This window comes from Streptomyces sp. NPDC006393, from assembly GCF_040628575.1.
Lineage (GTDB): Bacteria > Actinomycetota > Actinomycetes > Streptomycetales > Streptomycetaceae > Streptomyces.
In genome coordinates, this window is the sequence record NZ_JBEXZD010000053.1 from 1 (window position 1) to 50,393 (window position 50,393).

40 protein-coding genes and 2 pseudogenes are annotated in these 50,393 nt (G+C 72.5%); 22 read left to right on the top strand and 20 right to left on the bottom strand.

Going from position 1 to position 50,393, the window contains the following annotated elements; translation table 11 throughout:
• Nucleotides 1-565, top strand: a pseudogene (locus ABZ484_RS21895) (Tellurium resistance); the annotation flags it as partial.
• A gap of 40 nt (nucleotides 566-605) precedes the next feature.
• Here ABZ484_RS21895 and ABZ484_RS21900 read toward each other — a convergent pair.
• The gene (locus tag ABZ484_RS21900; protein ID WP_358867576.1) at nucleotides 606-1,787 is read right to left on the bottom strand and encodes a glycosyltransferase; all 1,182 of its coding nucleotides are present in this window, start codon (nucleotides 1,785-1,787) and stop codon (nucleotides 606-608) included.
• A 57-nt stretch (nucleotides 1,788-1,844) separates the two neighbouring features.
• Between ABZ484_RS21900 and ABZ484_RS21905 the strand changes: the two genes are divergently transcribed.
• Together ABZ484_RS21905 and ABZ484_RS21910 are read left to right on the top strand one after the other, a co-directional pair.
• On the top strand, nucleotides 1,845-2,630 hold the full coding sequence (locus tag ABZ484_RS21905; RefSeq protein ID WP_358867577.1) for an aspartate/glutamate racemase family protein: 786 nt from the start codon (nucleotides 1,845-1,847) through the stop codon (nucleotides 2,628-2,630).
• A gap of 105 nt (nucleotides 2,631-2,735) precedes the next feature.
• Nucleotides 2,736-3,278 carry a hypothetical protein gene (locus ABZ484_RS21910; protein ID WP_358867578.1) on the top strand — a complete coding sequence of 181 codons (543 nt, stop codon included), beginning with the start codon at nucleotides 2,736-2,738 and terminating at the stop codon, nucleotides 3,276-3,278.
• Between the two features lie 271 nt (nucleotides 3,279-3,549).
• Here ABZ484_RS21910 and ABZ484_RS21915 read toward each other — a convergent pair whose 3' ends face one another.
• A complete protein-coding gene (locus tag ABZ484_RS21915) occupies nucleotides 3,550-4,608 on the bottom strand; it encodes an O-antigen ligase family protein (protein WP_358867579.1) in 1,059 nt (352 codons plus the stop codon).
• Between the two features lie 344 nt (nucleotides 4,609-4,952).
• On the opposite strand from ABZ484_RS21915, the gene lnt reads away from it, so the two are divergent.
• From lnt to ABZ484_RS21940, 5 genes and pseudogenes are all read left to right on the top strand, one after another.
• The gene (gene lnt / locus ABZ484_RS21920; RefSeq protein WP_358867580.1) at nucleotides 4,953-6,599 is read left to right on the top strand and encodes an apolipoprotein N-acyltransferase; all 1,647 of its coding nucleotides are present in this window, start codon (nucleotides 4,953-4,955) and stop codon (nucleotides 6,597-6,599) included.
• 110 nt (nucleotides 6,600-6,709) lie between these two features.
• Nucleotides 6,710-7,189: an NUDIX domain-containing protein gene (locus tag ABZ484_RS21925; protein ID WP_358867581.1), complete on the top strand. Its 480-nt coding sequence runs from the start codon at nucleotides 6,710-6,712 to the stop codon at nucleotides 7,187-7,189.
• 146 nt (nucleotides 7,190-7,335) lie between these two features.
• Nucleotides 7,336-7,488 (top strand): annotated as a pseudogene (locus ABZ484_RS21930) (SDR family oxidoreductase); the annotation flags it as partial.
• Between the two features lie 88 nt (nucleotides 7,489-7,576).
• The gene (locus ABZ484_RS21935; RefSeq protein ID WP_358867582.1) at nucleotides 7,577-9,583 is read left to right on the top strand and encodes a GAF domain-containing protein; all 2,007 of its coding nucleotides are present in this window, start codon (nucleotides 7,577-7,579) and stop codon (nucleotides 9,581-9,583) included.
• Nucleotides 9,584-9,847: 264 nt separating this feature from the next.
• Nucleotides 9,848-10,660 (top strand): maleylpyruvate isomerase family mycothiol-dependent enzyme, encoded by an 813-nt coding sequence (locus tag ABZ484_RS21940; RefSeq protein WP_358867583.1) that lies wholly within the window; start codon nucleotides 9,848-9,850, stop codon nucleotides 10,658-10,660.
• A gap of 162 nt (nucleotides 10,661-10,822) precedes the next feature.
• On the opposite strand, the gene ABZ484_RS21945 is transcribed toward ABZ484_RS21940, so the two are convergent.
• From ABZ484_RS21945 to ABZ484_RS21960, 4 genes are read right to left on the bottom strand one after another with little or no spacing between them, the layout of a single operon-like run.
• Nucleotides 10,823-11,491 (bottom strand): response regulator transcription factor, encoded by a 669-nt coding sequence (locus ABZ484_RS21945; protein ID WP_358867584.1) that lies wholly within the window; start codon nucleotides 11,489-11,491, stop codon nucleotides 10,823-10,825.
• Nucleotides 11,488-12,789, bottom strand: coding sequence for a histidine kinase (locus tag ABZ484_RS21950; RefSeq protein ID WP_358867585.1), 1,302 nt, complete (start codon nucleotides 12,787-12,789; stop codon nucleotides 11,488-11,490). Before ABZ484_RS21950 ends, ABZ484_RS21945 begins: the two co-directional genes overlap by 4 nt.
• 26 nt (nucleotides 12,790-12,815) lie before the next feature.
• A complete protein-coding gene (locus ABZ484_RS21955; protein ID WP_358867586.1) occupies nucleotides 12,816-13,676 on the bottom strand; it encodes an ABC transporter permease in 861 nt (286 codons plus the stop codon).
• Entirely contained in the window at nucleotides 13,673-14,611 is a 939-nt protein-coding gene (locus ABZ484_RS21960; protein ID WP_358867587.1) for an ATP-binding cassette domain-containing protein, read from the bottom strand. The genes ABZ484_RS21955 and ABZ484_RS21960 overlap by 4 nt, the downstream gene beginning before the upstream one ends.
• A gap of 521 nt (nucleotides 14,612-15,132) precedes the next feature.
• Between ABZ484_RS21960 and ABZ484_RS21965 the strand changes: the two genes are divergently transcribed.
• The 5 genes from ABZ484_RS21965 (at nucleotide 15,133) to ABZ484_RS21985 (ending at nucleotide 19,168) form a co-directional block, all read left to right on the top strand.
• Nucleotides 15,133-16,095 carry a DUF4240 domain-containing protein gene (locus tag ABZ484_RS21965; RefSeq protein WP_358867588.1) on the top strand — a complete coding sequence of 321 codons (963 nt, stop codon included), beginning with the start codon at nucleotides 15,133-15,135 and terminating at the stop codon, nucleotides 16,093-16,095.
• Between the two features lie 317 nt (nucleotides 16,096-16,412).
• Nucleotides 16,413-16,721, top strand: coding sequence for a lysine transporter LysE (locus ABZ484_RS21970; protein ID WP_358867589.1), 309 nt, complete (start codon nucleotides 16,413-16,415; stop codon nucleotides 16,719-16,721).
• A gap of 218 nt (nucleotides 16,722-16,939) precedes the next feature.
• A complete protein-coding gene (locus tag ABZ484_RS21975; protein ID WP_358867590.1) occupies nucleotides 16,940-17,764 on the top strand; it encodes a hypothetical protein in 825 nt (274 codons plus the stop codon).
• 95 nt (nucleotides 17,765-17,859) lie between these two features.
• Nucleotides 17,860-18,426, top strand: a complete 567-nt coding sequence (locus ABZ484_RS21980) for an NADPH-dependent FMN reductase (RefSeq protein WP_358867591.1) — start codon at nucleotides 17,860-17,862, stop codon at nucleotides 18,424-18,426.
• 22 nt (nucleotides 18,427-18,448) lie between these two features.
• The gene (locus ABZ484_RS21985; protein ID WP_358867592.1) at nucleotides 18,449-19,168 is read left to right on the top strand and encodes a leucine-rich repeat domain-containing protein; all 720 of its coding nucleotides are present in this window, start codon (nucleotides 18,449-18,451) and stop codon (nucleotides 19,166-19,168) included.
• Nucleotides 19,169-19,372: 204 nt separating this feature from the next.
• On the opposite strand, the gene sigJ is transcribed toward ABZ484_RS21985, so the two are convergent.
• Complete coding sequence (gene sigJ / locus ABZ484_RS21990; RefSeq protein ID WP_358867593.1) at nucleotides 19,373-20,290, bottom strand: RNA polymerase sigma factor SigJ; 918 nt, start codon at nucleotides 20,288-20,290, stop codon at nucleotides 19,373-19,375.
• Between the two features lie 101 nt (nucleotides 20,291-20,391).
• Here sigJ and ABZ484_RS21995 point away from each other — a divergent pair, with 101 nt between their 5' ends.
• The 4 genes from ABZ484_RS21995 (at nucleotide 20,392) to ABZ484_RS22010 (ending at nucleotide 25,125) form a co-directional block, all read left to right on the top strand.
• Nucleotides 20,392-20,766, top strand: a complete 375-nt coding sequence (locus tag ABZ484_RS21995; RefSeq protein WP_358867594.1) for a hypothetical protein — start codon at nucleotides 20,392-20,394, stop codon at nucleotides 20,764-20,766.
• A 281-nt stretch (nucleotides 20,767-21,047) separates the two neighbouring features.
• The gene (locus tag ABZ484_RS22000; RefSeq protein WP_358867595.1) at nucleotides 21,048-21,899 is read left to right on the top strand and encodes a hypothetical protein; all 852 of its coding nucleotides are present in this window, start codon (nucleotides 21,048-21,050) and stop codon (nucleotides 21,897-21,899) included.
• Between the two features lie 666 nt (nucleotides 21,900-22,565).
• On the top strand, nucleotides 22,566-23,639 hold the full coding sequence (locus ABZ484_RS22005) for an alpha/beta hydrolase (protein WP_358867596.1): 1,074 nt from the start codon (nucleotides 22,566-22,568) through the stop codon (nucleotides 23,637-23,639).
• A 301-nt stretch (nucleotides 23,640-23,940) separates the two neighbouring features.
• On the top strand, nucleotides 23,941-25,125 hold the full coding sequence (locus ABZ484_RS22010; RefSeq protein ID WP_358867597.1) for a type III polyketide synthase: 1,185 nt from the start codon (nucleotides 23,941-23,943) through the stop codon (nucleotides 25,123-25,125).
• A gap of 118 nt (nucleotides 25,126-25,243) precedes the next feature.
• Here ABZ484_RS22010 and ABZ484_RS22015 read toward each other — a convergent pair whose 3' ends face one another.
• The 9 genes from ABZ484_RS22015 to ABZ484_RS22055 all read right to left on the bottom strand — a co-directional run bounded on the left by ABZ484_RS22015 (nucleotide 25,244) and on the right by ABZ484_RS22055 (nucleotide 36,850).
• On the bottom strand, nucleotides 25,244-27,424 hold the full coding sequence (locus ABZ484_RS22015; protein WP_358867598.1) for a SpoIIE family protein phosphatase: 2,181 nt from the start codon (nucleotides 27,422-27,424) through the stop codon (nucleotides 25,244-25,246).
• 150 nt (nucleotides 27,425-27,574) lie between these two features.
• Nucleotides 27,575-28,816 (bottom strand): cytochrome P450, encoded by a 1,242-nt coding sequence (locus ABZ484_RS22020; RefSeq protein WP_358867599.1) that lies wholly within the window; start codon nucleotides 28,814-28,816, stop codon nucleotides 27,575-27,577.
• Nucleotides 28,817-28,834: 18 nt separating this feature from the next.
• Nucleotides 28,835-30,226 (bottom strand): FAD-dependent oxidoreductase, encoded by a 1,392-nt coding sequence (locus ABZ484_RS22025; RefSeq protein ID WP_358867600.1) that lies wholly within the window; start codon nucleotides 30,224-30,226, stop codon nucleotides 28,835-28,837.
• Nucleotides 30,216-30,443, bottom strand: coding sequence for a ferredoxin (locus ABZ484_RS22030; RefSeq protein WP_358867601.1), 228 nt, complete (start codon nucleotides 30,441-30,443; stop codon nucleotides 30,216-30,218). The genes ABZ484_RS22025 and ABZ484_RS22030 overlap by 11 nt, the downstream gene beginning before the upstream one ends.
• 174 nt (nucleotides 30,444-30,617) lie before the next feature.
• Entirely contained in the window at nucleotides 30,618-32,207 is a 1,590-nt protein-coding gene (locus ABZ484_RS22035) for a long-chain fatty acid--CoA ligase (RefSeq protein ID WP_358867602.1), read from the bottom strand.
• 36 nt (nucleotides 32,208-32,243) lie between these two features.
• Nucleotides 32,244-33,581, bottom strand: a complete 1,338-nt coding sequence (locus tag ABZ484_RS22040) for an MFS transporter (protein WP_358867603.1) — start codon at nucleotides 33,579-33,581, stop codon at nucleotides 32,244-32,246.
• Between the two features lie 74 nt (nucleotides 33,582-33,655).
• The gene (locus tag ABZ484_RS22045; protein ID WP_358867604.1) at nucleotides 33,656-34,999 is read right to left on the bottom strand and encodes a DUF1254 domain-containing protein; all 1,344 of its coding nucleotides are present in this window, start codon (nucleotides 34,997-34,999) and stop codon (nucleotides 33,656-33,658) included.
• A 49-nt stretch (nucleotides 35,000-35,048) separates the two neighbouring features.
• Nucleotides 35,049-35,939 carry a M24 family metallopeptidase gene (locus tag ABZ484_RS22050; protein WP_358867605.1) on the bottom strand — a complete coding sequence of 297 codons (891 nt, stop codon included), beginning with the start codon at nucleotides 35,937-35,939 and terminating at the stop codon, nucleotides 35,049-35,051.
• A gap of 68 nt (nucleotides 35,940-36,007) precedes the next feature.
• A complete protein-coding gene (locus tag ABZ484_RS22055) occupies nucleotides 36,008-36,850 on the bottom strand; it encodes an SDR family NAD(P)-dependent oxidoreductase (RefSeq protein ID WP_358867606.1) in 843 nt (280 codons plus the stop codon).
• A 125-nt stretch (nucleotides 36,851-36,975) separates the two neighbouring features.
• Here ABZ484_RS22055 and ABZ484_RS22060 point away from each other — a divergent pair, with 125 nt between their 5' ends.
• Nucleotides 36,976-38,250: a helix-turn-helix domain-containing protein gene (locus tag ABZ484_RS22060; RefSeq protein WP_358867607.1), complete on the top strand. Its 1,275-nt coding sequence runs from the start codon at nucleotides 36,976-36,978 to the stop codon at nucleotides 38,248-38,250.
• Between the two features lie 16 nt (nucleotides 38,251-38,266).
• Here ABZ484_RS22060 and ABZ484_RS22065 read toward each other — a convergent pair whose 3' ends face one another.
• Both ABZ484_RS22065 and ABZ484_RS22070 read right to left on the bottom strand, forming a co-directional pair.
• Entirely contained in the window at nucleotides 38,267-40,357 is a 2,091-nt protein-coding gene (locus ABZ484_RS22065; protein ID WP_358867608.1) for a SpoIIE family protein phosphatase, read from the bottom strand.
• Nucleotides 40,358-40,446: 89 nt separating this feature from the next.
• Nucleotides 40,447-41,451, bottom strand: coding sequence for an arabinan endo-1,5-alpha-L-arabinosidase (locus ABZ484_RS22070; protein ID WP_358867609.1), 1,005 nt, complete (start codon nucleotides 41,449-41,451; stop codon nucleotides 40,447-40,449).
• Nucleotides 41,452-41,997: 546 nt separating this feature from the next.
• Here ABZ484_RS22070 and ABZ484_RS22075 point away from each other — a divergent pair.
• Nucleotides 41,998-44,382 (top strand): phosphoketolase family protein, encoded by a 2,385-nt coding sequence (locus ABZ484_RS22075; RefSeq protein WP_358867610.1) that lies wholly within the window; start codon nucleotides 41,998-42,000, stop codon nucleotides 44,380-44,382.
• 165 nt (nucleotides 44,383-44,547) lie between these two features.
• A complete protein-coding gene (locus tag ABZ484_RS22080) occupies nucleotides 44,548-46,290 on the top strand; it encodes a GAF domain-containing sensor histidine kinase (RefSeq protein ID WP_358867611.1) in 1,743 nt (580 codons plus the stop codon).
• Between the two features lie 22 nt (nucleotides 46,291-46,312).
• On the opposite strand, the gene ppk2 is transcribed toward ABZ484_RS22080, so the two are convergent.
• A complete protein-coding gene (gene ppk2 / locus ABZ484_RS22085; protein ID WP_358867612.1) occupies nucleotides 46,313-47,116 on the bottom strand; it encodes a polyphosphate kinase 2 in 804 nt (267 codons plus the stop codon).
• 130 nt (nucleotides 47,117-47,246) lie between these two features.
• Nucleotides 47,247-47,702, bottom strand: coding sequence for a cyclic nucleotide-binding domain-containing protein (locus ABZ484_RS22090; protein ID WP_358867613.1), 456 nt, complete (start codon nucleotides 47,700-47,702; stop codon nucleotides 47,247-47,249).
• Nucleotides 47,703-48,207: 505 nt separating this feature from the next.
• Between ABZ484_RS22090 and ABZ484_RS22095 the strand changes: the two genes are divergently transcribed.
• Nucleotides 48,208-49,083: a universal stress protein gene (locus ABZ484_RS22095; RefSeq protein WP_358867614.1), complete on the top strand. Its 876-nt coding sequence runs from the start codon at nucleotides 48,208-48,210 to the stop codon at nucleotides 49,081-49,083.
• A gap of 224 nt (nucleotides 49,084-49,307) precedes the next feature.
• Nucleotides 49,308-50,318, top strand: coding sequence for a LacI family DNA-binding transcriptional regulator (locus tag ABZ484_RS22100; protein WP_358867615.1), 1,011 nt, complete (start codon nucleotides 49,308-49,310; stop codon nucleotides 50,316-50,318).
• Nucleotides 50,319-50,393: the final 75 nt, after the last annotated feature.

The following is a 50,393-nucleotide window of genomic DNA, read 5'->3' on the forward strand; positions in this document are numbered from 1 at the left end:
GACCATGCGCGTGAACCTGAACTGGCAGGTGCGCAAGCAGTTCGCCGGCTGGGGCAGCAAGCGCGGCCGGGCGGTCGCCATGCACCGTGACCTGGACCTCGACCTGTGCGCCCTCTACGAGTTGTCGGACGGCCGCAAGGGCGTCGTACAGGCCCTCGGCAACGCCTTCGGCTCGCTGCACCGCCCCCCGTACATCCACCTCGACGGCGACGACCGCACCGGCGCCGTGGCAAGCGGCGAGAACCTGACGATCAACCTCGACCACACGAACGACTTCCGGCGCATCCTCGTCTTCGTGACGATCTACGAAGGCGCCCGCTCCTTCGCCGACCTGCACGCCACCGTCACGCTCCAGCCCCAGCACGGCGCCCCCGTCGACTTCTCCCTCGACGAGTGCACCGTGCCCTCCACGGTGTGCGCGCTCGCCCTGATCACCCACACCGGAAGCGACCTGGTCGTCCAGCGCGAGGCCCGCTACCTCGTACCCGCGCGCGGGGTGAGCCCCCAGCGGACCGTCGACCAGGCCTACGGCTGGGGCATGAACTGGACGCCCGGCCGCAAGTGAGGGGCCGACCGCTGCCCGTGGGCGGTCCGCCGGTGAGCGCTCAGCCCTCCTCGGGCACGGCGTCCGGACGCGCGTAGGTGCGGCCCTTCCAGGCCGCACCCCGGCCCCGGTAGTGCTGCACCGCCGAGTCCACCGTCATCAGCAGATAGAGGAACGCCGTGAACGGCAGCAGCGGAGCGAGCCACAGCGGCTGACGGTAGTACCGCAGCATCGGCACGTACGTCGCCGTCATCACCAGCCACGCCGCGCCACCGGCCCCTGCCGTCGCCGCGCCGCCCGAAGCCAGGCCCGCGACCAGCGCCACCGGAGGCACCAGGTACACCAGCGCCAGCCCGGCGACGGTGCCGAGCAGCAGCAGCGGGTTGTGGCGCAGTTGCGCGTAGGCGCTGCGCGAGACCATCCGCCACAGGTCGTGCAGGCGCGGGTACGGGCGCACGCTGTCCACCCGCTCGGCCAGGCCCAGCCAGATGTGCCCGCCGCCGCCCTTGACCGCCCGGGCGAGGGCCACGTCGTCGATCACGGCATGCCGGATCGCGTCCGGGATCCGCGCCCGTTCGGCGGCCCCGGTGCGCAGCAGCACGCAACCGCCGGCGGCCGCCGCCGTCCGACCGCCCCTGCGCCCGATCCGGCGGAACGGATACAACTGCGCGAAGAAGTAGACGAACGCCGGTACGACCAGCCGCTCCCACAACGACTCCACCCGCAGCCGGGCCATCTGCGAGACGACGTCGAAACCCCCGGTACGGGCCGCCGCCACCAGGCCGCGCAGGCTGTCCGGGGCGTGGGCGATGTCGGCATCGGTCAGCAGCAGGTACTCGGGACCACGCGCGCGTGCCAGGCCGATGCCGTGCCGTACGGCCCACAGCTTGCCGGTCCACCCCGCCGGCGGCTCGCCCGGCGAGCTCACGGTCAGCGGCAGCCCGCCGGCGTTGCGCGCCAGCTCCCGGGCCAGCTCACCGGTGCCGTCACTGCTGCCGTCGTCGACGAGGAAGACCTCCGCCCGCCCCGGGTAGTCCTGGGCGAGCAGCGACGGAAGGCTTGCGCCGAGCACCGCCGCCTCGTCCCGCGCGGGCACCACGACACAGACCGCCGGCCAGTCGTCCGGGGCCGGCTCCACCGCGGGGGGCAGTCTGACGTCCGTACGCCAGAAGAAGCCCTGGCAGAGCAGCAGCCACAGCCAGGCGGCCAGTGATGCGACGGCGGTCCACACGATCACGCTCACGCCCGCAGTCTGCCCCACCAGGGCGTCCGGTACGACGGGATCGTCTATCGTGGCCGGGTGAAGATCGCGCTCATGGACTCCGGAATCGGGCTGCTGGCGGCCACCGCCGCGGTGCGGCGCCTGCGCCCCGACGCAGATCTGGTGCTCTCCCTGGACCCCGCGGGCATGCCCTGGGGGCCACGCACTCCGGAGGACCTCACCGCGCGCGCGGTGGCCGTCGCCGAGGCCGCCGCCGCCCATGGCCCCGACGCCCTGATCGTCGGCTGCAACACCGCCACCGTGCACGCGCTGACCGCCCTGCGGGACCGCCTCGAACCGGGCCTGCCGGTCATCGGCACGGTGCCCGCGATCAAGCCGGCCGCGGCCGGCGGCGGGCCCGTCGCCATCTGGGCCACGCCCGCCACCACCGGCAGCCCCTACCAGCAGGGGCTCATCCGCGACTTCGCCGACGGCGTGCCGGTCGCCGAAGTGCCCTGCTGGGGGCTGGCGGAGGCCGTGGAGCACGCCGACCAGGCGGCGATCGACGAGGCCGTGACCGCCGCCGCCGGCCTCACCCCCGACGACGTGACGACCGTCGTCCTGGGCTGCACCCATTACGAACTGGTCGGCGACCGCATCCGGGCCGCCGTGCAGCGCCCGGACCGTCCTCCGCTGGCGCTGCACGGCTCGGCCGGGGCCGTCGCCGCACAGGCCCTGCGCCGGATCGGCGCCCGCCCCGAGCCCGACGCCGCGGCCACGGGCACCGTCACGGTGCTGCTCAACGGACAGGAAGGCGCACTGCCCGCGCCGGCCCTGGCATACGCGGAGGGCCGCCTCCTCGAGGCCGTCACCCCCGCCCGCTGACGCACGGCCGCGACCCGGACACATCCGGCGCGTACGCGCCGGTGCGGAACACTCCCCGTGTGCGACGCGCTACCCGCGGGGCGAAACCTGAGTAACCTCATTGACATGAGGGACCACTCCCGCAGCGAGGACGGGCCGCACCCGGAGGTCTGGACGGGCCGCGCCACCAACCGCTTCCAGTGGCTGCTGGCGCTGGTCGGCGCCGCCTGCCTGGCGCTCGGCATCGAGCTGGCCGTGGACTCGGCCTGGAGTTCCGGGATCGCCCCGCTGGTGATGTCCGTCGTGGGCTGCATCGCCGCCGGGCTGCTGGTCCTCTTCGGCACCCTCGCCTTCGTCCATGTCGCACTGAAAGTCGACAAGGAGACACTGGAGGTGCGCTGCGGCCACATCGGCCTGCCGCGCCGGCGCATCCCGCTCGCCCATGTGGCGGGCGCCGAGTTCGCCCCCCACGTCACCCCGCGCCAATGGGGCGGCTGGGGGTACCGCTGGCGGCCCGAGAAGGGCACCGCCGTCGTCGTACGGCGCGGAGAGGGCGTCGTGCTGCGCCTGTGGGACGGACACACGTTCACGATCACCGTGGACAACGCCGAGTCGGCGGTACGCGTGATCAAGGACCGCCTGCACCCGCCGACACCCGGCCGCGTCTGAGCCAGGTCCGAGCCGTGGCGGCGGCGTCCGGTCCGGTCCGAGCCGTGGCGGCCTCGGGCCACGTCCGAGCGGCCGCGTCGGCACGGCCGTACCCTGAGCCGCTTCGCGCACGTACCGCCGATGCACGACGTGCCCGCGGAACCGGGACTCACCATGGCCTCGGTCGGTCCCACCGGGCCGGGCGCATGGCGTCGGCCTCTCCCGCCCGGGGCACGGCGTCGGCCTGTCTCGCGCCGAGGCCTGCTGTCGCGTCCACGTCGGGCCGGTCCCGTCAGGGTGCCGGCTGGTTCTGTCCGGGCCGTTGGCGCAGGTCGTTCGGGCCGGCCTCGTCCCGGCGCCGTCCCGTCCCGTCCGGGTCGTTCCCGCAGTGCGCCGGGCCCGCCTCGTCGGCCAGCGGACGGGCCGTCGCCGTGCCTGCCAGCAGCCCAGCGCCCACCGACACGGCGGTGAAGCTCAGCGCGTCGCCCACCGTGGCGATCACCGCCAGAGCGGTGAGGGTCGCGCCCGCGGTGAGGGCGAGCGGCGTGGGCCGTGCGGTCCGCCACAGCGCGTAGAGCATCCAGCCGTACGCCACCGCCAGCAGCCCCACGCCGATGAACCCCTGCTCGGCCGCCTGCTGGAACAGCGCCGAGTGCGGCTTGCCGTCGGGTTGCAGCGACTGCGGGGCCGTCGGACTGAAGTCCCCGAAGCGGCCAGGTCCCGCGCCCACGCCCGCGTTCTGGTGGGCGAGGCGCAGCGCGTCCCGCCACAGGCGGACGCGGTGCTGCGTCAGCCAGCCCTCCAGGGTCTCGGCGAGCCCGTCGGGCAGGCTCCGGACGGCGACCGCCCAGCTCGTCCCCGCCCCCGCGGCCGCGACGAGGGCGAGAACCGCGATGCCGGGGCCGCGACGGCGCATCCGGCCCGCGGCGAGCGAGCAGAGCAGCACCGCGGTGCAGAAGACGAACCCACTGCCCGAGCCGAGAACGGCCGCCGTCGACGCGATCGCGACGGCCAGCGCGCGCAGCGCCAGCCGGACGGCCGGGGCGGACGCCGCCCAGGCGGCGCAGCAGGCGGCACCCGCGGACAGGGTCAGCACGGCGGCGGTGGCGCCGGCGTGCCCGAGCGGTCCGGCGAACCGCGGCCCCGGCGCCAGCCCGGGGACCGCCACCACCAGCGCCAGGCCGGCCAGCGCCCCGGCGCAGGGCGCGGCGACCGGCAGCAGGGCACCGCCTATACGGCCGGCCGCGTACCCGGCGGCCACGGCCAGCACGGCGAGCAGCACACCCTCGGGCCGCCCCTCGCGCAGCGCGCCGGTGACCAGCGACCAGGTGGCGCAGGCTCCCAGCACCACGACACCGGCCGCGTCAGAAACGTTTCGTCGGCCGTCGTCCGCATGTCTTCCGTCGTCCCCGCGTCTGTCCCCGTCCGCCCCGCCCGCGGACGTCATCTCGGTGGACCGCACCCTCGCCCCCCGCAACCCCGGTCGCCCCCGACCGTTCCCCTGTCCCGCCGGCCCACTCCGGTCACGACCGGCCGCGGACCGGGCCCCGGCACACCGTAACGGCTGATGACCGGATTGTGGACGTCCCGTGCGGGAACGAGAACGCACTCCCACACGTGCCGCCTCCCGGACCGTGGCGTACGCCCCACGGACCGAGCTGTCGAGGCCCAGGTCAACCGCCGTACACTCCCGAGATGACCGTCACCGCAACTTCCGTCGGCGAGTCGGAGCGGCTGAGCCCGCAGTCCGCTCCCGCGCTCTGGCGCGCGAGGCTCGTCCGGCTCGTGCCCGCCGCTGCCGCCGCGCTGTCCGGGCTGCTGCTCTACGTCAGCTTCCCGCCGCGCACCCTGTGGTGGCTGGCGCTGCCGGCCTTCGCCGTCCTGGGCGGGGTGCTGCGCGGTCGGGGCTGGAAGGCCGCGCTGGGCCTCGGCTACCTCTTCGGCCTCGGGTTCCTGCTGCCGCTGCTGGTGTGGACCGGCGTGGAGGTCGGACCCGGTCCGTGGCTCGCGCTCGTCGCGGTGGAGGCGGTCTTCGTCGCCCTGGTAGGGGTGGGCATCGCCGCGGTGTCGAAGCTGCCGGCCTGGCCGGTGTGGGCGGCCGCCGTCTGGATCGCCGGTGAGGCGGTACGCGCGCGCGTGCCGTTCAACGGCTTCCCCTGGGGCAAGATCGCCTTCGGTCAGGCGGACGGCGTGTTCCTGCCGCTGGCCGCGGTCGGCGGCACACCGGTGCTCGGCTTCGCCGTGGTGCTGTGCGGCTTCGGCCTGTGCGAGGCCGTGAGGGTGGCGGTGGAGGGGCGGCGCACCCGGGCCGTGCGGCGGTCGGCCGCCGCCGCGGCCCTGCTCAGCGTGGCCGTGCCGGTGGTGGGCGCGGTGGCCGCCCGCGGCCTGGTCAGCGACAGGGCCGAGAACGGTACGGTGACGGTCGCCGTCATCCAGGGCAACGTGCCGCGCTCGGGTCTGGAGTTCAACGCCCAGCGCCGCGCCGTCCTCGACTACCACGTGCGCGAGACGCTGCGCCTGGCGGCCGACGTGAAGGCGGGCAAGGCCGCCCGGCCCGACTTCGTGCTCTGGCCGGAGAACTCCTCCGACATCGACCCCTTCGTCTACCCCGACGCCCGCATGGTCATCGACCAGGCGGCCAAGGCGATCGGCGTGCCGATCTCGGTGGGCAGCGTCGTCGAGCGGGACGGCAGGCTGCTGAACGAGCAGATCCTGTGGGACCCGGACAAGGGCCCCGTCCAGACGTACGACAAGCGGCAGATCCAGCCGTTCGGCGAGTACCTGCCGCTGCGCTCGCTGCTCGGCGCGATCAACAAGGACTGGACCTCGATGGTCCGCCAGGACTTCAGCCGCGGCACCGAGCCGGGCGTGTTCACCATCGACGGCGCCAAGGTCGGCCTGGCCACCTGCTACGAGGCCGCCTTCGACTGGGCCGTGCGCGACACCGTCACCCACGGGGCGCAGATGATCTCCGTGCCGAGCAACAACGCGACCTTCGACCGCAGCGAGATGACCTATCAGCAGCTCGCGATGTCCCGGATCCGCGCGGTCGAGCACAGCCGGACCGTCACCGTGCCGGTGACCAGCGGTGTGAGCGCCGTGATCATGCCCGACGGGCGCATCACGCAGAAGACCGGCATGTTCACCCCCGCCTACCTCGTACAGAAGGTGCCGCTGCGCTCGTCCGAGACGCCCGCGACCGAGCTGGGCATCGCGCCGGAGATCGCCCTCGTCCTCCTCGCCGCGGGCGGCCTGGGCTGGGCGATCGGGGCCGGTGTGCGCGGGCGCCGCACCGAAGCCGCACGATCGGCAACGGCCGCGCAACCGGCAACGTCCGCGTGACCGGCAACGTCCGCGTGACCGGCAACGTCCGGCGTGACCGCACACCGGACGTACGCCCCCGGACCGTGCCGCGATCCGGGGACCCGGCCCGGGCCCGTTAGGGTCGCTCCATGGCCACTCCTGACTTCATCCGCACGATCCGGGCCTCCGCCGGCCGCCAGCTGCTGTGGCTCCCCGGGGTCACCGCGATCGTCTTCGACGACGAGGGCAACGTGCTGCTGGGCCGCCGCTCCGACACCGGCAGATGGTCGGTCATCGGCGGCATCCCGGACCCCGGTGAGCAGCCGGCCGACTGCGCCGTGCGGGAGGTCCACGAGGAGACCGCGGTGCGCTGCGTCGCCGAACGGGTGGTCCTCGTCCAGGCACTGGAACCCGTCACCTACGCCAACGGCGACATCTGCCAGTTCATGGACATCACCTTCCGCTGCCGTGCCGTCGGCGGCGAGGCACGGGTCAACGACGACGAGTCCCTGGACGTGGGCTGGTTCGCGGTGGACGCCCTGCCCGCTCTCGACGAGTTCGGGCTGGTGCGGATCAAGCAGGCCCTCTCCGACGGACCCACATGGTTCGAGCCCATGAGTCTCGAGTGAACGTGGGGTCGTAGCGCATACAGCCAGGGAGGGCGCGGGGGAGGGCGCGGCCAAGGTCAGGGCATGACCCCGTCCAGCGCCCTCCCGGGTCCCCACGCCCGCTCGTCCCCGACAGCCTCCTCGTCCCCGACCTCGCCGACCTGGACCCGGCCGAGCGCGTCCTGTCCGAGGCGCTCCTTCAGGACAGCGCGGTCAAACGGCTGATCGAGCCGGAGGAGGTCGCCGAGGCCGTGGCCTGCCGGTGCGGCCCCCAGGCGTCCTTCGTCACTGGCACCTCGCTCGTCCCCGACGGCGGCTGAACCGCCCACTGACCAGCCCGGAGCCCGCCCGCCGCCGAGTTTTCCACAGGGCTCAACAGGCGACGGGCGAATGGTGAATCCTGTGAGCATGTCCAGCGATCACGTGCGGTCCGCCGACCGCCCCACCGCCGACGCGGCGCCCCCGCCCGGCACCGGCGCCCTGCCGCACGGCAGCGACGGGACCCCGTGCGGCGAGGGCACCGCGTGCCACGCCGGTGCCCCGTTCCTCGAGCTGCTGGCCCGCGGCGCACCCGCGGACGCCTACGAGCAACCCGTGCTGCGCGCCCGCGCCGAGGGCCGGCCGGCCGAGTGCGTCGCCGCACTCGAACACGCCAAGCTGCTCGCCCTGCGCGTCCGCGCCGAACTGGACGGACGCCGCCGCCGGGAGGCGGAGCTGTCCGCCCTCTTCGAGACCGCCCACGACCTCGCGGGCCTGAGAGACCTGGACTCGGTGCTGCCGGCCATCGTGCAGCGCGCCCGCTCCCTGCTCGGCACCGACGTCGCCTACCTCACCCTGAACGACCCGGCCCGGGGCGACACCTACATGCGCGTCACCGAGGGATCCGTGGCCGCCCGCTTCCAGCAACTGCGCCTGGGCATGGGGGAAGGGCTGGGCGGACTGGTCGCCCAGACCGCGCGGCCCTACGTCACCGACGACTACATGAAGGACGCCCGCTTCCAGCACACCGGCACCATCGACGCCGGCGTGCAGGACGAGGGCCTGGTCGCCATTCTCGGTGTGCCCCTCATGCTCGGGCCGCAGGTCATCGGGGTACTGTTCGCGGCCGACCGGCGGGCCCGGGTCTTCGAACGCGAGCAGGTCGCGCTGCTCGGCTCCTTCGCGGCCCTCGCCGCGGCCGCCATCGACAGCGCCAACCTGCTGACCGAGACCCGCTCGGCCCTCGCCGGCCTGGAGCGCGCCAACGAGATCATCCGCGACCGCAGCGGCGCCATCGAACGCGCCTCGGACGTCCATGACCGGCTCGCCGAACTCGTGCTGCGCGGCGGCGGAGTGCATGACGTGGCCGCCGCGGTCTCCCAGGTCCTCGCCGGCACCGTCGAGTTCACCGAGGCCACCGTCGCACCGGCCGGTCCCCTGGAGGCCTCCCGCGCCGAGGGGCACGCGGTGCGGCACGGCGACGACTGGATCGCCGCGGTCACCGCGGGCGGAGAACTGCTCGGCGCGCTGGTGGTCCGCGGCCACCCCGGCCTCGACCCCGTCGACCAGCGCACCCTGGAGCGCGCCGCCATGGTCACCTCTCTGCTGCTGCTCGCCAGACGCTCGGCCGCCGAGGCCGAACAGCGCGTCCGCGGCGAACTCCTCGACGACCTCCTCGACGCCCGGGACCGCGACCCGCGCCTGCTGCGCGACCGCGCCACCCGGCTGCACGCCGACCTGGACGCCACGCAGGTGGTCCTCGCCGCCCGGCTCGACGCCCCGGCCGCCGACGCCGACCAGGAGGCCGCCGCCCGCCGACGGCTGTGGTCCGCGGCCTCCCACCTGGCCACCACCCGCCACGGCCTGGCCGCGGCCCGCGACGGCGGCACGGTCCTGCTGCTGCCCCTCCAGCCCGGCGCCACCGCGACCGACCTGGCCCGCCGCACCGCCCACCACCTCGGCACCGCCGTGCACGAGACGGTCACCGTCGGCGCCTCCGCCCCCGTGGGAGACCTCGCCGCCCACCCCGACACGGCGGCCGCCGCCTACGCCGAGGCACGGCGCTGCCTGGAGGCCCTGCGGCTCCTCGGCCGCACCGGCGACGGCGCCGCCGCCGAGGACTTCGGCTTCCTCGGCCTGCTCCTGGCCGGTGACCGGGACATCGCCGGCTTCGTCGACCGCACCATCGGCCGGGTCACCGCCTACGACGAGCGCCGCGGCACGGACCTCATACGCACCCTGGAGGCGTACTTCACCTGCGGCATGAGCCCGGCCCGCACCAAGGACGAACTGCACGTGCACGTCAACACCGTCGCCCAGCGCCTGGAGCGCGTCGGCCGCCTGCTCGGCGACGACTGGCAGACCCCGGCCCGCGCCCTGGAGATCCAGCTCGCGCTGCGCCTGCACCGCCTCTCGGCGCCTTTGCCCCAGCACTGACCCCGTACGCGCGGACGCACACGAGGGCCGGCGGGGCGGTCGCCGGAAAGACGGTCGGCCCGGGAAGGCAATTCCCTTCTCCCATTCCTCGGGCAGGGCGAGACCCGCCCTGCCCGACCATGAGACGTCCGGCCGCACCGAGGCTGGGCACGCCGTCCGAAGCGTCCACGGTCCCGCCCCGCAGGGGCGATTCCCATCGGCCGGCAGCGTCTTGAAAAGGCGGACCCTGGACAGATGCCAAGGGCTGGTTCACTCTTCACTGCTATGACCGACCCTCATCGTGAGGCTGCCACCCGATCGCGGCTGCCTGAAGCCATCCGTGTCGTAGCCGAGGAGACAGCCGGGTTGCTCCGGTCGTGCACGGATGGCACGGTGCCCATTCCCGGGGCTGAGTGGACGGTTGGAGAGTCCGCGGCGCATCTGGTCCTGGCCAACAAGCTGATGGCCGCTCTTGCCGCAGGGCGTGAACAGGAATACGGCGACGGCACACCGGGGGGACTCGCGGCGGCCAACGCCGCCTCGCTGAGTTCCTTCCCCGAACGCGACACATCCGTCCTGGCCGACGGCATCGTCCGGCACGCGCGGGAATTCACCGAGGCGGCCGGCCTGCGGTCGGATGACACACCGACGGTGACACCGCTGGGGCCCATGGACTTGGGAACGCTCGGCTCCTACCTGCTGACCCACATGCTTGGACACGGCTATGACATCGCAGCGGCACTCGGCCGACCACACATGATCGACCGTGACAGAGTCGATCTGACGATGCCGTTTCTGATCACTGCGATGCCCCGTGTCGTCGACGCACGAGCGGCTGCCGGTCACAGCGCGTGTTACGAACTGAGGGTGCGTGGCCTCTCCCGGCTCACGGTGACGTTCACCAACGGCACGGTGGCCGTGCACACCGAACCCTCGCGCCGCCCCGACTGCACCATCACGATCGAACCGATCACCTTCTTCCTGCTGGCACTGGGCAGGCGCAGTACCCCCGGCGCCATCGCCCGCGGCAAGGTCCTCGCCTGGGGGCGCAAGCCCTGGCTCGCGCCGGGTTTCCCCGCCTTGTTCACCGCACCATGACGGACGCTTGCACGCCGTGGGGTCTGTTCAGCAGCTCAACCGGTCGTCCGGGGCCAATGCCGGTCGATCGCGGTCACGGCGGTTGCCGTACGGTACCCGAGTCGGCCGGCGGGCTTTGAACCCACGGCCGCTACGTCCCGAAGCAACCGAGGCGGACCCGGCTCAGCCCGCCTGTGGCCGCGCCAGGCCGTGGTCGTAGGCGAAGATCACCGCCTGGATGCGGTCGCGGGCTCCGATCTTGGACAGGACGCGGCCGACGTGGGTCTTCACCGTGGATTCCGCGAGGACGAAACGGCCGGCGATCTCGCTGTTGCTCCAGCCCTTGCCGATGGCGACGAGGATTTCGCGTTCGCGCTCGGTGAGGGAGGCGAGGCGCGGGTCCCGGGCGGAGCCGTCGCCGGCGGGTGGGACGAGGCGGGCGAACTCCTGGAGGAGGCGGCGGGTCAGTGCGGGGGCGATCACGGCGTCTCCGGCGGCCACCGCGCGGATGCCTGCGAGGAGTTCCTCGGGACGGACGTCCTTGAGCAGGAAACCGCTGGCCCCGGCGCGCAGGGCCGCGTACACGTACTCGTCGAGGTCGAAGGTGGTCAGGACCAGGACGCGGGAGCGGTCGCCGGCGGCGACGATCCGGCGCGTGGCCTCGATGCCGTCCATGCCGGGCATGCGTACGTCCATGAGGACGACGTCGGGGCGCAGTTCGGCGGCCTTGCGCACGGCTTCGGCCCCGTGGGCCGCCTCGCCGACCACCTCCGTCTCGGGCACGGAGTCCAGGAGCATGCGGAAGCCGTACCGCTGGAGCGGCTGGTCGTCCACGACGAGCACGGTGGTCACCGGTCACCGTCCTGGGGAGTGAGGTCGAGGTCGACCCGGACCGTCCAGCCGGCACCCGCGGGGCTCGCGCTGACGTGTCCTCCGTAGAGCGCCGCTCGTTCTCGCATGCCCACCAGGCCGTGTCCTTCCTCGTTCGCCGTCCGGGGCCGGCCGGCCGGGGCAGGGGGGCCGGAGTCCTGGACGGTGATGGTCAGCCGCGTGTCCTCCACGACGACCGCCAGGTTCGCACGCGCGCCGGCGCCGGCGTGCTTCAGGCTGTTCGTCAGGGCCTCCTGCACGATCCGGTAGACCGTCAGCTGCACCCCGCTGTCGAGGGCGTCGATGTCCCCGGCCGTACGGTAGACGACCTCCAGACCCGCGGCGCGCACCGCCTCGCACAGCGCGTCGACGTCGGTGAGGCCGGGCTGCGGGCTCAACTCGGGCTCGGCCGCCGATCCGTCCGCCTCGCGCAGTACGCCGAGCACCCGGCGCAGTTCGCCCAGGGCCTGACGGCCGGCGTCCCCGATGAGGTGCAGGGCCTCTTTGCCGCGTTCCGGTGCGGCGCCGGCGGCATACGCTCCCGCGTCGGCGAGGGTGATGATGACGGACAGGTTGTGGCCGACGATGTCGTGCATCTCGCGGGCCACTCGTGCCCGTTCCGCGGCGACGGCGAGTCGGTCCCGCTGGTCGCGTTCGATCTCCAGCCGCGCGGCACGGTCGCGCAGCACGGCCAGCTGGGCCCGCCGGATGCGGATCACCAGGCCGAGCGCGAGTGCCGCGGTCGCCGTGCTGACCAGGAAGAACAGCGCGTCCCAGACCGACACCGCCGCCGACACCCGCGCCGCGACCAGACCCAGTGCACCCGCGCTGACCGCGCAGGCCCAGGGGAGCTGTCGCAGCCGCCCGTGCAGGGCCAGGCTGTACAGGGCGACGAAGAGGGCGACGTCCGCACGGAGTGCCGCGCCGAGAGACCACTGGAGGACGAACACGGCCGTGACGACGCCGAAAGCGGCGGCGGGCGCCCGCCGCCGCCACAGCAGCGGCAGCACCAGCCCGGCCTGCAGGGCCAGCATGCCCCCCACGGGCAACCGGGTGAACACCAGCCGGAAGCGGCGCGGGCCGTCGTGGTCCCCGTCGATCGAGCCGACCGCGTGCAGCAGGTCCGGCAGGCAGAACAGCAGGAGGACCAGGACCACCACCGCGGTGTCCAGCACCCACGGACGGGCCCGGTCGGCATGCCGGAACCGCTGGCCGACCCGGCCGAGCCGGGCGACCAGCGGTCCCATCCCGCTGAGGTCTTCGATGGTCATGGTGGTCATCGGACCATGATGGGGGCGGCTGCCGCTCAGACGTCGCTGCGCAGCAGCCGGTACGCTGCTCCGGCCAGCGCCAGGACCGTCCAGGCGAGGAAGACCAGGAGTCCGGCGCCCGGCGACAGGGTGGTCGAGTCATGCGTCAGGGCGAAGAGCGACTCGCCCGCATGGCTGGGGAGGTAGGGGCCGATGTCGCCCTGCCATGAGCTGGGCAGCAGGGAGATCAGCCCGGGTACGAGCATGAGGGCGGCGACCAGGACCGAGATACCGCCGGCCACGGACCGCAGCAGCGCGCCCAGGGCGGTGCCGATCACACCGACCAGGCCCAGGTAGAGCCCGGCGCCCAGGAGGCTGCGGACGACGCCGGCATGGCCGAAGCCCATGGCGGCGGGCGTGCCGGAGACGATCCGACTGCCGACGAGGAAGGCGACGAACGCGCCGACGGTCGCGATCACCAGTGCGACCAGTCCGTACACCGCCGCCTTGGACCAGAGCACAGGCAGCCGGCGCGGCACCGCGGCCAGCGTCGAACGGATCATGCCGGTGGAGTACTCGCCCGCCGTGACCAGCACGCCGAGCACACCGAGGGCCAGCTGGGCGAAATTCGTGCCGAAGAGGGACAGGCTCACCACCGTCGCGGAGGCGAAGTCGCCGTCCATGTGCCGGCCGGAGTCGAGGTTGGACTTGTAGTGGCTCGCGGCGATGACGCCGAAGGCGACGAGGAACAGCAGGCCCAGTCCGAGGGTGATCCAGGTGGAGCGCAGGGACCAGAGTTTGGCCCACTCCGAGGACAGCACACGGCGTCCGGTCACCCGGTAGGCGGGCCGGGACGGGGCGGCGAGGGCGGTCTCGGAGGTCTCGGGGGTCTCGGGGGTTGCCGTGAGGGTGCTCATGCCGCGCTCCCGGAGGTGCCGGCGGCGGTCGTGGAGCCGTGGTACTCCACGGCGTCCCTGGTCAGTTCCATGAATGCCTCCTCCAGCGACACCGCCTTCGTGGTCAGCTCGAACAGCGGGATCCCGTGCTCGGCCGCCTTCAGCCCTATCTCCCGGGCGGACACCCCGGTGACCTGCAGTTCCTCGGATCCGACACGTCCGCTGACCTCCACGCCCGGCCCGGCCAGCACGTCCCGCAGCCGCGCGGGATCGTCCGTGGCCACCTTCACGGTGTCGCCACCTGCCTCGCGGACCAGGTCCCGCACGGTCGTGTCGGCCAGCAGCCGGCCCCGACCCACGACGATCAGATGGTCCGCGACCAGCGCCACCTCGCTCATCAGGTGCGAGGAGACGAACACCGTGCGCCCCTCGGCCGCGAGGGAGGTGAGCAGATTGCGGATCCAGAGCACACCCTCGGGGTCCAGTCCGTTGACCGGCTCGTCCAGCATCACCGTCTGGGGATCGCCGAGCAGTGCTGCCGCGATGCCGAGCCGCTGGCCCATGCCGAGGGAGAACGCGCCGGCCCGCTTGCTCGCGACGCCGCCGAGCCCGGCGAGTTCCACGACCTCGTCGACCCGGCCACGCGGAATGCCATGGGTCAGCGCGAGCGCCCGGAGGTGGTTGTGGGCCGAGCGGCCCGGGTGGATCGACTTCGCCTCCAGCAGCGCCCCGACCTCCTGGAGCGGTGCCCGATGGCGGGCGTAACGCTGCCCGTTCACCGTGACGCAGCCACTCGTCGGAGCGTCGAGCCCGACGATCATGCGCATCGTCGTGGACTTGCCCGCCCCGTTGGGGCCGAGAAATCCGGTCACCGTACCCGGCTTCACGGTGAAGTCCAGCCCGTCGACGGCTGTCTTCTCCCCGTACCTCTTGGTGAGCTGCCGTGCCTCGATCATTCGCGTTCTCTCTTTCGGACTCCGGCCCCCGAAGCGCCTGACGCCTCCTCCGTCACGCTAAGTCCGCGACCTGCACGATCCGGTGGTACCGGGGCCTGAAGTCCGCGGGGCGGGTGGTACCGGGGTACTACGACGCGGGGCTGTGCGCGGGGAGCGACGAGGAGGGCGCACGGCCGGCCCGATCGCCGGTCAGGTGGCCCGGGTCGGCGGGCGCGAGCCGTGGGTTCGAGGCCGCCGGCGGCGTACCACTCGGCCGGCGGCCGTCACCGGGCTGCCGAGTCCGTCATCCTCGAAGGTCCGCGGTCCGTGGTGGCCGAATGACCTCAGCTTGGGAAGCCGCGATTGCTTGTGGGGAGTTCGGGCGCTGACGTGTGCCGGCGGTCGGAGCGCGGCCCGGCCGGCCACGGTTGCCTTCACCGTGTTTCCCCGCTGTTCCCCGCCCGATCCGGTGCGCTCGTGGTGGGCCCTTCGCGGCAGCCGACAGCCTCCCGTTGTCAGAGCCGAGTGCCATGATGGCCGGCATGGACGAGGACGCGTTCTGGGCGCTGATCGAGGAATTCCGACCGGCTTGGCCCGACCCCGATGCTGATGCCCTCGCGGCGGCACTTACCGCTCGGCTTGCGGCCGGGCCGGTGTCACTGATCACCGAGTTCGCCGAGCAGTTGGCCTGGGCGCTGTACCGATTGGACCTCCAGGAGTACGGGCGTTGCCTCTCCGGCGACGCATTCCTCTATGCGCGTGCGGCCGTCGTCGCCGATGGCGGTGAAGCCCACTGGCGGGTACTCCAGGATCCCGCGCGCTTCACGCCGTATGCCGAGGGCCTGCTGTGGGCCGAGTCTCTGCTCTACGTGCCGGACCGGGCGTACAAGGCTCTCACCGGGCAGGAGTGGGATCGCGGCACCCGCTTCTCGTACGAGTCCTACTCGAACCGAGCCGGCTGGGGGCGCCAGGCCATGACCGACGACGAGCTCGTCGAGGCCGTCCGCACCCGCGTCGCCGACCGGGACCTGCCCTCGCCGGCAACGCCGGATGACGTCGCGGCGGTCGAACGCGCGGTCGGCCGCCCGATGCCACCGCTGCTGCGGCGCCTCTACCTCGAGGTCGCCAACGGCGGCTTCGGAGTCTGGGAGTGCCTCTCGTTGACGGACACGGGCAATCGGTTCAGCGACGAGCGGGACATGATCGAGGCCCACCGGCTCTTCTCGATGAAGGACGACTCCGGCATCCCCGCAATACCCGAGGGGGTCGTTCCGCTCATGGACCGCGGCTGCTCCATGTGGACAATGATCGACTTCAGCACTCCCGAGGGCCGAGTCTGGGACTGGGATGCCAATGACTGCTGCCGCCTGGTGCCGACCACTTTGACCCTCGCCCGGTGGCTCACGGGGTGGCTGGAGGGCTGGATAGTCCCAGGGCCGTACTCCCCGTTCCGTATACACCCTGACGACTGCCCTGACCGGCAACCGTCAGTTTCTTCGCAGTGAGCTCGGCTCCAGGCGCCCCGCCATCGTGCCGGGGCTCTCGGACAACACCGCTGTTCAGTGCCTGCAGACGGAAGTTGGACAGGGCTCGTCCGCAGGGGGAGACGTCGAAGGCCTCACCCGCTCCGTGCACCAGGTGGGGGATCGGGGAGCATGGAACGTCCGCGCAGCCGTGCGCAACCCCGGCAGGAACGACCGTGCCATCGACGTAACCCTCAGCCGGCCCGCCAGAATCGGTCATAAGATCAAAGCCCACATGTTGAGAACCGGCGCGTGGGGGGGAGTTGACTGGTCACATGAGCCGGGGTCGCGCTGCTCGCGTGGCCCGCAAGGCAGGTAGAACCCTGGGAGAGTTCCTCGGCGAGGTTGTGTTGGAGGTTCTGTTCGCAGCGGTCGCCTGTGTCCTGCTCGCGGGCTTGGTCTTCGTATCCCTCTGGGGTTGGCGTCACAGTCCTCTTCTCACCGGGGGCGTGGGCGGGACTGTGCTGGCCTTCCTGGGCTACGGCGCCTGGGAGATGTTCCGGCCCGCAAGGTCAGGACGGCGTGGTCGCCTTGCTGCTGCGGCGCTGGCCAGTTTCACCGCGGCGGCCGTATTCGCCTACTACGCGTCGTCCTGCAACTGCGCCTGATGGCGTGGCGGAGTGTTGGCTGAACTCCCGCCGTCTCGGGGGCTGGTTGCGGAAATCAATACACTCCTCTCTCGTCAGGAGCGGGGCTCGGGCAAGAGCGGGGGGATGCGGTGGCGGCGGCCGTCGAGGTGCAGAGGGTGTGGAGGCTGCCCCTTGCTGATCGCTGGGCAGGGCGACGTCCCTTGTGGTGGACTGTCGGCCCCGCAGGGGAACTTGCCGTGCTGCTCGTCCATCGACGTCGGCTCCGTCGAAGCCGCTACGTCAAGGGCTGGGTCGGGTGGAAGCCGGAAATCCCCTTTGACGGCGTGCTGGTTGTTCGTCGAGCCGAGGGGGCGGTCCAACGCCGAATGGTCAAGGATCTCCGTGTGCGGCCCAGCCACATCGCTCTTCTCCCTGGCTCCCGGCTTCTGATGGTGAGCGGTCGCACGAGCAGGGACGAATCGGGCGCATGGGAGCCGAACGCGGTGGTCTGCTCCCTGGAGGGCGAGCATGAGGGAGCGTTCTGCGTCGGCGATGACATCCCTGTTCTGGTGACCGATCGAAACGGATCGGTCTGGACGGCCTATGGTGACGAAGGCATCTACGGAGGCCATCCGGAGTCGGCAGCGGGGCTTGCCGGCTGGAGCACGGACGGCCATGCTCTGTGGGCCCCGGAGGACCGCCTCCCCGATGCGCCCTTGGAAGGCTGTACGGCCGCCACCGAAGGGGACAGGACATGGCTGGTCTGGTACTCCGGCAGCAGCCGCGGAGGCACGTTCCTGACGCGGATCACGCCCTCCACGGGTGAGGTGACGAGCTGGTCCAGCCCGGTACGTGATCCGGACGGATTCGCGGTCCGCGGCCGTCGAGCGGTTCTGACGAGGCGCTTTCACAACCGGCGGTCGACCGAGGTGGTTCGGGCCGAGCTGGTCGGCGATGAGTGGAGAGTGACCGAGCGGCGCACCATACGAGTGCCCGGTCGGGTGGTCATGCACTGCGGTCAGGGACGTGACGGCTCCCTCTGGCTTCGCGCCGGCGACGCCTGGCTTCGTATCGAAGCCTGAGAGTCGTAGAAGTCGACCGGATGTCCGTGTCAGGCCCGGCCGGCGACGGCGGGAACGCGCTGGCCGTCGCCCGACGGTGCGCCTAGGTTGGGCGGATGTCGACTGCACCGGTGATCCTCCTGATGTCGGGAAGCCTGCGGGCCGCCTCCACCAACGAAGCCGTGCTGCGCACCGCGCACGCGGTCGCTCCGTCGGTGGGAGTACGGGCGGTCCGGTACGAAGGGCTCGCGGACCTTCCGCACTTCAACCCCGACGACGACACCGACCGGCCTCCGGGGCCGGTGGCCGCGCTCCGGGCCGCGGTCGACCGGGCGGCCGGCATTCTGATCTGCACCCCCGAGTACGCGGGGACGCTGCCGGGATCTTTCAAGAACCTGCTGGACTGGACGGTCGGCGGCACCGAGATCGGTGGCAAGCCGGTCGCCTGGGTCAACGCGGCCGCTCCCGGCCGCGGTCAGGGAGCAGAGGCCACCCTGCGGACGGTGCTGGGGTACACCGGCGCCCGGGTCGTGGAGCCGGCCTGCCTGAGGCTTCCGGTGGACCGGGGAATTCTCGCCGAGGACGGGCTCATCACCGACCCGGAGGCCCGCCGGCGACTCGGCGAAACCCTCCGGCTGCTGTCGGCCTCCGCCGAGCGGCGGTCCGCACCGGACCGTACGTGACTCTCCCGGAAGGAACCACACGGTGACGCACACACTGAACCTGTGGCGCCGGCGCATGGGCAAGGTGCCCGCGTCGGTCTGGGCACGCGCCGAGCTCGAAGTGCTGATCCTCGCGGACAACGATCTGACGTGTCTCCCGCCGGAGATCGGAGGACTGCGACGGCTCACCACACTGGATCTCGGCCACAACCGGCTCACCTCGCTGCCCGGCGAACTCGGGCACCTGACCGGCCTCAGCGGCTTCCTCTACCTGCACGACAACGACCTGACCGAGATCCCCGACACCCTGGGAGAGCTCACCCGGCTGCGCTACCTCAACGTCGGCGAGAACCGCCTCACCGCCCTGCCGGCGGCCCTCGGCCGGATGACCCGGCTGATCGAACTCAGGGCGCAGCACAACCGCCTGACGACACTGCCCGATTCGATCGGCTCCCTCGGCGATCTCAGGGAGCTCTGGCTCCGGGGCAACACGATCACCGCCCTGCCGCCGTCGACAGCCAACCTCCACGCGCTGCGCCACCTGGACCTGCGGGAGAACGCCCTCGCCGAACTCCCGGAGGCGATCGCCGGCCTGCCCCTGCTGCGGCACGTCGACGTACGGAGCAATCGCCTCACGCGGTTGCCGGACTGGATCGCCGACATGCCCGCACTGGAGAAACTGGACCTGCGCTGGACCGACTGCGCTCCTTCCCCGGCGCTGCTGGCTCGGCTGGAACGGCGCGGCTGCGTCGTCCTGCTGTGAGGTGTGCGGAAGGCAGGCCCTGCGGCAAGCCGGTGCCGGGGAGGAGACCGGCACCGCGATCGACCCGTGCGCCGCGGCCCCGCCGCGCCGCGTCTTCGAGGTGGGCCGGATCGGTCGGCGGCAGGGGCTCGATCCGGTCCCGCGGTGATGGTTCATCGGACCGACGTGTCCGATCAACTGATCAATCCGCCGAAGAGACGTGCTCTAGCCCTCCCGTGCCCACGGCCGCAGCTTCTCCGGGTTGCGGACCGCCCAGATCCGGGTGACGCGCCCGTCGGAGATGTCGAACGAGGCCACGGTCATGACGACGCCGGCACGCTGGGCGACCAGGCCCGGCACGCCGTTGACCGACCGCTCCAGCAGTTCGAGCCCCGGTGCCTTGTCGGCGATGGCGACCATGTACTGGGCGATGCGCGTGCCGCCCTCCACCGGGCGCAGTACGGTGCCGACCATGCCGCCGCCGTCGGCGGTCATCACGGCGGCCGGGTCGAGGAGACCGACCAGGGCCGCGATGTCCTTGGTCTCCCACGCCTCTTTGACGCGCCGCACCACGTCGGCCCGCCCGGTCGCCGCCACCGGAGCGCGCGCGACGCTCAGCCGCCGCCGGGCGGAGGCCGCCAGCTGCTTGCAGGCCGCGGGGGTCCTGCCGAGCACGTCGGCGATCTCGGCGAACGGGTACCGGAAGACGTCGTGCAGGACGAACGCCACGCGCTCGGCGGCCGTCATCGACTCCAGGACGACGAGGAAGGCCATGGCCACCGACTCGTCGAGGACGATCTGGTCGGCCGGGTCCGCCGGCCCGGCGCGGTCGGCGCCGCCCGTGTGGTCCCATTCGGTGCGGTCGGGCAGCGGCTCGGGCAGCCAGGCACCGACATAGCGTTCACGGCGGGCCCGCGCCGAGCCGAGCAGGTCCAGGCAGATACGGCCGGTCACCGTCGTCAGCCAGGCGCCGGGAGAGACGATCTCCTCCTGCCGGCTTCGTGGCAGCCCGTACCAGCGTGCGTAGGCGTCCTGTACGGCGTCCTCGGCCTCGGTCACCGAACCGAGCAACCGGTAAGCCACATTGATCAGTTGGCGTCGCTCGCCGGCTATCTCTTCCGTCCTGGCCCCGACAGTCCCCATGCTTCCGGCCGCCCCCTCGCCTTACCTTTCGCAGGCCCGTGTCGTCGGGCTGGTGAGACCTTATCGATCCACTGCCCGAGGGCGGAAAAGGAGACTGTGCCATGGCCACTCAGGTGACGGCGACGTCGAACGCACAGCGCGGCTCCTCGTTCCTGCGGATCGCGATCGCTCTGCAGACCCTGACCATCTTCCTTCAGGCGGTCTCCGCCGGACTGCTGCTGACCGCGTCCTACGGAGAGACGCTGCACAGTGTCGGAGCCCGGGTGATGTACGGGGCGTCGATGCTGTACGTGCTCGCGGCGGTGCTGGCGTGGAAGCCCGGCGGCGGCTCGCCCCGGCCCATCTGGCACGCGTCGGGTTTCCTCGTACTCGCCTCGGTCCAGGTCGTGCTCGGCATCGCGCACGTCCCGTCGGTCCATCTCCCCCTGGGTGTCCTGATGTTCGGTCTGAGCGTGCTGGCGCTGGCCCGGCGCTGAGGCCCGGCCCAGAGGTGGGGCAGACCCCACCTCTGAGTGTGTGGCGTACTCCAGTGACCGGGCGAGTGCCGTTGAGGAATCGTCATCGGTGTGGCAACAGCTTCACAGTCCTCAGCGCGCACGCACCATCCGGGTCACCTGGCCGGACGGCCCGGCGCGGGGTGTGACAGCCGTGCCTCGCGTACCCGTCGCCCCGGCGGCCTGCCGCCGCGAACCGCTCCGCCGCCCAGGCTGGGGCTCGGGGCGCCGTCACCACACTCGATCGAACCGAAGGAATCCCCTTGCGCAGCCCCGCAGTCCCGTCGCGATCCGCAGGTGCCTCCGGTCGCGTACTCGCTCTGCTCGTCGCCCTGGTGGTGGCCCTCGGCGCCGCCTTCGTCGTGGCTCCGGGCCCGTTGGCGGCGGGCGCGTCCGGTGGCGGCTTCTCCGATGAGCGCCGGCTCAGAGAGGCCTTCCGCTCGGCGTTCGTCGGATACTGGAGTTCCGGCGAACAAAACTTCTCCCCGGACTTGGACAGGGTGGTCGACTACTGGTTTCGATACCACGTGGCCAAGGCCGTGATCGCCGCGCTCCTGCTGATGGTGCTCCTCGCGCTCGGTGTGCTCCTCTGGAAGGCGTTCCTGAGCGCCGGCCGCCTCGGCGGGGCAGGGAGGGCCGCCCTCGCGTCGGCCGGCGTTGTCGCCACCATGCTCGCGGTGTTCTCGCTGGTGCTGGTGATGGCCAACGTCCAAGGCGCGGCGGCGCCCTTCGCTTCCCTGATGCCGATGCTGCCGGGCGGCCCGGCCCATGGCCACCTCGCCGATGCGCTCGATGAGGTCAGGCAGCGACTGGCCGCGGGCGAGCGTACCCCGCCCGCCCTCGACGTGATGATCAGCGACTTTTCCTGGTACCACGTGGTGATGGCCGTGATCGCCGCGAGCGTGTCGGTCGTCCTCATCGCCATGAGCGTGGTGTCGTGGAAGAGGTTTGCCGCAACCGGGGCGGCCGACAGGCGAACCAGGCGTGTGGTGGGGGCGTTCGGTGTTCTCTCGGCGGTGTTGTCGCTGGTCGTGATCGTCGTCGCGGTGGCGAACACGAGCACCGCGGCGGATCCGGCGCCGGCACTCTCGGCCTTCTTCGAGGGCGGCTGGTGACGCTCTGCGTGCCCGCTGTGGCGCGGGGGATGAGTCGGCTCGAGGGGGTATCGGCCACCGGCACGGCTCGGCGACGGAACTCATGTTGTTTCGGGGGCGTTTGAGTCGTCCGGGCTTCGGATCCGTACGGCGTTCGAGTACCGGATCTGGGCGGGCCATCTGATCACCGTCCCCAGCCGGTACACGAGCGTCACCCTCGGCACCGACCCGGTGGCAGGCCCCTTCCCGGGCGCCAACACGTTCACGGTACGGGCCGAGGACGTCTACGAAAACGTCTCCGCCGACAGCAACCCGGTGACCGTGACGCTTCAGTGAGCAGGGGCGGGCGGCCTGCCTCGCCGGCGGGCCGCCCGCTGCCGGGCCGATCCGCGGGCACCGGAAGCCGGTGCCCGCACGACGACCTGCTTCCCGACCCTTCAGGTATCACGGCGGAAAGGGAAGGATGGGCTGTGCCGGTGAGGCGGGGGAGGGCGGGTGCTGACGAGTCCGACGGTCCCTGACGCGGTGTCGCTGTCCGTGTCCGTGTCCGTGCCTCGGGGCACGACTTCCCGTCCCGCTTCACCGACTTCCCGTCCCGCTTCCCCGGGTTCCCGTCCCGCTTCACCGACTTCCCGCCCCGCATCGCCGGGTTCCCGTCCCGCTTCCCCGGGCGGGAGGTGAGCGGCCGTGCCCATCGGCTTCCTCGCCTTCATCGCGCTGCTGGCGCTGTGCACGCTCGCCGCTCTCCGGCCCCCCATGCCGCGGTGTTCGAGCCGGTCGAACCTGTGGTTCTGGCTCGGGCATCTCCTCAACGAGCAGCCGTTCCTCGGTCTGGCCCTGGTGGCCGTCAGCGCTTTTCCGGTGCTGACGACCGGGGTCGGTACGCCGGTGTGGTGGCTCGCGGTCGCACTCACCACCGCGCCGGCCTGTGGCCTGGTCGCGCTCGCGGTCCGGACCCGCTCGGCGCGAGGCGTCCTGGAGGCGGCCCTGGCGGCCGGACCAGGCGTCCGGATACCCCGCAGCAGGCTGCCCCTCCTGCGGATTCTGCTGCTGCCGGTGGTGTCGTGGCGGCCCGGCGTCCGCAGGCTCCGCAACCGCCGGTACGGTGACGCACGGACCCAACGCCTCGACGTCTACGTCTCCCGCGGCCGGCCGCACAGCGCCCCGATCCTGCTGTATCTGCACGGCGGGGGGTTCGTCATGGGCGGCAAGCTCCTCGGCGCCCGACCGCTCCTGTACCGCCTGGCCGACCACGGATGGGTCTGCGCGAGCGCGAACTACCGGCTGCGGACCGCCTACACCGACTCGCTCGCGGACGTGAAGCACACGATCGCCTGGCTGCGCGAACACGCCGACGAGCTGGGCGCCGATCCGTCACGTCTGGTCGTCGCCGGGGGATCGGCCGGCGCGCACCTGGCCGCGACCGTCGCGCTGACCGACGACTCGATCGCGGGCGCGATCGGACTGTACGGCTACTACGGACCGACCGCCCAAGGCGCATCGGGCGCCCCGGTCACCCCGCGCGCCCATCTCCATGCCGGCGCGCCACCGTTCCTGATCGTGCACGGCACCCTGGACACCCTGGTGCTGGTGGAGGACGCCCACCGCTTCGCGGACGAACTCGCCCGTGCCTCCGCCGCACCCGTGGCCTTCGCCGAGTTGCCCGGCACTCAGCACAACTTCGACTTCTTCCACTCGCTCCGGTTCCATGCCGTCGCCGACGCCGTCGAGGGCTTCGCGGTGTGGGCCACACGCCGGTGACCGCACAGGCCGAGGTACCTGCCGACTGACTGACTCACTGATCGAGTGACTGACGGTACGTCAGGTGAGGTCGAAGCGTCCTGAGGGCCCTGTTCGGCGGTGTGTGCCGTGTCACGCATGTCGAGGGTCGCCTAAGTTGTGTGCATCACAGCGGAAATGTCCCTTTGGCGTCCATGCTCGAAGCGGATGGCGGCTCCCGAAGTGGAGCCCATCGGCAATTTCTTGGGCGCGACATTTCAAAGTGACCCATGACACAGCACTCGTGACATTCCCGCTTGTTCCCCCGGAAAGGTGCCGCATTATGGCCGCTTACCTCTGTCCTCCTGCCGTGATACACGGCGAGCACGCCGTGGAGACCAGCCAGATCGTGGCGGAGGTGCGCGATCGGCATCCGAACGCCGTGTGGGCGCCGCGGATCGACGGCATCGCGGCCAGTACGGGCATCGAGACCCGGGGGTGGATGCTGCCGCTGGAGGCCGCCGTGGCGCCCGGCAGCGGCGGCGCGCTGCGGGCGGTCGGCACGGGGGCGGCCCAAGAGGCGCTGGCACGCGACGGTTTCACGCAGCAGGACGTGGACCGTGTGATCGCCGCCCTCGAGGCGATACCCACGCCGCAGACCGTCCAGGAGCGCACCGCCCCCGCCTGGGAGGCCGTGCAGTCGTACGGGGAGCGTGCGGCGCGCGGGGCCCTGCAGATCGCCGGGCTGGACGCCGCGGACGTCGACTGCCTGATCACGAGCAACTCCACCACCCCGGCGCTGCCGGGTCTGGACATCGCCCTGGCCAACAGGCTTCGGCTCCGCGGCGACGCGATGCTGCTGCCGGCCACGCAGTGGGCCTGTATCGCGGGGACCCGCTCCCTGGCGCTGGCGGCGGAGCTCGTGGCCGCGGACCCCGACCGGGTGGTCCTGGTCGTGATCGCGGAGGCGCTGAGCACGACCTACCAGCCCGCGGACGACACCCTCGAGTCCCTGATCGTCCGGCTGCTGTTCGCGGACACCGCGGTGGCCGCGGTGGTCACGGGGCGTCCGCGGCCCGAGTCGGTGCTGCGGCTGGACGCCGCCTGGCACCACACCCTGCCCGGCACCCACGACCTGCACCGTCTGGACACGCGGGCGGACGGCACCCACTTCGTGATGGACCGGCGCGGGCCGCGCGCCGTGCAGGAGACGGTCACCGCGATGTGGGAGTGGCTGCGCGTCCGTTACCAGGACCACCCCGACGCCTGGCACCCCGACGTGCTGCTCGCACACCCCGGCGGGACCCGGGTGCTGGAGTACATGGAGCAGACGATGCCCGACGCCTGGCCGTCGGGGCTGCTCGACCACAGCCGGGACAGCTACACCACCGGCAACCGCGGAGGCGCCGCCGTGTTCGACATCATGCGGCGGGCGCACGACGCCGGGCAGAAGCCGGGCAGTCGCGCCGTCCTGTACGCGGCGGCGCCGGGCCTCACCGCCACCGCCCTGGACGGGGAGTGGCTGTAGGGGGGCGTCTCGCCGGTCACGTCGCGCCACGTAACGCGTACGGCACCGTCCGTACCGTCGGTGGCGAGCGCGGCGCGCGTGACGGACAGGGCCGCCGTGACCCTGCCCGGCGGTCGCTTCACCTCGCGACTTCCGCCCAGACCACCTTGCCGGTGTCCGTCCACCGAACGCCCCACCGGGTGGTGAGCCCGTGCACGACGTTCAGGCCACGACCGCCGTCGTCGAGGAGGTCGCCCCGGCTCACCCGCGGCCTGCCGTTGCCGGTGTCGCCCACCTCGCACAGCAGGCCGTGACCGGCCCTGATCAGCCGTACGGTGATGGGGCCGGTGGCGAACCGCACCGCGTTCGTGACCAGCTCGCTGACCAGCAGCAGCACGGTGTCCCGGGTGTCGTCCCTGGTGCGCCACTGCCGCAGCAGCGCGGACACCTGCGCGCGGGCACGGGCGGGGGCGTCGTCGCGGGCGGGCAGCCGCCAGGTCGAGGTGTCCCCCTTGCGGTAGCCGATCATCCGCGCGAGCAGCAGGGTCACGTCGTCGCGCTGAGGAGCGGGTGCCAGCGTGGAGACGACGTGCCGTGCGGCCTGCTGGAGGGCGTCCCAGGGGTGCACGGTGGACACGGCGTCCGCCAGCCTGCCGATGCCCTCGTCGATCGGCACGGCCGGATCCTCCACCAGGCCGTCGGTGTAGAGGGCGAGCAGCGAGCCCGGGGGCGCGCCGAACGTGTGCACGTCGAACGGCTCCCGCAGCGCGAACTCGGCGCCCAGACCGGGGTGAGGGCGGACCTCGAGCGGACCCGCGCGCCCGTCCGGGGAGACCAGGACCGGGGGAAGGTGCCCGGCGCTGGACAGCGCCACATGGTGGGTGACCGGGTCGTAGAGGGCGATGCAGCAGGTCGACCCGAGGGCGCTGTAGCCGGCCGCCAGCCCGGACTCCGCGTCGTCCAGCAGCGTCACGGTCGCGTCCAGATGCTCCAGCACCTCGCTGGGCGCGAGCCCCGCGGACAGCAGCGCTCGGGCCTCCATGCTCAGCTGGCCCATGGTCGCCGCGGCTCCCAGACCGTGCCCGACGACATCACCGACCACCAGCGCGGTCCGGCCGTCCGGCAGCGGGAAGCTGTTCACCCAGTCGCCGCCGACGCCCGCGCTGTCCGGCGTGGCGGGATGGTAGACGCTGGCGATCTCGATGGTGTCGCCGCCGGTGCGGGGCAGCAGCCGGCGCTGCAACGCCAGCACCTGTGTGTGCTCGCGCTGGTGCTGACGGGCCAGGTCGACGTGATGGGCGGTCCTGGCGACCAGCTCCTGGAGGTCGAACAGCTCGCCGTCGCGGAAGGGGCGGTCCGCCCGCCGCCAGATCTCCGCCACGCCCAGCACGACCGGCGGCGGTCCGTCCAGGACCAGCGGTATGCAGGCCACACCCGCCGAACGGTCACCGGGCACCAGGGCACGCATCACACGCGGGCTGCCGAGCACCCGCTCGACCGCCTCCCGGTCGGGTATGACGATGGCCTGCGGGGCGTCGTCCCGCCGTACCGCCTGCGCCAGCAGGCGACTCGCGTCGCCGGGAAGATCGTCGCCCGGCGTCACGTAGCCCTCGGGCCATGCGCGGTCCGGCACCAGCGCCGCCCGACGCAGCCGGATGCGGCCGTGCGGCTGGTCGGTGACTCCCTCGCCCGTCCACACGGCGAAGTCGAGGTCGACGGCGGCGACCTCTCCCCAGGCCAGCAGGGACTGCGCCAGCGACTGCGCGGTCTCGCCGATGTCCAGCGAGGTGCCGATCGCGGTCTCCGCGGCGTACAGGTGCAGCCTCCTGGCCATGGCGATCACGGAGACGGTCAGGCCCTCCTGGGGCACCGCGGCGGGCAGGATGCTCATCGAGACCACCAGCTCCGACCCGTCGCCGCGGCGCAGGCGCTGGATCCGGGCGACGTGCGCCTCACCGGTCTCCAGGACCTGCCGCAGCCGCCGTGTGACCGTCGGTACGTCCCCCGGGGGCAGAAGATCGACGAAGGGGTCCCCGGGCAGGGCGTCCAGGCCCTCGAACACGGGGGCCTCCAGGTTGCAGCGGGTGACTCTCAGCTCCCGGTCCAGGTTGACCGCGCCGAGAATCTGATCCTGAGGGCCGGCTTCCGGGTCGTCGGGCGGGCGTGGGCGGGTGGTGCGATCGCCCTGCGCCTGCTCCTGCGCCTGCGCGTCGGCGCGGCCGGGGGCCGCTGTCACTCCGCCGCGCGGGAGGTAGCGTCCCAGGGCGCTGCTGACCAGGTCGAACGCCGAAGAGGACGAGGGCGAGGGTGTGGAGTCCATGCGGCTCTCTCAGCAATCCCCGGCGCAGCGCCGGGGCCGTACTCGGACCCGTGCGGCGGGCCCCGAGATCCCTGACCGCACATCTCATTCAATAACACCGGGGGGCGCCTCGCCCCCCATGCCCCGGCCGGCGAGGTGCCGGGAAGCCGCTCAGGGCGTGACTCCCCGGAGGGCCAGGGGCAGGTGGCGGGGACCGCGCAGTACGGGGCTCTGGCGGTAGGGCGGGGGGTCCTCCACGAGCCGGGGGCCGTCGACGCGGCGGAAGAGTTCGGTGAGCGCGATCTGGGCCTCCAAACGGGCCAGGGCCGCGCCGAAGCAGTAGTGGATGCCGGTGTAGAAGCTCAGGTGCTGGTTGTCGGTGCGGTCGGGGACGAAGCGGTCGGGGTCCTCGAAGCGCCGCGGGTCGCGATTGCCCGAGGCGAGCAGGAGCGAGACGGGTGAGCCCTTGGGGATGACGGTGTCCGCGACGTCGATGTCGTCCAGGGCGGCGAAGAACGGCAGGAACTGAACCGGTGGCTCGTAGCGCAGCACTTCCTCGACCAGGGGTACGGCCAGGCCGGGTTCGGCGCGGAACCGCTGCAGAACGTCGGGATGGCGCAGCAGGGTGAGCGTCGCGTTGCTGATCAGGTTGACGGTGGTCTCGTGGCCGGCCAGCAGCAGGAGGGCGGCGGTGCTGACCAGTTCCGCGGGCGACATGCGTCCGCCGGGGCCCGTCTGGGGGGCGAGCGTGCCGAGCATGCCCTCACCGGGATGGCGCTTCTTGTCCTCGATCAGTTCGGCGAGGTACACGGCCAGTTCCTGCCGGGCGCTGTCGCCCTCGCGAGCGCGTTGCGCGCCGTCCTCGCCCGGGCCGGCGTCGAGGCTGTCGACCACCTTCTCCACCCAGACGTGGAAGCGCCCCTCGTCCTCGTGCGGCACGCCGAGGATCTTGCAGATGGCGGCGACGGGGAGCTGGTAGGCGAACTCGTCGACGATGTCGACCTGGTCCTTGCCCTCGAAGGCGTCCAGCAGTCCGGTGATGATCCGGGTGAGGTCGGTGCGCATGTCGTGGATGAACCGCGGGCTGTGCGGGGGGCCGAACGGTTCCATGGCCACGTCGCGCAGCCGGGCGTGCTCCGGCGGGTCCAGCCGGATGAAACTGCGCCGCAGGTTCGACTCCTCCTCCTGCGCCAGCGCTCCTCCCGTCCCGGGGGTGAGGCTGCGAGGGTCGGCGCTGAGCCGCGGGTCGTTGGCGAGGGTGCGGATGTCGTAGTAGGTGGTGACGAGGTAGCTTCCGTCGTCCTGGCGTACGACCGGCCCCGCCTCGCGGAGCGCGGCGTACAGCGGATACGGGTCGGCCCGGTGGGCGTAGTCGGTGAACTGCGTAGGCTTGGTGGCGGTGGCGGCGGACATCGGGCGCTCCCGGGGTGGTCAGGCGCGTGCGGGGACGAAGCCCACGCGGCGTTCGCTCGGCGAGTGGCCGGACAGGGTGACGGTGGGGCCGTGGCTCGGCAGGGCGGGGTCGGGGAACTCGGGGTCGATCGCCTTGAGCGCCGCCGCGTGCTGGTCGACCGTGACGTAGTCGGGCGGGAAGGGTGCGGCGGCTTCGATCTGGTGGCGATAGAACTCCAGCCACCTGCCGCCGTCGAAGGAGACCGCGGCGACGACGCGCCCCTGGTGCCCGTAGACCGCGACGAACTTCCGTTCGGCCAGGTCTCCCTGGGCGATGATCAGCTCGTCGCCCAGCGAGGGCACGCCCACCGACTTGATGTTGACGCCGAACTGGGAGGACCAGAACATCGGCAGCCACAGATGCGGCCGGCGCTCGGTACGCGCGCAGATCATGTTGTGCGCGGCGATCTCGGCCTGTTCCACCGCGTTGCCCCAGTGCTCCAGCGACAGGAACTGGTAGCCGAAGAGGGGATGCGGGCAGCGGGCCACATCGCCGGCCGCGTAGATGTCGTCGGTGACGATGCCGTTGACGTCGAAGGCCCGGCACCCCGCGTCGCAGGCGATCCCCCGCGGACCGGCCGCCAGCCCGGAGCCGGCGAGCCAGTCGGTGTTGCGGGTCGCCCCCAGGGACACCATCGCCACATCGACCTCGATCACCGTGCCGTCCGACAGATGCGCGCACCGCAGCCGCCCCGCCGCGTCGCCCTCCAGCGAGGTGACCGTGATCCCGCAGCGGAGATCGACCCCGTGCTCCCGCTGAAGCCCGGCGGCCACCTCACCGATGACCCCGCCCAGCGCGCCCACCAGCGGCGCCGGGCCGCGTTCGGCGACCGTGACCTCCAGTCCCCGCTCACGACAGGCGGAGGCGATCTCGGAGCCGGTGAACCCGGCACCGATGACCAGGATCCGGCGCGTCCCCGAGGCCAGCTTCCGCATCAGCCGGACCGAGTCGTCGCGGGTGCGCAGCACGAAGACGCCGTCGAGGTCGGCTTCCTCCGGGTGGATCCAGGGCCGCGCACGAACCCCGGTGGTGATCAGCAGCCGGTCGTAGGGAAGCTCCGTGCCGTCCGCGAGGCGTACGTTCTGCTCGACGCGGTCCAGGCCCGTCGCCGCCACCCCCAACCGCCACTCGGCGTCGATCTGCCGTCGCCGCGGCAGGGCGCCCTCCGGCGGCACCCGGCCCAGAAGCACCTGCTTCGACAGCGGCGGCCGGTCGTACGGCTCGTACGGTTCGTCGCCGACCATGGTCAGCGACCCGGTGAAGCCCCCCTCCCGCAGTGCCTCGGCGGCCCGCAGCCCGGCCAGGGAGGCGCCGACGACGACGATGCGGCCGTCCTGCCGGAAGCCGCGGGCATCCGTCTCAGCCGACACGGGACGCCACCCCCGCGGTCGGTTCGTCGGACCAGTCGACCAGGATCGCCTGCACCGGACACGCCGCCGCGGCCCGCCGCACGTTCTCCCGCTGGGACGCGTCGAACTGTGGATCGAACAACAGTGCCTCGCTGCCGTGCAGGGTGAAGACATCGGGGGCGAGGAACGCGCACTGCGCGAACCCCTGGCACCGGTTCAGATCGACGACAAGCCTCATCAGCACCACTGCTTCCCGACGGGGCCGCAGCCGGCATCGCGATGCCGAGGCGAACGGCGGCGGACAGGTTCCGTCCAGCCTCTGCCGCTGCCCGGGTCCCGGCGACCGGTTGTCCTCCGAACGGGCGACGGCACGATCGGCCGGGCCCCGGCCGGCCCCCGAGTGCGGCACCGACTACGGAGCGTTCCGCAACTGCCGCTTGAGGATCTTCCCGGTCGCGTTCATGGGAAGGGCGTCCAGGAACTCCACCCGGCGCGGGTACTTGTAGCCCGCCATCGTCTCCTTGCACCAGGCGATGAGCTCGTCCTCGGTCAGGACGGCGCCGGGGTTGAGGACGACGCAGGCCTTGACCTCCTCGCCGTGACTGTCGTGCGGCACCCCGATGACGGCGGCCATGCTCACCGCCGGGTGGGTGTGCAGGACCTCCTCGATCTCCCGGGGGTACACGTTGAACCCACCGCGGATGATCATGTCCTTGGCGCGGTCCACGATGTAGAGCCAGCCGTCCTCGTCCCGGCGGGCCAGGTCACCGGTGCGGAACCAGCCGTCACGCATGACCTCGGCGGTGGCCTCCGGGCGGTTGTGGTAGCCCTTCATGACGTTGTGCCCGCGCACGGCGATCTCACCGACCGCGTCCGCGCCCTTGACAGGGGTCCAGTCCTCGGTGACCAGCCGCACCTCCACACCCCAGACCGGCCGGCCGATCGAGCCGGGGCGCACCTGTGCACCGACCGGCGTGAACGTGGCGACCGGGCTGGTCTCCGACAGCCCGTAGCCTTCCTGGATCGTGACGCCGAAACGCTCCGCGAAGCGGCGGTGGATCTCCAGCGGCAGCGCGGCGCCACCGGAGGCGGCCATGCGCAGGTTCTCGGCGATCCGCGCCACGCCGTCGCCGGCGCCGGAGCAGCGGTCCTCGGTGCCGGCACCGTCCGAGGCCGCCTCGCCGAGCAGGGCCCAGTACATCGTCGGGACACCGGCGAAGAAGGTGACCGCGTGGCGCCGCATCAGGTCGAGAGCGGAGGCGGCGTCGAAGCGCGGCAGCAGGACCAGGGTCGACCGACTGGCCAGCCCGGCGTTCATCTGCACCGTCTGGCCGAAGGAGTGGAACAGCGGCAGCGCGACCAGGTGGACGTCGTGCTCGACTTCGCCGAACAGCTTGTGACAGGTGAGCGCGTTCAGCGTCATGTTGGCGTGGGTGAGCTCCGCGCCCTTGGGCCGGCCGGTGGTGCCGGAGGTGTAGAGGACGACCGCGGTGTCGCCGGGCTCGGTGGGTACGCCGGCGAACTCCGTGTCCTGGTCGGCCAGGGCGGCGGTCGCGGTCTGCGCGCCCGCGATCGGGGAGTCGGCGGTGGGGTGGGCGGTCAGCAGGAAGAAGTGGTCACAGCCCTCGGTCCCGGCGAACCCGGTCCAGCCCTCCTGCCCGATCGGGAGTTCGGCCGTGCCCTCGAAGCAGAAGTACGCCTTCGCGCCGGAGTCGGTCAGATGGTAGGCGATCTCGCGGCTCTTCAGCAGCACGTTGAGCGGGACGACGACCGCCCCGGCCTTGAGGATGCCGTAGTAGACGACGGGGAACCAGGGCACGTTCGGGCAGGAGAGCGCGACCTTGTCGCCGGGCTCGATGCCCCTGGAGCGCAGCAGGTTGGCCACGCGGCAGGCGGACGCGTCGAGCTCCGCGTAGGTCAGCTGCCGGTCGCCGAGGACCACGGCGGTGCGGTCGGGCACGGCGCGTGCGCTGTCCTCGAGCATGGCGACGAGGTTGAGCATCGGTTCTCCTGGAGAGGGTGTCGTCGGAAGGCCGGTTCACAGGGCGTCGGCGGGCAACGCGTCCCGTCGGGCCTGCGCGTGCAGGTCCTGCTCGTAGGTCCGCGAGGCGTACCAGAGGGCGGCGGCGGAGCCCGCGCAGAACAGGGGCATCAGGGTGAGGGCGGCCGGCAGGCCGTACGCGTCCGAGAGCCGGCCGGTGAGCAGGGGGCCCAGGGCCAGGCCGAACAGGTTCTGCATCAGGACCAGCATGCCGAGGGCGGTGGCCCGGACCGAGGAGTCCACGATGTCCATCACCACGGCCGGGACCGGGCCGACGGCAGAGGTCACCGCGAAGGTGCCGGCGACGATCAGACACAGCTGCACCGGCCCGGTGGGCACTGCCCCGAAGGCGGGAGTCAGCAGCGCCACGGCGACCAGGGCGAAGGCGGCGGGGAAGAGGAGCTTGTTCCGGGCGCGCGTCGCGCTCGCGCGGTCCGCGAGGCCGCCGAGCACGAAGGTGCCGACGGCGCTGGCGAGGATCGCCACGGCGGACACCGCGCCGGCCCGGGCGTCGGAGTAGTCGTAGGCCCGGGTGAGGTAGCTGGGCAGCCAGGCGAAGAGCGTGGAGAGCACCGCCAGTTGCAGGGCGCTGGCGAGGTAGACCGGGACGGCGGTGCGGGAGCGGAAGAGTTCGGCCATGACGGCGCGCGCCCCGACCGGGGGCGCCGGGACCTTCCGGGCGGTGGTGGCCGTCCCGGTGCCGGGGGCGGGGCGCTCGCGCACCTTGAGGAACAGCAGCGCCAGTACCACGCCCGGTACGGCGAACACGCCGAGGGTGACACGCCAGCCGAGGTGACCGACCATCAAGCCGCCCAGGAAGACACCGAACACCGCGCCTATGGGGCCCGCGGACAGGAAGGCGCCCGCCACCGTGGAGCGCCTCCGCTGCGGGAACAGGCCGGCGAGCAGGGCACCGCCCGCCGGGCCGTAGCCCGCCTCACCGACTCCGACGGCCGCCCGGGCGGCGACCATCTGGGCGTAGTTGCCGGTGAGCGCGCAGCCGAACGCGGCCAGGCTCCAGACGACGCCCATCAAGGCGATCGACTTCGCCCGGCTCCAGCGGTCCGCCAGGCGGGCGAGCGGCAGCGCGCCGAGGCCCACGGTCACCGAGACGACGGAGACCAGGGCGCCCAGCTGGGTGTCCGAGAGCCCCCACTGGTCTTTCAGGAACGGGAAGGCGGAGACGATGATCTGGCGGTCGATGTAGTCCGTGAGCGCCAGCCCGAAGGCGAGCGCGAAGACGTACCACGCGTAGCGGCGGGAGACCGGGGGCGTGGACGGGCCGGAAGCATCGACGCCCGGCCCCCGTCCCGGGCACAACGATGGCGAGCCCAAGGGGGTACCTCCGTGAGGTGTGGTCCGGCCCGTGGGGGCCGGACACGGTTGCTGGGTCTGCTGCGGGTGCGGGATCAGCCGGCGCGGCGGACGCCGGGCATGCGCCAGCTGCCGTCGAGGGCCTCCGGGCGGGGGAGGTAGAGGCGCATGATCAGGTTGAACGGGCCTTCCGGCGCGGGCAGCCAGTTGGCCTCGCGGCCCTCGCCCGGGGACGCGTGCTGGATGAGCAGGGTCAGGGAGCCGTCCGGGTTGGACTCCAGGGCGTCCCGGTCGCCGATGGCATAGCGGTTCAGGGGGTTGTCCACGAAGAACTGCCGGTCGTTGTACATGGTCAGCGACCAGAAGGCGTCGGCGGGGGGCAGGGCGTCGGCCGCGAAGTGGAGGGTGTAGCAGTGGCTGCCGTGCAGCGGTTCGCGGTCGGCGTCCACCCGGCACAGGGGATACAGCGCGTCGGCCGGGAGGTTCGCGCCCAGGCCGACCCAGGCGACCGAGGCCCGGTGCAGGTAGTCCGTGCCGTACTCGCCCAGGTCGTACGCGGTGAGCCAGCCGTCGTGGAACTCGGCGCGCGGCCAGCGCCCCCGCTCCTCGACGCGCTTCAGCCCCTCGGCCGCTCCGCGGGCGATCTCCTTCTGCTCCTGAGGGGCGAGGGCGTCCCACTCGAACGGCCGTCCGGCGATGACGCCGAGCCGCTCCAGCGCCTCGGTCATCGGGGCGTCCGCGGCCCGCTCCGGGTTGGTCGCCAGCAGATGGGCGGTCATCGCGAAGAAGGTGGCGGCGTCGAGCGCGGCGACCTGGTCGACGGGTGCCGTCACGGCGTCCACGGGGCCGGGCCCGGGCTTCGTCGCGGCCGTGGCGTCACCGAGCGGGGTCAGCCGGTAGCCGGCCTGGACCGCGTGGACGGCCGGGTAGTCGGCCACTGTGTCGGTGTAGGTCCGGCCGATGCACCAGACCGTGGCGGTCGGGGCGTCGATGCGCTGGACGCCGTCCGGCAGTTCGCCCTCCCAGCCGGGACCCACCAGGGCGAATTCCCCGGCGCCGTTGCCGGTGGTGCGGGTGCCGGGGCAGGCGAAGACGTCGGTCCACGCGTCGAGCAGCTCGAGCATGTAGTAGCGGCCGTCCGTGTCCGGGACGGACAGTTGCACCGGGCCCGCCGACAGGTCGAGCCAGGCGACCGAGTACAGGGTGTCGACGTTGGGGCTGACCACCGACTCGAAGGCCGCGTCCGGGAACGCCGGGGCGTGCGCGAAGGTGTTGATGGGAGCATGTCCCACCTCCGGGGCGTACCTGGACGTCATCTGCCGCTTCGTCAGCTCCATGAGGACCAGCGGGTAGGCGAAGACGTACGTCTCCGCGGCCAGGTCGGCCAGGTCGGCCAGGTCGGCGAGGTCTGTGGCGGTCTCGTGCTGCGCGTCGGTCATAGGGTTTCTCTCAGGTTCTGGGATGCGTGAGTGGGTGTGTCGTCGCAGGTCAGGCGGCGCGGTGCCGCTGCCAGTAGCGGATGTGGGGCAGGTCGTCGTCGAGCCAGTAGGCGTCGTCCTCGGTGACCACGAGCAACTCCTCCCACTTGGCGCCGATCTCGCCCCTGCCGAGGTGCGGTTCGACGGCCCACAGACCGGGCTCGCAGGGCTGGTCGGAGGTCTCGCCCCACAGCGGGGTGCGGTTCAGACGGGGCCGGATCGCGGACTCGAGCAGGTGCCCGCCCAGGTAGGCGAGGGCCTGCGGGCTGAACCCCTGCACCCGGAAGGTGGGCAGCCGGGTACCGGGCACCTTGCCGACCTTGTGGGCGATGACCGACCCGGGGTAGTAGCTGTGGATGTTCTCGTAGCCCTGGTCGGCGATGAGCCTGTCGACCTCCCGGTAGATCCGGGACTGCGGGGCGCCCTGCCTGACCAGGTCGAGGATGAGCGCCCGGTGCGGCTCCAGCGCCATCCGGGCGGCGTGGAACTCCTCGTCGTCCTCGCCCCCGAGGCTGCACGAGTACCCCATGTCGCAGGCGAAGCCGCCCACCACGGGGCCGACGTCGAGGATGACCGCGTCACCGCGGCGCAGCGGGCGGTCGGTGGGCTGGAACTGCCTGCCGAAGTGGGCGACCTTCGGGTTGAGCAGACTGGAGAGCGCCCCGCCCTGCGGCCTCTCGAAGTTCTTGAACCGGGTGCGGTCCCCGAACCAGGCGAAGCCGTAGTGGAAGAAGCGGGTCACTCCGTGTGCGCGCAGCCAGTCCTCGATGGCCTTGGCGGCCTGCTTCTCGGTGATTCCCTCGTAGAGCTGTGCCTCCACGGCGGCCACCGCGTCGTAGGCCAGCCGCTGGGCCGCCTTGACCTCGGCCAGCTCCTGGTCAGTGAAGTGTTCCTTGGACATGGGGTCGGACCTCTCGGGGCGTTCGCCGTCGGTTGATCGTGCTGGTGGGGTGTGGTGCCGGGATGCCGCTAGTCGGCCATCGCGGCGAGGCGGGCGGAGAACCAGCGGCCGGCCGGTGGCACCGCGCGCGACAGCCAGTAGCCGAGATGGGCCTCGGCGGCGATCGGGGCCACGGGCTTGTCCCGGTCCACGGCACGCAGGATGTTGCGGGCGGCGCGCTCCGCCGTGTAGCCGCGCTTGCGGTACAGCGCGGAAAGGTGCTCGCGGCGCCGGTCGTGGTCGCCGCCGCCGCGGATCGGGGTCGTCCTGGTGATGTTGGTGTCGATCACGCCGGGGCAGACCGCGGTCACGCCTATCCCGTGCGGGCGGAGCTCAAGGCGCAGCGTCTCCGAGAGGCCGAACACCGCGAACTTCGTGGCGCTGTACGCCGACAGCCGCGGGTTGGCGAGGACACCGGCGGCGGAGGAGAGGTTGACGACATGGCCGCCCCTGCCTCGTTCGACCATGGCGGGAAGGAATGCCGAGCAGCCGTGCACGACACCCATCAGATTGATCGACACCAGCCGGTCCCAGTCCTCGGGACCGGTGTCGAGGAATCCGCCGAGCAGTCCGACGCCCGCGTTGTTGACCAGCAGGTCCGCGACGCCGAAGCGGTCGTGGACGGCTGCCGCGAAGGCCTCCGTGTCCGCGGCCCGGGACACGTCGACCCGCCGGGTGAGGACCGCGCGACCCATGGCCCGGATGCCGGCGGAGGTCTCCGCCAGCCCCTGCTCGTCGATGTCGCACAGGGCGAGATCGGCACCCCGGCGGGCGGACAGCAGGGCCAGCTCCCGGCCGATGCCGCTGCCGGCCCCGGTGACGACCACGGAGCGACCGCTCAGATCCGAGGTCTTGATGCGTGGTGAGGGCATGCGCGGACGCTATGCGGCGCGGCCCCGCGCGGGCTTGTGCCGACCTGACAACTCTGCCGCGGATCTTGTCGCCCGGCCACAATCGACCGATCGCCCGCGGGAGACGGCCTCGATAGACTCGCCGCGTGGAGACCGGATGGGCGCCTGCGCGCAAGCCAGCTGCTCAGAAGGCCTGGCGGAAGGTGCTGCGGCCGGTCGCGGCGGAGCTGGCCACGGAAGCGGGGGCGCTCGCGGCGCGGGCCACCGAGGCCTTGCGGGCCGAGGAGCCCGCGTGGTTCCCGGACGCCGAGTCGGTCGCCGAGAGCGTCAAGAGCAACGAGGCACACTTCCTGCTGATCGCGCGGATGCTGGAGCGGGGCGACGACCCACGCCTGGTCGACCTGCCGGCGTCCACGGTCGAGGCGACACGGTCGGTGGTGCACCGGCAGCTGGCCCTGGCGGTGGTACTGCGCTCCTACCGGCTCGGCCACGAGATGATGTGGCAGTGGCTGTTCGACCGGATCACCAGGCAGGCCCTGGGCGCGGCCGAGCAGGCGGCGGCCCTCGATCTCGCCTCGGGCTGGCTGTTCGCGTACGTCGACGTGACGGTCACCCAGACGGAACGCCAGTACACGGCGGAGCGGGAGGCGTGGCTGCGGAGCGCCGCCGCGGCCCGCGCGGAGGCGATCGCGGCCATTCTCGCCGGACGCGAACGTGACCAGAAGCGGGCGACGACGAGGCTGCGCTACGAGCTCAACCGCCACCACCTCGGCCTGGTCGCCTGGGGGGTGGAGACCACGTCCGACCCTCGGGCGGTGTCCGCCGTGGAGCGGGTGGTGGCCGCCGCCGGCCAGGCCGTCGGCGCGGACGCCACGCTGACGCACGGGCTCGGTCCGCAGACGTACGCCGCGTGGCTGAGCCGTACGACGCCGTTCAGCGAGGCGGAGCTCGACCCGGCGCGGCTCCCCGTGCCCGCCGGGGTACGGGTCGTGGTCGGCGACCCGGCGCAGGGGCTGGACGGCTTCCGCCGCACGCACATCGAGGCCACCCACGCCCGCCGGGTGGTCATGCTGGCCGAACCCCGCGCCACGCCCGTCACCCGGTACCGGGATGTGGCCGTCGCCGCGCTCGGCACCGTGGACCCGGAGCAGGCCCGCACCTTCGTCGTCCGCGTGCTCGGGCGCCTCGCCGCCGACGACGAGAACACCCTCCGCCTGTCGACCACGCTCGCCTGCTATCTCGACGAGAACTGCAGCCGTACCCGGACCGCGGAGCGGCTCGTGATCCACCCGAACACGGTGACCTATCGGGTCCAGCAGGCCAAGCAGATCCTCGGTCGCGGCATCGACTCGGACACTCTGGATCTGCGGGTGGCCCTGGCGTTGCTGCCCACGCTGCGCGGCCTGCCGCGCGACCGGTGATACGGGTCCGCCGCGTTCAGTCCGCCGCCGGGCGGAGTTCGGCCCAGACGGTCTTTCCGCGCCGGGTGGGCCGGACACCCCAGCGTTCGGTGAGCTGCGCGGTGATGAACAGCCCGCGGCCGCCCTCGTCGCCGACCACGGCACGGCGCAGCTGCGGCGCGGTGCTGCTGTCGTCGGTGACCTCGCAGGTGAGCGTCTGGTCGCGGACCAGGCGGAGCTCGATGGGGCCCTTGGCGTAGCGGACGGCGTTGGTCACCAGTTCGCTGACGACGAGGGCGGTGTCGTCCTCGAGGTCGTCCAGGCCCCACTCGGAGAGCCGGCCGGCGACTCTTCTCCGGGCGTCGTTGACCACCCGGGGGTCATTGGGGAGGGTCCACGACGCCGTACGGTTCGCGTCGAGCGCGCGGGTGCGGGCGAGCAGCAGGACGGCGTCCTGCGGCGGCTGCTCCGGGAGCAGGGTGTCGGCGAGTGCGTCGCACCTGGCCCGGAGCGAGGAGTGGGCCGCCACCACGCGGCGCAGCTCGTGCAGCGGGATGTGCCGCGGTCGTGCCGCACCGGCGCCGTCCGGGAGCAGGGCGGGGTTGTAGAAGGCGAGGATGCTGCCCACGGGCAGGGTGCGTTCGGTGACGGCGTACTCGCCGACGCCCTGGCCCAGGGGCGGTCCCGGTGTGATCTCGATCAGTTCGACGCCGCCGTCGGGCAGGACCAGGGCCGGCGGTGGGTGCCCGGCGGCGGCCATGGAGCAGCTCCTGGTGACCGGATCGTAGACGGCGTACACACACGTGGCCGGCCAGGTCTGGTCGGTCGACTCCTCGGGGTCAGGACCGCGTGGGGCGCGGGCGAACCGGCTGGCCAGATCGTGCAGGCGGGCGAGGATCTCGTCCGGCGGCAGGTCGAGCTCGGAGAGGGCGGTGACGGCGGCGCGCAGTTCCCCCATGGCCGCCGCGGCGTCGACGAGCCGGCCGGTCGTGTCCCCGGCCGCCAGGGCGACACGCGAGCCCGAGAGCGGGATGACGTCGAACCAGCCGCCTCCGGCGCCCGCGGGAACGTACACGTGGGCGGTGTCCACGGCCGCGTGACACCGCGACGCGGGCTGCCGCAGATTGCGCTGGACGATGCGGGCGACCGAGCGCTCCCGGTGGTACAGGCGGGCGTTGTCCAGACACAGGGCCGTCCCGGCCGCCAGCTGCTCGGCGAGTCCCAGATCGTCCCGGTCGAACGGTACGGGGTTGTGCGAGCGGTACAGGGAGACCAGGCCGAGCACGACCCCCCGGGCGCGCAACGGCACCGTGATCATGGAGTGCACCCCGGCCGCGATCAGCGCGGTGTCTCCCGGGTGGCCCGGACGCAGGACCGGGACCAGCTCGGGCTCCAGGACCGGCAGGACGTCTCGGCGGCAAGGGGCGCAGATCTTCAGGGCGGCGCCGGCCGGTGGGCCGTGCCGGCTGTCCGCGTCGCCCACTGCCCGGGAGGCCGCGCGGCGCAGCGGCAGTCTGACGTCCACGGTGCCGACGGCGGGCGCGTCACCCCGCAGCACGGAGTCGAGCACGTCCACGGTCACCACGTCGGCCAGCTCCGGGACCACGATGTCGCACAGTTCCCGCGCGGTGCGGAACACGTCCAGAGTCCTGCCGACGCCTGCGGTGGCCCGGTTCAGCAGGCGGAGCCGGCCTTCGGCCCGGACCCGCTCGGTGACGTCCGTGACGATGGAGGCCAGGCCCTGCACCGTTCCGTCGGCCTGTCGCAGCTGGAAGAAGGACGCGGAGCTCACATGCTCCCGCACGGGGTCTTCCGGGCTCCGCACCCGGAACTGCACGTCGAGAGCGGGGACGCCGGTCTCCAGCACTTCGCGCGCCGTCTCTTCGACGCCCTCCGGCTCGTCGGCCCGGTAGGTCCGCAGCACGTCGAGCATCGGGCGCCCCAGCATGCGGTCGACCGGGAACTCGTGGATGAACCGGGCCCCGGTGTTGACCCGGACCAGTCGCAGTTGCGCGTCGTAGATGTGCAGGCCGGTCGGCGACTGCCGGAACAGCACTCCGATCACGGCATCGTCCAGCCCGAACCCGCCGGCCATGCCGGACGTGGATGCGCGGTGTGCGGCGGTCACGCGGAGTCCTTGTCGGCGAGGGGCCCCCATCACGGACATAACGAGCAAATCACCGGGCCGTGCCCCTCGCCACCCCTGGCCGTCGGCGGTCAGAAGACGTAGGGCCAGCCCGCGGAGTCGTAGCCGAGCCAGTTGATCCCCAGCAGCGGGGTGCCGTTGTCGGCGTAGTAGTGGTAGTCGAGGATGTCGTGGTCGGTGTCGGCGAAGACGCCCTGGCCGCCGGGGCCGTGGATGCCGCCGTGGCTCGCGAGGATCTCGGTGCCGCCGCCGGAGGTCATGGCGACGCCGTTGCGGTCGTAGTAGGGGCCGGTGACGGACGTGGAACGGCCGACCATGATGCGGTAGGTGCTCTGCGCGCCGCGGCAGCAGTAGTCGAACGACACGTAGAGGTAGTAGTAGTCGCCGTGGCGGAAGATGTACGGGGCCTCTATGGGGCCGCCGCCGCGGCCGGCGACGGAGCGGACGGTGGTGTCGGCGCGCAGACCCGTGGAGGGATCGATGGCGACCATTTTGATGCCGGACCAGAAGGAGCCGAAGTCCAGCCACCAGCGGCCCTGCGCGTCGACGACGAGGTTGGGATCGATGGCGTTGTAGTTGTCGGAGGTCTGGGAGGCGATGACCAGGCCGCGGTTGGTCCAGGTGCCGGGGTCGCCGCTGGGGCTGGTGGCCAGGAAGATCGCGGAGTGGTTGGAGCCGAAGGTGGAGGCGGCGTAGTACATGTAGTACTGGCCGTTGTGGTAGGAGAGGTCCGGCGCCCACAGGCTGCGCGAGTTGCCGGTGTAGCCGTAGGTCCAGGAGGCGCCGCCGGGGAAGGCCACGCCGGTGTTGTGGAACGCGGTGCGGTCCGGGGAGTACTTCAGGCCGATGTTGTCGCCGGTGTAGGCGACCAGGTAGCCGCCGTTCGGCCGCTTGACCGTGGACGGGTCGTGAACACCGGTGTCACCGCTGACCGCGCCGGGGCCGGGGTAGGCCGCGGCGGCGGAGGACCGGCCCGTCGCGCCGAGGCACAGGGCCGTCAGAACGGCCGCGACCAGCGCACCGACCCATCGGCGGGGTAACGGACCGGCGGTCGTGCCTCGTTTCGATCGGAACATGCGGGTCTTCCTTCCTCGGTGTCGGGGGGCCGGAACCAGGCGGCGCGCCGCCGACCTGTGACGGCCCGGATCGCGTCCGAACAGGTCGTGTCCATGTCGCGGCCGGACGAGGTGGTGTCCACCGGGCAACGCCTCACGGCGTGAGTGCCGCTCCCGCCCGGGTCGGGCCGGCGGCACGCCCGGCCTGTCATACGGCGGTGTCCCGGGCGTGCCGACCGTACTGGTGTGAACGGCCGGGAGACACATGCCGGGGGAAGGCGCGACGGCCCCGGAGCATGGCTGCTCGCTCGCTCCGCGTGCTCGAGGTGGGGGAACGCGGTGCGGGTGTCGAGCGTGGGAGCGGTTCCACGGTGGCGGACGCCTGATGCCGTGTCAAGGGCCGGCGGAGGCGGTCACGCATCGGCGACGTCCGGCCCCCGGGCGTGACCCGAACGGCCCTGCCGGGTACCCGGGCGGCCACCGGAGGGTGGAAGTGGTGTGCCGCCGGCACCCAGGTGCGGCAGCCCCACCGCTGTTCCCGAGCACGTCGACCAGGAAGGATCCCTGATGTCCGTCGAGACGCGGCAGGCCCCCGCCGGGCTCACGGACGAGGAGCTCGCGACGCTGGACGCCCACTGGCGCGCCGCGAACTACCTCTCCGTCGGCCAGATCTACCTCATGGCCAACCCCCTGCTGACCGAGCCGCTGCGCCCGGAGCACGTCAAACCGCGGTTGCTGGGCCACTGGGGCACCTCGCCCGGCCTCAACCTGGTCCACACCCACCTCAACCGGATCGTCAAGACCCGCGACCTGAACACCCTGTGCATCTGGGGCCCCGGTCACGGCGGCCCCGCGGTGCTGGCCAACTCCTGGCTGGAGGGCTCGTACACCGAGACATACCCGGACGTCACCCGGGACGCGGTCGGCATGGCCCGGCTGTTCAAGCAGTTCTCCTTCCCCGGCGGTGTGCCCAGCCACGTCGCCCCCGAGACGCCGGGCTCGATCCACGAGGGCGGCGAGCTCGGCTACGCGCTCTCCCACGCCTACGGTGCCGCGTTCGACAACCCCGATCTGCTGGTCGCGTGCGTGATCGGCGACGGCGAGGCGGAGACCGGCCCGCTGGCCGCGTCCTGGCACTCCGACAAGTTCCTCGACCCGGTCCACGACGGAGCGGTCCTGCCGATCCTGCACCTGAACGGCTACAAGATCGCCAACCCGACGATCCTGGCCCGGCTCCCCGAAGCGGAACTCGACGACCTGCTGAGGGGCTACGGCCACGACCCCCTTCACGTCACCGGCGACGACCCGGCAACCGTCCACCGCGCCCTGGCCGCCGCCCTGGACACCGCCGCCGACCGCGTCGCCGCGATCCAGCGCGCCGCCCGCGAGGACGGCGTCACCGACCGGCCCCGCTGGCCGATGATCGTGCTGCGCACCCCGAAGGGCTGGACCGGCCCTGCCGAGGTCGACGGCCTGCCCGTGGAGGGCACCTGGCGCGCCCACCAGGTCCCGCTCGCCGCCGTCCGCGACAACCCCGAGCACCTGCGGCAACTGGAGGCATGGCTGCGCTCCTACCGGCCCGAGGAACTGTTCGACGAGCACGGCGCCCCCCGCCCCGACGTCCTCGCCTGCGTCCCGGCGGGCGCCCGCCGGCTCGGCGCCACCCCGCACGCCAACGGCGGACTGCTGCTGCGCGAGCTGCCACTGCCGCCGCTGGAGAAGCACGCCGTCGAGGTCGACAAGCCCGGCGCCACCCTGCACGAGCCCACCCGCGTCCTCGGCGACCTGCTCGAGGACGTAATGGCGGCCACCGCCGGCCGGCGCGACTTCCGTCTCGTCGGCCCCGACGAGACCGCCTCCAACCGCCTCGAGGCCGTCTACGGCGCCAGCGGCAAGGCCTGGCAGGCCGAGACCCTGCCCGTCGACGAGAACCTCGACCCGCACGGCCGGGTGATGGAGATCCTGTCCGAGCACACCTGCCAGGGCTGGCTGGAGGGCTACCTCCTCACCGGCCGGCACGGGCTGTTCTCCTGCTACGAGGCCTTCGTGCACATCGTCGACTCCATGGTCAACCAGCACATCAAGTGGCTGCGCACCACCCGCCGCCTGACCTGGCGCGCCCCCATCGCCTCCCTCAACTACCTGCTGACCTCGCACGTGTGGCGCCAGGACCACAACGGCTTCTCCCACCAGGACCCCGGCTTCGTCGACCACATCCTCAACAAGAGCCCCGAGGCCGTGCGGGTCTACTTCCCGCCGGACGCCAACACCCTGCTGTCGGTGGCCGACCACGCACTGCGCAGCCGCGACTACGTCAACGTGATCGTCGCCGGGAAGCAGCCCTGCTTCGACTGGCTGCCCATGGACCAGGCGACGGTGCACTGCGCGCGCGGCGCCGGGGTGTGGGACTGGGCCGGCACCGAGGACGGCAGCCGCGAACCCGACGTGGTGCTGGCCTGCGCGGGCGACGTGCCCACGCAGGAGGTGCTGGCCGCCGCCCAGCTGCTGCGCCGGCACCTGCCCGAGCTGGCCGTGCGCGTGGTCAACGTCGTCGACATCGCCCGGCTGATGCCCGCCGAGGAGCACCCGCACGGCATGACCGACTTCGAGTACGACGGGCTGTTCACCGCCGACAAGCCGGTGATCTTCGCCTACCACGGCTACCCGTGGCTCATCCACCGACTGGCCTACCGCCGCACCGGCCACGACCACCTGCACGTCCGCGGCTACAAGGAGATCGGCACCACCACCACCCCGTTCGACATGGTGGTCAGCAACGACCTCGACCGCTACCGCCTGGTCATGGACGTCATCGACCGCGTCCCCGGCCTCGCCGTCCGAGCCGCCGCCGTACGTCAGCGCATGGAGGACACCCGGCTGCGCCACCAGGCGTGGATCCGCGAGCACGGCGTGGACCTGCCGGAGGTCGCCGACTGGACCTGGGACGGCTGAGGCGGCCGATGAACGGGGCGGCCGGACGGGCCGGTCCCGTGACGCTGTTTCGCCCGGATCGCGCCGCCGCGGCGGCGCATCCGTGCCGGGCCCGGGTCGCAGCGACTACTGTGACGGCTGAGCGGAACGCCTTTCAGCACGTCACAGGGGCTTGGAGGAAGAGCGGTGGGAGGCTCCGAGGAGGCCGAGGACGCCCGGGTGCGGCTGCCGCAGCTGCGGCTCGACGAGCTGCTGGAGGAGCTCCAGGCGCGCCTGGACGCGGCCCGCGGCACCCGGGACCGCGTGCACAGCCTGCTGGAGGCGGTGCTCTCCGTCGGCCGGGAGCTGGACCTGGAGCAGGTCCTGCGCAGCATCGTGGAGGCGGCGGCCACTCTCGTCGACGCCGAGTACGCGGCGCTGGGCGTGATCGGCCCCGACGGCAGGCGGCTGTCCGCCTTCCACACCGTCGGCGTGAGCGAGGACCTCATCGCCCGGATCGGTCCGTTCCCGGAGGGGCACGGGATTCTGGGTGAGCTGATCCGGCATCCGGAGCCGCTGCGGCTGGCGAGGCTGTCCGAGCATCCGTCGTCGTACGGTTTCCCGGCGCATCATCCCCCGATGAACACGTTCCTGGGGGTTCCGATCCGGGTGCGTGATCAGGTGTTCGGGAATCTCTATCTGACGGAGAAGCGGGGCGGGGCGGAGTTCGACGAGGAGGACGAGTCGGTTCTGTCCACGCTGGCGGTGGCGGCGGGTGTGGCGATCGACAACGCCCGGTTGTACGAGGAGTCCCGGCTGCGTGAGCGCTGGCTGGAGGTGAACGCGGAGATCACCCACAGTCTGATGTCCGGGGCCGCCCAGGCGGAGGTGCTCAAGCTGATCGCGGAACGCGCCCGCGAGATCACCGGCTCGGCGCTCGCCGCGATGTCCACCCCCGTCAAGGACACCGACACGCTCACCGTGGAACTGGCCATCGGCCGGCAGGCGGAGGCCCATCGTGGGCTGGTGCTGCCCGTCGACGGCACCCTCACGGGGGAGGCGTTCACGAGCGGCACACCCGTGAGCAGCCCGGACATCGCGCACGACGCACGTGTCACGGCCGGACCGCCGCGGTTCTCCGGCCTCGGCCCGGCCGTCGCCGTGCCCGTGGGCACAGGCGGCCAGGCGCGCGGAGTGGTGCTGCTCGTCCGCGAGACGGGGGCCGGGAACTTCTCCGACACCGAGCTGGAACTGCTCAAGGCCTTCGCCGCGCAGGCCGCCCTCGCCATGGAGCTGACCGAGCGGCGCCAGGACGCGGAGCAGATCACGCTGCTGGAGGACCGCGACCGGATCGCGCGGGACCTGCACGACCTCGCCATACAGCGGCTGTTCGCCACGGGGATGACCTTGCAGAGCGCGGGCCGGTTCATCGACCACGCCAGTGCCAAGGAACGGGTGCTGCGGGCCGTCGACGACCTCGACGAGACCATAAAGATCATCAGGTCGACGATCTTCGGTCTGCGGACGCGTGAGGGTGAGGCGGCTCCGGGTCTGCGGGCGCGTGCGGTGCGGGTGGTCGCCGAGGCCGCGCGGGTGATGGGGTTCGCGCCGAGTGTGCGGATGGAGGGTCTGCTGGACACTCATGTGCCCAGGGAGGTTGCGGACCATGTGGTGGCGGTGCTGTCGGAGTCGTTGACGAACGTCGCCCGGCACGCGCACGCCGACCGGGTCGAGGTGGCGCTGGAGACGGACGGCAGGACGGTGCGGCTCACCGTCGCGGACAACGGTGTGGGCATTCCCGCCGAGGGCCGCCGCAGCGGCCTGGCCAACATGGCCGAGAGGGCCCGCGCTCTGGGCGGCGACCTGGAGTGGACCACCCCCGACGGCGGGGGAACCAGGCTGGTCTGGCAAGCGCCGGTGAGCGACGCCGGCACCCCGTCCGGCCCCTGACCGCGGTGGGAGTGCCGTCCGCTCACAGGTCCGCCGCGTGATCGGGGACGTAGGTCCGCAGATCGCGCGGCGGACGCTCGTACCCGGTCGGCTCCGGCCGCGGCGGCAGTTCCGGCACGGGCGGCGAGACGTCGTGGTACGGCAGGGTGCTCAGCAGGTGAGCCATCATGTTCAGCCGGGCGCGGCGCTTGTCGTCGCTCTCCACGACGAACCAGGGCGACTCGGCGATGTCGGTGTGCGCCATCATCTCGTCCTTGGCCCGTGAGTACGCCTCCCAGCGGGTGATCGACTCCAGGTCCATCGGCGACAGCTTCCACCGCCGCAGCGGGTCCTCCAGACGGCGCCGGAACCGCTCCTCCTGTACGTCGTCGCTCACCGAGAACCAGTACTTGCGCAGCAGGATCCCGTCCTCCACGAGCAACCGCTCGAAGACCGGGCACTGGCGCAGGAACCGCCGGTACTCCTCCTCGGTGCAGAAGCCCATCACGTGCTCGACCCCGGCCCGGTTGTACCAGGACCGGTCGAAGAGCACGATCTCCCCGGCGGCCGGCAGCTGCTCGGCGTACCGCTGGAAGTACCACTGGGTGCGCTCGCGCTCGGTCGGCTTGGGCAGCGCCGCGATCCGGGCGACGCGCGGATTGAGGTGCTCGGTCACCCGCTTGATCGTGCCGCCCTTGCCGGCCGCGTCCCGCCCCTCGAACACCACCACCAGCCGGGCACCGGTCGCCCGTACCCACTCCTGGACCTGCACCAACTCCGTCTGAAGGCGCAGCAGTTCCTTCTCGTACCTCTTGCGCGGCAGCTTCGCCGCCTTCGTGTGGGCCATGCCCCAGGGTCGCATCGCCCTGTCACTCGGGCACGGCGAGCGTCGCGCGGCTCGGACAGCCGGCGCAGCGGCGTGAAGCGGGCCGACGATGCGCAGGTACGGTGGCCGCGCGGCCCGGAGGCCGCGCTCGTCACCTGGTGCCGCTGCCGTACGGGGCGTAGAGGTCGAGGAGCCGGACACGGGCCGATTGCAGCCGGTGCGCGACCACCTTCCCGACCCAGACGGCGACCGCGCGTCCCAACTCGGGATCCCCGGCGCACAGCATCCGCACGGCGTCGGCGTCGAACTCGTGGGCCCGGACCGGGCTCATGGCCTCGGCACCCAGTTGCCACACGTAGGGCGGGAAGTGCCAGGACCAGCCGAGCAGTTCCCCATGTCCGACGGACTCGATGACGGCGGGGCGGCGCCCGGGGACATGCAGGTCGAGGGCGACCGTCCCGGTCCTGACGATCCAGAACCGGTCGGCGTGCCGGCCCTCCTCGAACAGGCGGCTGCCGACGTCGAAGCACACCTCGCGGCCCACGTCCATGAGCCGTTCGCGGTGCCCGGCCGGCAGTGCCGTGGCCAGAGTAATGGTGGAGGTCATCGCACCGGCTCCCTTCGTTCCCGTCGGACGAGGCCGTGGGTCTGCTGCTTTCAGGCTCCGCCGGGGCAGGCCGCGGTGCCATGGGCCGACCGGACCCGCTTCGGGGACCTCCGGCCCAGGCGGCGGGGAGCCCCGACACGCAAGGCCGATGCGGGAGGACGCGGCGAAAGAACTACGCGAAAGAACGACGGGAAAGGACGTCGCCAGAGGACGACACCAAAGGACGGGAAGGACCATCCGCTTCTCGCGGATCCTGATTGCGCGGTGCGCGGCCGGAGCCGCTTCTCCGCGTCTTTCCGGCGATCCTTCCCGCCGCTTTCAGGACACCACACGGACCGCCCCGACGCCAAGACCGCTCGGTCCGGACGGCGCCGACGGGCCGTAGGTCCCCGGGACGGAGGCGGACCGCCCTCGCGCCGGGGCGTGCGGGATGCGACGGTGGCAGCGGGACCTCCTGCCGAACGATGTGAACGACGAGGCGGACCGGTGAAAGGCGGTGGAGACGATGGAACTGCCCCTGGTCGTGGGCGTCGACGGGTCCGAGGCGAGTCTGACGGCGGTCGACTGGGCGGTGGACGAGGCCGTCCGGCACGGTCTGCCGCTACGGCTGGTGTACGCCTCGCTCTGGGAGCGCTACGAGGGCGCCGCCCCGGCGGGCGGCGCCGACCGTCCCTGGGAGCAGGTCAGGGCGGAGCAGCTGATCGCCTCCGCGGCGCAGCGGGCCCGGCGGCGCGGCCCCGATGTGAAGGTGACCACCGACATCCTCCCCGAGGACGCGGTGACCGGCCTGCTGAGCGAGGGCAACCACGCCTCCGTGCTGATCACCGGATCCCGTGGGCGCGGCGAGCTGAAGGGGCTGCTCCTCGGCTCCGTCGGTCTGGCCGTGGCGGGCCGGGCCCAGTGCCCGGTGGTCGTGGTGCGCGGTGACGCCGCCGGCCTGGCCGGCACCCACGAGCGGATCCTGTTCGGCGCCGGCGAGACCGGCACATGCGACGAGGCCGTGCGGTTCGCCTTCCGGGAGGCCGAGGCACGCGGCTGCGTCCTCGACGTCGTACGGGCCTGGCGCCGGCCCGTCCTCAGGACGGCCGGCGGCGCCACAGCGGCCGGGGAAGCGGCCCACGCGCCCGAGGGCCGGGCGGCCGCCGAACTGGAGGAATCGCTGAGCGAGGCGATCGCCGCCCATCCGGCGGTACGGGTGCGCCCCGCGGCGGCCGAGGGTCCGGCGCACCGGGTGCTCGTGCACCGTTCGGCCGCCGCGGACCTGGTGGTCGTCGGGGCGCGGCACAGGACCGGGCCCTTCGGCCTCCAGCTCGGCCGCACGGCCCACTCGCTGCTGCACCACGCCCAGTGCCCGGTGGCCGTCGTGGCACAGCGGGCGTGACACCGCCGCGGGACCGGCCTTCGGGCCGTCCCGCCGTGAGGGCGAGGCGGCTCCGGGTCCGCGGGCACTGATCTTTGCAAGTCCTGCGTGGATTTTGCACGGCTCCGCCCGTCCGATCCCTCGGTGTTGTCCGGCATACTCACGCTCCGCTGGGAGCGCGGCCTCCCTCGATCCCAGCACCCCGGCCGCAATCCGCTTGCGAGAATTGCGCTAGCCTTGCGTACATGACGCGACGACTTGCTCAGGTGGCTAAGAAGGTGGGGGTCAGCGAGGCGACGGTCAGTCGTGTCCTCAATGGCAAGCCCGGGGTGTCCGAGTCGACCCGCCAGGCCGTCCTCACGGCCCTCGACGTGCTCGGGTACGAGCGGCCCACCCAGTTGCGCGGAGAGCGCGCCCGGCTCGTCGGCCTGGTGCTGCCGGAGCTTCAGAACCCGATCTTCCCGGCCTTCGCGGAGGTCATCGGAGGGGCGCTGGCCCAGCAGGGGCTGACCCCGGTGCTGTGCACGCAGACCAAGGGCGGCGTGTCCGAGGCCGACTACGTGGACCTCCTGCTCCAGCAGCAGGTGTCCGGCGTGGTCTTCGCCGGTGGCCTGTTCGCGCAGGCCGACGCCCCGCACGACCACTACCGGCAGCTCGCCGAGCGGGACATCCCCGTGGTGCTCATCAACGCCTCGATCGAGGGCCTCGACTTCCCCTGTGTCGCCTGCGACGACGCCGTCGCGGTCGAGCAGGCGTGGCGGCACCTGGCCTCGCTGGGGCACGAGCGGATCGGCCTGATCCTCGGCCCCAGCGACCACGTTCCCTCGCGCCGCAAGCTGGAGGCCGCCCGGGCGGTGGCGCGGGCCACGGGCGCGGAGCTGCCCGAGGAGTCCGTCGTGCGGTCGATGTTCTCGCTCGAAGGGGGACAGGCCGCGGCCGCCCGCCTGCTGGACGCGGGCGTCACCGGCATCGTGTGCGCGAGCGACCCGCTCGCCCTCGGTGCCATCAGGGCCGTGCGCAGGCGCGGGCTCTCCGTCCCGGCGGACGTCTCGGTCGTGGGGTTCGACGACTCCGCCTTCATGAACTGCACCGAGCCGCCGCTGTCCACCGTCCGGCAGCCCATCGAGGCGATGGGCCGCGCGGCGGTCGAGCTGCTGTGCGCCCAGCTCCAGGGGACCCGGTCGCACCCCGGTGAGCTGCTCTTCGAACCGGAACTGGTCCTGCGCGGCTCGACCGCGCCGCCGCCGGCCGGTTGAGTCCGGCCAGCCCCTTCCACATCCGCCCATATCCCCCGGAGCCGGCCTCGGCCGGGCGCCACCCTCGTGGCGCCC

Coding starts and splice junctions, on each gene's coding strand:
- ABZ484_RS21910 (WP_358867578.1), top strand. CDS start 2,736: ATGAGGGACCACTCCCGCAGCGAGGACGGGCCGCACCCGGAGGTCTGG.
- lnt (WP_358867580.1), top strand. CDS start 4,953: ATGACCGTCACCGCAACTTCCGTCGGCGAGTCGGAGCGGCTGAGCCCG.
- ABZ484_RS21925 (WP_358867581.1), top strand. CDS start 6,710: ATGGCCACTCCTGACTTCATCCGCACGATCCGGGCCTCCGCCGGCCGC.
- ABZ484_RS21935 (WP_358867582.1), top strand. CDS start 7,577: ATGTCCAGCGATCACGTGCGGTCCGCCGACCGCCCCACCGCCGACGCG.
- ABZ484_RS21940 (WP_358867583.1), top strand. CDS start 9,848: ATGACCGACCCTCATCGTGAGGCTGCCACCCGATCGCGGCTGCCTGAA.
- ABZ484_RS21950 (WP_358867585.1), bottom strand. CDS start 12,789: ATGACCACCATGACCATCGAAGACCTCAGCGGGATGGGACCGCTGGTC.
- ABZ484_RS21955 (WP_358867586.1), bottom strand. CDS start 13,676: ATGAGCACCCTCACGGCAACCCCCGAGACCCCCGAGACCTCCGAGACC.
- ABZ484_RS21960 (WP_358867587.1), bottom strand. CDS start 14,611: ATGATCGAGGCACGGCAGCTCACCAAGAGGTACGGGGAGAAGACAGCC.
- ABZ484_RS21965 (WP_358867588.1), top strand. CDS start 15,133: ATGGACGAGGACGCGTTCTGGGCGCTGATCGAGGAATTCCGACCGGCT.
- ABZ484_RS21980 (WP_358867591.1), top strand. CDS start 17,860: ATGTCGACTGCACCGGTGATCCTCCTGATGTCGGGAAGCCTGCGGGCC.
- sigJ (WP_358867593.1), bottom strand. CDS start 20,290: ATGGGGACTGTCGGGGCCAGGACGGAAGAGATAGCCGGCGAGCGACGC.
- ABZ484_RS21995 (WP_358867594.1), top strand. CDS start 20,392: ATGGCCACTCAGGTGACGGCGACGTCGAACGCACAGCGCGGCTCCTCG.
- ABZ484_RS22010 (WP_358867597.1), top strand. CDS start 23,941: ATGGCCGCTTACCTCTGTCCTCCTGCCGTGATACACGGCGAGCACGCC.
- ABZ484_RS22015 (WP_358867598.1), bottom strand. CDS start 27,424: ATGGACTCCACACCCTCGCCCTCGTCCTCTTCGGCGTTCGACCTGGTC.
- ABZ484_RS22020 (WP_358867599.1), bottom strand. CDS start 28,816: ATGTCCGCCGCCACCGCCACCAAGCCTACGCAGTTCACCGACTACGCC.
- ABZ484_RS22030 (WP_358867601.1), bottom strand. CDS start 30,443: ATGAGGCTTGTCGTCGATCTGAACCGGTGCCAGGGGTTCGCGCAGTGC.
- ABZ484_RS22035 (WP_358867602.1), bottom strand. CDS start 32,207: ATGCTCAACCTCGTCGCCATGCTCGAGGACAGCGCACGCGCCGTGCCC.
- ABZ484_RS22045 (WP_358867604.1), bottom strand. CDS start 34,999: ATGACCGACGCGCAGCACGAGACCGCCACAGACCTCGCCGACCTGGCC.
- ABZ484_RS22050 (WP_358867605.1), bottom strand. CDS start 35,939: ATGTCCAAGGAACACTTCACTGACCAGGAGCTGGCCGAGGTCAAGGCG.
- ABZ484_RS22055 (WP_358867606.1), bottom strand. CDS start 36,850: ATGCCCTCACCACGCATCAAGACCTCGGATCTGAGCGGTCGCTCCGTG.
- ABZ484_RS22070 (WP_358867609.1), bottom strand. CDS start 41,451: ATGTTCCGATCGAAACGAGGCACGACCGCCGGTCCGTTACCCCGCCGA.
- ABZ484_RS22075 (WP_358867610.1), top strand. CDS start 41,998: ATGTCCGTCGAGACGCGGCAGGCCCCCGCCGGGCTCACGGACGAGGAG.
- ppk2 (WP_358867612.1), bottom strand. CDS start 47,116: ATGGCCCACACGAAGGCGGCGAAGCTGCCGCGCAAGAGGTACGAGAAG.
- ABZ484_RS22090 (WP_358867613.1), bottom strand. CDS start 47,702: ATGACCTCCACCATTACTCTGGCCACGGCACTGCCGGCCGGGCACCGC.
- ABZ484_RS22095 (WP_358867614.1), top strand. CDS start 48,208: ATGGAACTGCCCCTGGTCGTGGGCGTCGACGGGTCCGAGGCGAGTCTG.
- ABZ484_RS22100 (WP_358867615.1), top strand. CDS start 49,308: ATGACGCGACGACTTGCTCAGGTGGCTAAGAAGGTGGGGGTCAGCGAG.